General features: G+C 59.5%; 32 protein-coding genes and 1 tRNA gene (2 of these 33 running past the window's edge). 8 read left to right on the forward strand and 25 right to left on the reverse strand.

Features of this window, described 5'->3' with window-relative positions; genetic code table 11:
• The 4 genes from AC30D7_RS02775 to AC30D7_RS02790 all read right to left on the reverse strand — a co-directional run.
• Positions 1 to 278, reverse strand: the 5' portion of a protein-coding gene (locus AC30D7_RS02775) for an FAD-dependent monooxygenase (RefSeq protein WP_490132935.1). The gene continues 1,486 nt to the left of window position 1, outside the view; only the first 278 of its 1,764 coding nucleotides appear in the window; it begins with the start codon at positions 276 to 278; the stop codon falls past the left edge of the window.
• 3 nt (positions 279 to 281) lie between these two features.
• Entirely contained in the window at positions 282 to 893 is a 612-nt protein-coding gene (locus AC30D7_RS02780) for an HAD-IB family hydrolase (protein ID WP_490132936.1), read from the reverse strand.
• Positions 883 to 2,403, reverse strand: a complete 1,521-nt coding sequence (locus AC30D7_RS02785; RefSeq protein WP_490132937.1) for a class I adenylate-forming enzyme family protein — start codon at positions 2,401 to 2,403, stop codon at positions 883 to 885. The genes AC30D7_RS02780 and AC30D7_RS02785 overlap by 11 nt, the downstream gene beginning before the upstream one ends.
• Before the next feature lie 80 nt (positions 2,404 to 2,483).
• On the reverse strand, positions 2,484 to 3,497 hold the full coding sequence (locus tag AC30D7_RS02790) for an SDR family oxidoreductase (protein WP_490132938.1): 1,014 nt from the start codon (positions 3,495 to 3,497) through the stop codon (positions 2,484 to 2,486).
• Positions 3,498 to 4,114: 617 nt separating this feature from the next.
• On the opposite strand from AC30D7_RS02790, the gene AC30D7_RS02795 reads away from it, so the two are divergent.
• Positions 4,115 to 4,711, forward strand: a complete 597-nt coding sequence (locus tag AC30D7_RS02795; protein WP_490132939.1) for a TetR/AcrR family transcriptional regulator — start codon at positions 4,115 to 4,117, stop codon at positions 4,709 to 4,711.
• A gap of 324 nt (positions 4,712 to 5,035) precedes the next feature.
• Positions 5,036 to 5,908 (forward strand): DNA/RNA non-specific endonuclease, encoded by an 873-nt coding sequence (locus tag AC30D7_RS02800; protein ID WP_490132940.1) that lies wholly within the window; start codon positions 5,036 to 5,038, stop codon positions 5,906 to 5,908.
• Positions 5,909 to 6,090: 182 nt separating this feature from the next.
• Here the strand turns inward: AC30D7_RS02800 and AC30D7_RS02805 are convergent, their stop codons facing one another.
• From AC30D7_RS02805 to AC30D7_RS02815, 3 genes are all read right to left on the reverse strand, one after another.
• Positions 6,091 to 7,131: an ABC transporter substrate-binding protein gene (locus tag AC30D7_RS02805; RefSeq protein WP_490132941.1), complete on the reverse strand. Its 1,041-nt coding sequence runs from the start codon at positions 7,129 to 7,131 to the stop codon at positions 6,091 to 6,093.
• Positions 7,132 to 7,445: 314 nt separating this feature from the next.
• Positions 7,446 to 8,834, reverse strand: coding sequence for an FAD-binding oxidoreductase (locus AC30D7_RS02810; RefSeq protein WP_064617453.1), 1,389 nt, complete (start codon positions 8,832 to 8,834; stop codon positions 7,446 to 7,448).
• A 32-nt stretch (positions 8,835 to 8,866) separates the two neighbouring features.
• Positions 8,867 to 9,580, reverse strand: coding sequence for a class I SAM-dependent methyltransferase (locus AC30D7_RS02815; RefSeq protein WP_490132942.1), 714 nt, complete (start codon positions 9,578 to 9,580; stop codon positions 8,867 to 8,869).
• A gap of 209 nt (positions 9,581 to 9,789) precedes the next feature.
• On the opposite strand from AC30D7_RS02815, the gene AC30D7_RS02820 reads away from it, so the two are divergent.
• The 4 genes from AC30D7_RS02820 (at position 9,790) to AC30D7_RS02835 (ending at position 15,585) form a co-directional block, all read left to right on the forward strand.
• On the forward strand, positions 9,790 to 11,568 hold the full coding sequence (locus AC30D7_RS02820) for a type I secretion system permease/ATPase (RefSeq protein ID WP_490133053.1): 1,779 nt from the start codon (positions 9,790 to 9,792) through the stop codon (positions 11,566 to 11,568).
• Positions 11,546 to 12,859, forward strand: coding sequence for an HlyD family type I secretion periplasmic adaptor subunit (locus AC30D7_RS02825; protein WP_490133054.1), 1,314 nt, complete (start codon positions 11,546 to 11,548; stop codon positions 12,857 to 12,859). Before AC30D7_RS02820 ends, AC30D7_RS02825 begins: the two co-directional genes overlap by 23 nt.
• Before the next feature lie 8 nt (positions 12,860 to 12,867).
• Positions 12,868 to 14,247 carry a TolC family outer membrane protein gene (locus AC30D7_RS02830; protein ID WP_490132943.1) on the forward strand — a complete coding sequence of 460 codons (1,380 nt, stop codon included), beginning with the start codon at positions 12,868 to 12,870 and terminating at the stop codon, positions 14,245 to 14,247.
• A 621-nt stretch (positions 14,248 to 14,868) separates the two neighbouring features.
• Positions 14,869 to 15,585, forward strand: coding sequence for a response regulator transcription factor (locus tag AC30D7_RS02835; RefSeq protein ID WP_490132944.1), 717 nt, complete (start codon positions 14,869 to 14,871; stop codon positions 15,583 to 15,585).
• Positions 15,586 to 15,698: 113 nt separating this feature from the next.
• Here the strand turns inward: AC30D7_RS02835 and AC30D7_RS02840 are convergent, their stop codons facing one another.
• From AC30D7_RS02840 to AC30D7_RS02865, 6 genes are all read right to left on the reverse strand, one after another.
• On the reverse strand, positions 15,699 to 21,731 hold the full coding sequence (locus tag AC30D7_RS02840) for a DUF5801 repeats-in-toxin domain-containing protein (protein ID WP_490133055.1): 6,033 nt from the start codon (positions 21,729 to 21,731) through the stop codon (positions 15,699 to 15,701).
• 277 nt (positions 21,732 to 22,008) lie between these two features.
• Positions 22,009 to 29,886, reverse strand: coding sequence for a DUF5801 repeats-in-toxin domain-containing protein (locus AC30D7_RS02845; RefSeq protein ID WP_490133056.1), 7,878 nt, complete (start codon positions 29,884 to 29,886; stop codon positions 22,009 to 22,011).
• Positions 29,887 to 30,204: 318 nt separating this feature from the next.
• The gene (locus AC30D7_RS02850; RefSeq protein ID WP_490133057.1) at positions 30,205 to 34,416 is read right to left on the reverse strand and encodes a DUF5801 repeats-in-toxin domain-containing protein; all 4,212 of its coding nucleotides are present in this window, start codon (positions 34,414 to 34,416) and stop codon (positions 30,205 to 30,207) included.
• 280 nt (positions 34,417 to 34,696) lie between these two features.
• A complete protein-coding gene (locus AC30D7_RS02855; RefSeq protein WP_490132945.1) occupies positions 34,697 to 36,673 on the reverse strand; it encodes a preprotein translocase subunit YajC in 1,977 nt (658 codons plus the stop codon).
• Positions 36,674 to 36,830: 157 nt separating this feature from the next.
• Positions 36,831 to 38,570, reverse strand: coding sequence for a dipeptidase (locus AC30D7_RS02860; protein ID WP_490132946.1), 1,740 nt, complete (start codon positions 38,568 to 38,570; stop codon positions 36,831 to 36,833).
• A 153-nt stretch (positions 38,571 to 38,723) separates the two neighbouring features.
• Positions 38,724 to 39,836, reverse strand: coding sequence for a CapA family protein (locus AC30D7_RS02865; protein ID WP_490132947.1), 1,113 nt, complete (start codon positions 39,834 to 39,836; stop codon positions 38,724 to 38,726).
• Between the two features lie 225 nt (positions 39,837 to 40,061).
• On the opposite strand from AC30D7_RS02865, the gene AC30D7_RS02870 reads away from it, so the two are divergent.
• Positions 40,062 to 40,136 (forward strand) — tRNA-Gln (locus AC30D7_RS02870).
• A 172-nt stretch (positions 40,137 to 40,308) separates the two neighbouring features.
• Here AC30D7_RS02870 and AC30D7_RS02875 read toward each other — a convergent pair.
• Entirely contained in the window at positions 40,309 to 42,306 is a 1,998-nt protein-coding gene (locus AC30D7_RS02875; RefSeq protein ID WP_490132948.1) for a peptidase U32 family protein, read from the reverse strand.
• 126 nt (positions 42,307 to 42,432) lie between these two features.
• The gene (ydiJ, locus tag AC30D7_RS02880; protein ID WP_490132949.1) at positions 42,433 to 45,486 is read right to left on the reverse strand and encodes a D-2-hydroxyglutarate dehydrogenase YdiJ; all 3,054 of its coding nucleotides are present in this window, start codon (positions 45,484 to 45,486) and stop codon (positions 42,433 to 42,435) included.
• A 150-nt stretch (positions 45,487 to 45,636) separates the two neighbouring features.
• Between ydiJ and AC30D7_RS02885 the strand changes: the two genes are divergently transcribed.
• On the forward strand, positions 45,637 to 46,539 hold the full coding sequence (locus AC30D7_RS02885; RefSeq protein ID WP_490132950.1) for a LysR substrate-binding domain-containing protein: 903 nt from the start codon (positions 45,637 to 45,639) through the stop codon (positions 46,537 to 46,539).
• Positions 46,540 to 46,655: 116 nt separating this feature from the next.
• Here the strand turns inward: AC30D7_RS02885 and AC30D7_RS02890 are convergent, their stop codons facing one another.
• The 10 genes from AC30D7_RS02890 to AC30D7_RS02935 form a co-directional block, all read right to left on the reverse strand.
• The gene (locus AC30D7_RS02890; protein WP_490132951.1) at positions 46,656 to 46,946 is read right to left on the reverse strand and encodes a hypothetical protein; all 291 of its coding nucleotides are present in this window, start codon (positions 46,944 to 46,946) and stop codon (positions 46,656 to 46,658) included.
• A gap of 66 nt (positions 46,947 to 47,012) precedes the next feature.
• Positions 47,013 to 48,533, reverse strand: coding sequence for a family 16 glycosylhydrolase (locus tag AC30D7_RS02895; RefSeq protein ID WP_490132952.1), 1,521 nt, complete (start codon positions 48,531 to 48,533; stop codon positions 47,013 to 47,015).
• Complete coding sequence (galE, locus tag AC30D7_RS02900; RefSeq protein WP_490132953.1) at positions 48,530 to 49,594, reverse strand: UDP-glucose 4-epimerase GalE; 1,065 nt, start codon at positions 49,592 to 49,594, stop codon at positions 48,530 to 48,532. The genes AC30D7_RS02895 and galE overlap by 4 nt, the downstream gene beginning before the upstream one ends.
• Before the next feature lie 118 nt (positions 49,595 to 49,712).
• The gene (locus AC30D7_RS02905; RefSeq protein ID WP_490132954.1) at positions 49,713 to 51,131 is read right to left on the reverse strand and encodes an oligosaccharide flippase family protein; all 1,419 of its coding nucleotides are present in this window, start codon (positions 51,129 to 51,131) and stop codon (positions 49,713 to 49,715) included.
• A 13-nt stretch (positions 51,132 to 51,144) separates the two neighbouring features.
• Complete coding sequence (locus AC30D7_RS02910) at positions 51,145 to 52,092, reverse strand: glycosyltransferase family 2 protein (protein WP_490132955.1); 948 nt, start codon at positions 52,090 to 52,092, stop codon at positions 51,145 to 51,147.
• A 17-nt stretch (positions 52,093 to 52,109) separates the two neighbouring features.
• A complete protein-coding gene (locus AC30D7_RS02915; RefSeq protein ID WP_490132956.1) occupies positions 52,110 to 53,423 on the reverse strand; it encodes an O-antigen ligase family protein in 1,314 nt (437 codons plus the stop codon).
• On the reverse strand, positions 53,420 to 54,532 hold the full coding sequence (locus tag AC30D7_RS02920) for a glycosyltransferase (protein WP_490132957.1): 1,113 nt from the start codon (positions 54,530 to 54,532) through the stop codon (positions 53,420 to 53,422). Before AC30D7_RS02920 ends, AC30D7_RS02915 begins: the two co-directional genes overlap by 4 nt.
• The gene (locus tag AC30D7_RS02925) at positions 54,529 to 55,608 is read right to left on the reverse strand and encodes a glycosyltransferase (protein ID WP_490132958.1); all 1,080 of its coding nucleotides are present in this window, start codon (positions 55,606 to 55,608) and stop codon (positions 54,529 to 54,531) included. The genes AC30D7_RS02920 and AC30D7_RS02925 overlap by 4 nt, the downstream gene beginning before the upstream one ends.
• Before the next feature lie 9 nt (positions 55,609 to 55,617).
• Complete coding sequence (locus AC30D7_RS02930; RefSeq protein ID WP_490132959.1) at positions 55,618 to 56,325, reverse strand: WecB/TagA/CpsF family glycosyltransferase; 708 nt, start codon at positions 56,323 to 56,325, stop codon at positions 55,618 to 55,620.
• A 10-nt stretch (positions 56,326 to 56,335) separates the two neighbouring features.
• On the reverse strand, positions 56,336 to 57,671 hold the 3' portion of the coding sequence (locus tag AC30D7_RS02935) for an undecaprenyl-phosphate glucose phosphotransferase (protein ID WP_490132960.1). The gene runs 56 nt beyond the window's last position; only the last 1,336 of its 1,392 coding nucleotides appear in the window; the start codon falls outside the window, past its right edge; it ends in the stop codon at positions 56,336 to 56,338.

The following is a 57,671-nucleotide window of genomic DNA, read 5'->3' on the forward strand; positions in this document are numbered from 1 at the left end:
GATTGCACCGAAAACTGGTTGATGGTGAACCCGTCGCCGATGGCCTGATCGGCAACTCCCAGATCTCGAAAAATTTCCAGGGTTCTGGAGTGGATGGCCATCGCTTTGGTAGCAGTCGAGGGACCGGCATTCTTTTCAATGATGCGAAAAGAGACGCCCCACTTCTTCAGCATGATCGCCAGGGACAGGCCAATTGGGCCGGCGCCTACGATCATGACTGTCGGGGTATTACCGGGTTGGCTGAAGTGTTTGGGGGCCAAAGTGCTCAGAGTGTTCATCGGTTAGTACCAGTTTCTGTAGAAGGGAGAGTTGGCAATGCCGAGCAGGGCATCGTCACCGGATGAATCTCCGTAGGCATAAATGTAAAAGTCATCAAGGTTGCTCAGGCAGCCTTTGAGTCGCGTGACTTTCTCTCTCTCAACACAGTTGGTACCTGATATTCCTCCGGTCAGTTTGTTCTTCGCCGTCGCCAGGCGGGTGCCGCAGACATAGTCAAAACCCGCTGCCTGGCCCCAGGGAATCAGGTAGTTTTCCGGCGAGTTGCTGACCAGCGCGGTGACATGCCCCATGGACTGATGCCATTGCAGCCGGCGCAGGGCCTCGGGCCGGAGCCAGAGTGGTAGCTGCTCGCTAATGAAATACTTGGCATGCTCGCGCTCTTGCTCAACGGACAGACCGCCCAGGTAACAGGCAATGAACGCCAGTCGGGCTTGCATCAACGGCGTGATGCCAAGGAGCACACTGAGCATTTTTGGCAGCAGGGGAATGATCCTGAGCCAGAACGATTTGGTTCCCACGATATAACGCATGTAGCGCCAGAACGTATGTCTGTCGGTCAATGTGCCGTCAAAGTCAAACACGGCCAATACCGGTTGTGTGCCATTAGCTTGCATGAATCTCTTCCTTGAGAGAGATGATCTCGATGGTTTTGGGTAACTTGAAGCTCGAGAGGTAGCGCGAGAGCAGGGTGGCGATAGCACTCTGGGTCAGGTCGCCGCTCCCTTCAACGCACAGGTGCAGTACATTGACCTCTTTGTTGTCCGGGACGATGTAGGCTTTCGCGCGCACCACGTCTGGATGCTTCAGGGCAATGGATTCGATTTCAGTCAGGTCGACCATTTGCGCTTTGATCTTCGAGATTCGCAGGCGTTGGCAATAGAAGAACACGTGTCCATCATCGTCGCGCCAGACCAGATCCCCCGTATGCAGCCAACCATCACGGAAGAACCGGGCATTGGCGTCCTCTGCATCGTTATAGCCGTCAATCACCATCGAGCCGCGAATCAACAGTTCGCCAATGCGGCCGGGCGTGACATCCTGTCCTTCAGCGTCGACGACCCGTAGTTCTACGCCGCTGATCGGTTGTCCCATGGCGCCACGATGGGTCTTGCCAATCGAGCTCTGGACAATCACTGGCATGCTTTCGGTCAATCCATAGCCTTGCAGTACCGGATTGCATCCCAGCAGCCTTCCCAGTTTCTCGGCTTCGTCTGCCGGTAGATGGCTGCCACCCGAATAAATCATCAGTTGCGGGTGCATCGGCAAAAGCGCGCCCTTGCGTTTGGCCAGTCGCGTATTGAAGTAACGAATGACGTCGGGCACCAGGCAGGCAAAGGTGACCTTATGCTGGGACAAGACTTCTGCCAGATCCCTGTTGAGCAGGGTGTTGGTCATTAACAGGGTGGCACCCACGCTTAACGGGAAAACCATCATCACGGACAATCCGAAGATGGCATACAACGGCAGCGTCACCAGGTGAACGGAGCCGACGCCTTGAAGATGAAACTGCTCATGCAGCCCATCGCTCGATTGCGTCAGGTCAAGGTAGCGGTGAGAAACGGCCAGCGGTTTACCGATACCCCGATAGGTGAACTGTACCGAGACAATCGGATTGCCCTCGGGTAATAACAAGGGCTCGGCTTGTCGGGGAAGTCGAGAATCCGCCGTTGCATTGTCGGGCAGGGGCGATGACGGCTCGCTTGTGGCATTCAACACCAGGGAGTGCTGAACGCCGTGGGCAGGCTGAAATGTCTCGCTATGCTGCTCGAACAGCGTTTCGGTCGTCACTACCAGCGTCGGCCTGGCGATGCTGATGACGCTGTTCATTTCGAATGGCGTCAGTTTGTAGTTGAGAATGACCGGAACTGCACCGCGCCCGATGATCGCCAAATAGTAAGCGATGAATTCCACCCCATTGGGTAGAACGAGCGCTACTTTGTCGCCCGGCTGCACATTTAATGCTGAGAGAGCGCCATTGCACTCTTCAGCCTTTATACGCAACTCACGGTAAGTGACGGTATCTTCTTCCGCGTCCAGATTCCTGATGGCAATGTGGTCGGGGAACGACTTTGAAAAACCGACGAAACGATGCAGAAAACCTTCTTTAGATGAAAGGCTTTTCATTTACCAACCTCTCTCAATCCTTGAATTTGGGGTTAGACAAAAAAGTACTACAGAGGCAGGCTATATATAAATTGTTTCAATTAAGCATCAATGTAGTTATTTTTCCGATACCAATCCAGGGTGTCGGTCAATGTTTCAGCCACGGGACGGAACTTGCACTCCAGTTCCTTCAGGCTTTTGTTATGGCTGAAATGGGTGCGCCCTTGCTCTTGCTCCATAAGTTTGACAGTGGAGGTACTGATGAGTACCGGCTTTTTGGTGATTCGGTAATAACCTTCATAGATCAAGGCAATTATACGCAGCATGAAAAGTGGTACTTTGCGCTCCGGCGCTTTTACGCCGCTGACACTGGAGAGCGCCTGGAAAATGCTTTTCATGTCCATGTGATTGCCGGCTGCCAGGTAGCGTTCTCCTGATCTGCCGCGCGTGATTGCCGCGAGTTGATGTTCTGCCACATCCCTGGCGTCTACGACAGAAAAGCTGCCAGGCAGTACGCCAGGCAATTTCTGTCCGACAAAATCGAGCAGGAACTGCCCTGATGAGGTCGGGCCGATATCGCCAGGGCCAAACATCCAGCCTGGCAATACCATGGCGACGAACATGTCCGGGTGCTGCGCCAGGAATTCCTGAACTTTTTGCTCAGACAATATTTTACTCAGGTAGTAATCGTCAGCCTCCGATTCACTGCGAGACATTGTTTCATCGATCACCTGATCTTTATCGCCCTTCAAGACGGCAATGGAGGAGGTATGGACTGCACGACGAATGCCGGCGGCATAAGCGGCCTGCAATAAGCGTTCGGTTCCGGTCACATTAGTGTCATACAGTTTCTGCCAGTGCTTTCCGCCTTTGTAACTATCGCGGAAATAGGCGGCTGTGTGAAACAAGGCATCACAGCCTTGCAAGGCATGGCTGAAGGCATCGACATTGAGCATGTCGCCTTCAACAAATTCGACAGGCAGATTGCCGAACTGTTTCTTGGCTTTTTCGACGGAGCGGACCAGCGCTTTTACTTTGATATTTCGCTTTAAAAGCGCATGAACCACATTATTGCCGAGCAGGCCTGTAGCGCCTGTAACAAAGGCATATTCCATTAAAATCCAGCTCCTGTGGGGTAACCTGCTACTGCATTGAGATTGATGTCGCCGGTTCGAGGCCTTGATCAGGCGTCGGTTGCATCAACGGCGGCAAGTAAAAACCATTCGGTATCTGAAAATCAAGCGGTATTTGTTGGCTGCTGTTAGCTCAAGCCCACCTGGATCTGGCTTAAAATTTGCACATTTAGCGATTTAGCGCTTCATCGGTGGCGGGTATTCACCAAGATCGACTGATCCAAGGTCATCGTCGGAAATTTTTTGCCATTCATCGTCTGCCTCCGGGGAAGCCATAAGGCAGTCTTATGGCCTCGATCAGACAGTGGGCACCTGTAAAGCTGGCACCAAGACACATTGGACTTTCTGGAGCTGAGGCCTCTTCATGAGTTTAAGCGCTTGCGGTACCGGAGAAAAATCGTCGGTGCAGCCATATTGGTTTCCCCTTCATCGTCCCAAAACATGGCGATTAAATGGCGCTACTTAAAAGTTAAATTGTTAAATGATGAACAGGGCTAGTATAAGATAGGCTAGTTAAAGCAGGTCTTGCGCAGTGAATGGTAGAATCGTTGCATCCAGTTACAAATAGATTTTTTTGTTTGGCCAAAGGAGCCGAAAGCGTGATTAAAAAGAGACTGGGTCGAGAAGAAAGTCAGCAAGTAACAAGGGATAAGTTATTCGACACCGCCACTGACCTTATGGTGAGAAAAGGCTTTCATGCTGCCAGCGTCAGTGCTATTTCCGAGGAGGCTGGCTTTTCGAAGGGGGCCTTCTTTTCAAACTTTGCAAGTAAGTCGGACTTGTTGCTTCAGTTGACTCAAAGATTCAAGAGGGTTGAGATCGATCGATTGAGTGTTACCCTGACTTCAGGGTACTCATCGGAACAGCTGACCCATGGATTGAATGCCTATATTGACACGCTTAAAAACAATGCCAGCTGCGCGATTCTTGATGCTGAACTGCAACTGATCGCCTTGCGTGATGAAGAGTTCTCAACGCATTACTACGATCTGCATCAGGAAAATAGTGAAGCCTTGGGTAAGTTGATTACCATCATATTCAATCATGCTGGCAAGAAGCCGCCTTTGGCGTATGCCGCTCTTGCAAGAACCTTCACCGCCTTGTCGGAAGGATTGATCCTGCAAGGGCATAAAGATCCGGCCCATGAAATAAAACTGGTGTTGAACTCGCTTATCCAGACTGCAGAGCCCCTATAGAACGCTGCCGTTATTGCGAGACGTATGGTATTCGCATGTCTGGGGCTTGAACCTCGGGCAGGGTTCTGCCTATCGCTTCTTCGACGAGCATGGCCAAGTAGAATGTGAGCGACGCTCAGCACTAATGTGACTTGTGATGGTCAATAAACCCCGCGCGACCGTCAGCGGTCGTACTGCCCGGCGCCGACCGGATCCGTATCGGCATTTTGATCAAGGACAGTGAAAGCATGCTCACCGCACTATAACCAGCAACCGCCTCCACCGGTTCCGTAAATCGGGACTCGCCGTACGTTTACCCCTCAATCCAATTCGAAGATTTAAAGCATGCACCTACGCAAAATTGCAGTTGGGCTGTCGGCCCTTGTTTTGCTCTCGACCGGGGCACAAGCCCGCAGTCTGCTGGATCTCATCAAGCCGCCCACCCAGCATCAGCAACAAACCTCCCACTCGGGCTCGATCAGCCAGAGCGCGGCGCTGGAGCTCTATTCAAACAAACAGAAACAGGCATCGTTTGACGGCTGCACGGATCTGTTCCCGGCCGCGAAACCGATCAACATGGCCACTGTGCCTGCCACAATGAAACCCTTGGCCCTGTGTTCCGACAACTTCGCGGTGCTGTACTCGCAAACCAGCAAGACACCGCTGGTAGTGGTTGAACGCCTTAATGCCGCCCAACTGCAGGATGCCAAAGGGGAGGAGCGTACCAACCAGTTCTACCCGGACCCACGGATCCCCAAGAGTGGACGGGCAGAGTTGAGCGACTACCGTAGCCAACATCCGGCCGTGGACCGTGGCCATCAATCCCCGGCAGCCGATGCACCGAACCCCAACGCAATGGCTCAATCCTTTGCGCTGTCGAACATGGTGCCGCAAGATCCAACCAATAACCGGAAGATCTGGAGCAAGGTCGAGTCCGATGTCAGAAAGTTTGCCAAGCGAGCCGATGGCAATGTCTTTGTCTTTACCGGCCCGCTATTCGACTCAGGCCACGGCACTGTCGGCGACAACAAGGTCTGGGTGCCGACCCGTCTGTTCAAACTGGTTTACGACGCATCGTCCAAGCGTGCCTGGGCTTACGTACTGCCCAACGCTGAAACCCGCATCGAGAAACCGATGGACTATGACGCTTTCGTGAAGAGCACCGGGCTCAATTTGCTGGGAAATCTACCGGTCACAGGTTCCGTGGGGCGCTCTTGATGGCTTGATGGATTAAGCCGTAGCAGCTGTCGAGCCGGGGCGAGGCTGCGTTCGGCTGCGCAGCGGTCGTAAAACCAGAACTTACGGTGCGTCAGGCAGACCGCGTCAGCCGGATTCACGACTGCTTCGCAGCCGAACGCAGCCTCGCAGGCTCGGCAGCTGCTACAGAGAGTGCGTCGCGGCTAGCGCGCCGCCCAGGCATTGAAGTGCTCTTCCAACTCCTCGCCATGGTCCACCCAGAACTCCGCGTCTACCGACCGGGCCTTGGCCAGGTTGGCTTCGGCAGTCGGCAATTGCTGGCGTACTTGCTCCGGCAGCAGTGCCAGGGCCTGGCGGTGGACGGGGCCGTAAGGAATGTTTTCCGAGAAAACCTTTTGGGCCTGCGGCTGGCTGGCAAACGCGATGAAACGCTCGGCCAGTGCCTTGTTCGGCGAGCCTTTGACCACGGCCCAGTATTCCGGGTCGTACAGGCTCTGCGGCCAGACGATGCTCAGGTTCATGCCCTCTTTCTGCGCTGAGGCGATACGGCCGTTGTAGGCGGCACTCATCACCACGTCACCGGCTATCAACCACTGCGCCGGTTGGGCTCCGGCCTCCCACCACTGGATGTTTGACTTGATCTTGTCGAGCTTGGCAAAGGCACGGCTCACGCCCTCGGGGGTGCCCAGCACTTTGTAGAGCTGGTCAGGCTTGACGCCATCGGCCAGCAGAGCGATTTCCAGGGTGTACTTGGCGCCTTTGCGCAGGCCGCGCTTGCCCGGAAAGTCGGTTACGTTCCAGAAGTCCGCCCAGGAAGTCGGGGTCTTGGCCAGCTTGTCCTTGTTGAAGGCCATGACCATCGACCAGACGTAGGTGGCCACACCACACTCGGTCAAGGTCCCCGGTACGAACTGGGCCTGGTCGCCAAAACTGGCCTTGTCCAGTCGCTCGAACAAGCCGGCATCACAGCCACGCAACAGTTCCGGACTCTCCACCTCGACCACATCCCAGGTGGCATGGCCCACATCGACCATGGCCTTGATCTTCGACAGTTCGCCATTGTATTCGCCGGCGACGATGCGTCCTGCACCGCTTGCATTGAAGGGTTGGAAATAGGCCTTGTCCTGGGCCTGCTTGGTGGCGCCACCGAACGAAATGACAGTCAGGGCCTGGGGCTCGGCGAGCACGCCGGTGCACAACAGGGCCAGGGAAAAAGGAACACAGGTACGTAAGGATAAAGACATGGAACGCTCCCACAGCTGGTTTTTAGAATGGTGTAAAGCCGGGCAGTGCTGGCCAGAGGCCGATAAGGTTCCACCGTGCCGGGCTCTTGGGGCCGACATCGTCATGAAAAATGCTTTCATCCGGGAAAGCCGGACCAGAGGTGCTCAGTGCGGTTTGATAGTGCGGTATCAATCGGAAGAGGAAAATTATTAAAAATATGCTTGGGAGCTATAAAAAAGCTCTTCAGCAGTGGGCACTGCTGATTCGTACAGCGGAGCGTCGGCCTGGCCCGAACACTGGCATGTGGACGTACTAGCAAGCCTCGGGCCTCGCGCTACCCCATGTAGTACTTGTCCCAGAGCTTGTTGCGGAATCGCTTGCCCGGATCGTATTGCGCCTTGAGTGCGAACAGGCGTCGCGCGTTGGGGTAGGCGCGTGTGAACTGTTCTCGAGTTGCATGCAGCTGGTAGGGCAGATAATAAGTCCCCCCAAGCGACAACGCGGCGTCGATAAGTTCGCGTGTCCACGCGCCGACTTCCTCACGGTCAGCCACGCTGACGTGCTGCCAGTAATAGAGTACGAATGAAAACACTTCTTCGCGTGCCCAAGACAGACACGAGTCGGGGGCGCCTGGCGAGTGCCGGATAGAGACGTTGACCGCTTCAACCTGGTGCGCCTGCAGGATGGTGGTCAATTGCTGTACGAACGCGTAGAACCGGGCGACCGGTACAAAATACTCCTGCAACGCGTAGGTGCTGTTTCGGGTTGCGATAGGCCCGAGCGAGGCGACGTCCGCACTGGCCTCATAGTTGCGCCGTACTACCGGGTGGCTGAGATAGCGCAGTGGATCGATCACATCCTTGCGAATCAACGGGCCGCCGGGAAGTTTGGCCACACTCCACATGGCGATCTGGTCGAATTTGTACGATTGCCCCGGTGCGATCAGCCTGTCTGCGACTGTCAGCTCTTTGTCCGTGGTGCGCCAGGTGACGCAAGTAGCCTGGTCAAAGTAGGGGGGAGCCAAATCGGCGTTGTGCAGGATTGCCTGTTCATTCCCGCGGATCTGTTCGTTGAAAAATGTCGGGTAATCGGCAACTGACAGTCGGTGTACCTGACGTTCCATCGTGACATTGGACGCAAGGTCCAATTCGACCTCAGTGATGACCCCCAGCGCGCCATAGCCACCGATGGCTGCGTGGAACAAGTCGGCATTTGCGCTGCGGGATGCTTCTACTACCGAACCGTCGGCGAGCACCAACTGGAGGGCACGCACCGAGTTGATCACCGGGCCGGCGCCGACATAACGCCCATGCGCATTGACCGACAGCGCCCCGCCGACGGTAAAGTTGGCATAACTCTGCATGATTTTTACCGACAGATCGTGTGGGTCGATAACCGACTGCAGGTCACGCCACCGCAATCCCGCTTGCACGCGTATGACCCTGCTCTCGGGCGAGTAATGGATCACCTGATTGAACTGACGCATGTCGATGTGCAGGCTGTCCTCGGTGGCAATCTGTCCGCCCATGCTATAGCGGCCACCACCAATGCAGACCGGGCCAGACCCTGCGGCGAGCGCCTGCCGAATATCATCTGTCGTATGCGGGGTGAGGAGACGGTTAACCCAAATCGGGTTGAGAAGCGTGACGTCGTTAACCAGGACGCCTGAAGACGCAGCCCATAACCGCCAAGGCGACAGTGCATTGACTGCTATGCAGGTCATGCCAGCCTCGAGTAGTTTGCGCCGTGTGAACTTCACTGTGCCCCTCGCCTCGCCTGAGGCTGCTCTATTCCCGAGACATCCCATCGCTCAGCCACCAACAACAATGACTGCGGCACCGGACTTTGCGGGTGCTGCGGCTCTTGCAGGCTGGCCAGCCGAAAACCGGCCATGTCCAGGGCATTGAGCCAACTGGACAAGGTGCGCGAGTACCACGGCATGGGTTGCCACTGCCCCTTGAACCCGGCGAAGGTCTCTTCACGCCAACCGTCCTGATAGTCGCCCGCCGCCGCAGTCCACGGATGCAGCGTCTGGATCACTAGCGCGCCGCCCGGGGCGAGCAGGGCGTTCATGGCGGTTAGCAGGGGGATGATGTCTTGGTGCAACAGGGCGAAGTTGGCGCAGATCAGGTCGTAATCGTTGCCGATGTCCACCTTCGTTTCTACCAACTCTTCATAGCTCGCCACATACACCTGTGATGAGCCCGCTGCCCGCGCCGCCTCGACCAGCGTCGCATCGCCATCCACGCCGACCGCGTTGATAGCCCGTTCAGCCAGCGCACGCAACAACCAGCCTTCGCCACAGCCCAGGTCGAGCACATGTTCGGGTTGGCGGCCCAGTATCGCCAGCAGGATTGCCTGGTCGGTGACCTTGAGGCGGCTTTCGATGGTGCCGGTGCGGATGGCCTCGATCCAGGATTGAGCGTTGTGGTGCCAGCTCTGGAGGAGGGTGGATTCGGGGCTGGGCATTTTGATGTCCGCAGTGATGGGTTGGAGGGAAGGATAGGACAAGTACTGGGGGAGTGGATCTTGTCGGTGACGTTTAACCTGCGTCCAGTCGAAGTGACCGCAAACCGGGGGTGAAACCCGTTGCCGGGGGCGATCTGGCCAATGGTTGCGCACAGTCGTTCGGCATGATCTAAGCTCCTCAAGGTATGACTTTCCAAGCAGGGGTTTCCATGCGAAACACACCTGAAAACAGTCTGAAAATAGCGTTGAAAGCCTGTAGAGACAGCTTTGTTTCTGTTGGCTTTTTCAGCTTTTTCATCAACGCGCTGATGCTCGTTCCCACCTTCTATATGCTTCAGGTGTATGGACGAGTAGTCACTAGCGGAAGCCTGACGACCCTGACCATGCTGACGCTGATCATGACCGGGCTGGTGGTTACGCTCGGCTCCCTGGAATGGGTCCGTTCACGCATCATGGTTCGGGTCAGTACCCGGCTGGACGTGTTGCTGGGTCGCCAGGTCTATAAAGCCAGTTTCAAACGGGCTCTGGAAAGTGGTGGCATGGATGCCTCGGCCCAGTCGCTCAACGACTTGACGGGCTTGAGACAGTTTCTCTCCGGTAATGGATTGTTCGCCTTTTTTGATGCGCCCTGGCTACCTATCTATGTCGCTGTGATGTTCATGTTCCATCCCTGGTATGGCTGGGTAGCGGTGGGCAGTGCGTTGTTGTTGTTATTCCTGGCGTTTCTCAATGAAAGGTTGACGGGGCCGGCACTTGCCCAGGCTAACAAGGAACATATCAGCGCGACGCTCCACACCACGAAAAACCTGCGCAACGCTGAAGTCATCGAGTCCATGGGCATGCTTGAAACCCTGATGGACCGTTGGGGGCGTCGCCAAAGACATGTCCTGATGCTGCAGTCCGGGGCGAGCGATAGAGGCGGCATCATCAGCACGCTTTCCAGGTCCTTCCGGATCCTGGTGCAATCACTGATCCTTGGTCTGGGGGCGTACCTGACCGTGGACCACCAGGTGGGGCCGGGCATGGTGTTTGCCGGGTCCGTGCTGCTAGGGCGCGCATTGGCTCCCATCGATCTGATCATCGGCAGCTGGAAGGGCTTTATTGCGGCCCGTTCGCAGTACCGCCGTCTCAACGACATCCTCGACAAACAACAGGCTCAGCCCGAGCGCATGTCATTGCCTGCGCCCCAGGGGCATGTGCAGGTGGAGAATCTGATCGTCTCGGCACCTGGCTCGAAAACCCCGATCATCAAAAACATGAGTTTCAGCGTACCTGCTGGCAGCATTGTCGGAATCATCGGTCCAAGTGCCGCGGGCAAGTCCACCCTGGCCAGGGCACTGATGGGGGTTTGGGTGCCGCAACATGGCGTGGTCCGGCTCGATGGCGCGGACATCAGCGCGTGGGACAAACATGAACTTGGGCCGTATATAGGCTACTTGCCCCAGGACATTGAATTATTCGAAGGCAGCGTCAGCGAAAACATTGCCCGCTTCACCGAGGTCGATTCCGAGAAAGTCGTTCTGGCGGCCAGGTCTGCCGGCGTCCACGAAATGATTCTGCTGTTACCCGATGGCTATGACACCGTCATTGGCAGCGATGGCGTCATGCTGTCGGGAGGGCAGCGCCAACGCATAGGCCTGGCCCGTGCCCTGTATGGCAACCCGCGGCTGATTATCCTCGACGAGCCCAATTCCAATCTCGACGAAGTCGGCGATCGCGCCCTGGCGGTGGCCATCCAGCAGCTGAAGCTGACAGGTGCAACCCTTTTTGTAATTACCCACCGAACCAACATTGTGTCCCAACTTGACCGGCTGATGGTGATGAGCGATGGCGCTATCAGTCTTTATGGACCACGCGAACAAGTGCTGGCCGAACTCGCGCAGCGGGCACAAAAGCACGCCACGCAAGCAGGCGCAAGCGTGGCTTCGGTGGCTACTCGCAAGGGTGATGCCGATGAACAGTACGATGCCCAGTCGTCAAACAGATAACTTCGCCGACCTGGCGGTATCTGATCGAAAGATCCGTCGCCTGGGTTTTGGCATTTTATTGATGACCTTCGGGGTGTTCGGCACCTGGGCGGCGGTCGCACCGATCGATGGCGCGGCTTACGCGCCTGGTGTGGTCACCGTGCAGGCTTACCGGAAAACGGTGCAACACCTCGAAGGTGGCATCGTCAAAGAGGTGTTGGCCCATGACGGTGACATCGTCAAGCAAGATGACCCGCTGATTATTCTCGATGATGCCCAGCTACGATCCGAATACGAGATGACCCGAAGCCAGCTCATCGCCGCCAGAGCCATGGAGGCAAGACTCAAGGCTGAGCGGGACAATCTGCCAGTAATTGGCTTTGACGTCATGAGCGATTCCGACAGTCTGCGAGGTGCCGAGGCGCGCCAGGGCGAGACCCAGGTATTCAACGCACGACGGGGGTCACGGTTGGGCCAGATATCGGTGCTGCAAGAGCGCATTGGTCAGTTGAATCAACAGATCAAGGGGCTGGAGGCGATGATCGGGGTCAAGAGCCAACTGAATAAATCCTACAGCGGTGAAATCGTTGAATTGACAGACATGTTGTCACAAGGGTTCGTCGACAAACAACGTCTGCTTGAGCAGCAGCGCAAGCTTGAAATGGTCAAGTCCGAATTGGCCGACCATCGTTCGACCATCACCAGGACGCGCCTGCAGATCAACGAAACACAGCTGCAGATTCTACAAGTCGATAAAGACTTCAATGCTGATGTCGCCAAACAATTGGCCGATGTCCAGACCAAAATCTACGACCTGCAAGAGAAGGCTTCCGCCCTGGAAGACCGGCTCAGCCATATCATCATCCGCGCACCCGAATCTGGCATGGTGATTGGCATGACGGTGCACACAATTGGCGGCGTCGTGCGCTCGGCGACGCCTTTGCTGGACATCGTTCCCTCGGTTTCTGAACTGGTCATAGAGGCCCAGGTGGCGCCGGTCGATATCGATCGCATCGCCATCGGCAAGCGTGCCGATATCCGTTTCGGCGCGTTCAACAGTGCGACCACGCCGGTGATCCAGGGTGAGGTCATCAGTGTCTCGGCGGACCGGCTGGTCAATGAAAAGACTGGGACTCCCTATTACCTGGCGCGGGTCCGGGTCACCGAAGCTGGTGTGCGCGCCTTGGGTGATCGCAAATTACTGCCGGGGATGCCTGCGGACGTGTTGATCATCACGGGGCAACGCACGCTGTTGCAGTACCTTCTGCAGCCGGCCCGCAATGTCATCTCTCAAGCGATGATCGAGGAGTGATCGTGCGAATGCCAGCAGCTTTGCCGGGTGGTCTGCTCATGCTTGCACTGGGCACCGATATTGCCTTGGCGCAAACCACTGCGCCGTCACCGACCGGGGTCAGTGCCTCGACGTATTCCACTGACCTCATGCAGTTGTATCGCGAGGCCCGGCTGGAAGATCCGCGAGTGTTGGCCTCGTATGCGCGTGCGAAGGCGGGCGAGGAGCATCAGCGCGAGGCCCTGGGCTCGCTGTTACCACAGATATCGCTCAACGCCGGGCAGAACCGGATTCATCAGGAGAGCGACCTGGTGCAGCGCAGTTACGATAGCGAAATCTACAGCCTGTCGCTGCGTCAGTACCTCTACAACAAGGCCGCGTGGGAAAACTACCAACGATTCAAAAGCCTGGCCAAGCAAACCGAATCAGAAGCGCAGGAGGCCCAGGCCGAGGCCACAGTGGATTTGGCCCAACGTTACTTCGCCGCGTTGGCGGCCGAGGACGAACTGGAGTTGGTGAGGGCGGAGCGTCAAACCACGCAAAAGAGCCTGGACAGGGTCAATGCGTTGTACGAAAAGCAGCTGGCAATGATTACCGATCAGCTCGACCTCAAGGCCCGTGTCGATTTGCTGGCAGCGCAGGAACTCGATGCCCAGAACCAGGCCAGTATTACGCGTGAGGCACTGGCGGAAATCGTCGGTCGACCGGTCAAGGAGAAGCTCAACCGGATTCGCAATGACGTGCAATTACAGGTGTCGACGCAGAGTCTTGAAACGTGGGTCCGCGAGGGTATAGCGCAAAACCCGGCGCTCAAGGCCAACGAAAGTGGTGTCGAGGCCGCAGGCGCTGCGTTGCGCGGCGGCAAGGGCGGGCACTATCCGACCGTGAGCCTGTCTCTGAGCGCGCAACAGACCAACGAGGGCTACAACAATTCCCTGGCGCCGCGTACCGACAGTTATGTTGCCGGTATTGGCGTGCAAGTGCCGATATACAGCGGTGGTTCAACCTCGGCGCGGGTGCGGGGGCTCTACCAGGATCAGATTGTGGCGGAGCAGCAACTGGAAGCCGTCCAGCGCCAGGTGGTCAAGGAGATCACCACTGCTTACCTGACTGCCAACTCGAGTGCGGAGAAGATCAGTGCAAGCCGGCATGCCCTGGCTTCGGCACAGCTGTCCAGAGTGGCGGCAGAAAAAGGACTCAGTTACGGAATGGTCAATGCCGTCGATGTACTGACCAGCGTACGCAACGAATTCCGGGCTCGTCGTGATCTGCTCAAGACGCAATACGACTTCGTCACCAATGTCTTCACGCTCAATCGCTGGGCGGGGAAACCGCCTGCCGAGGGTGTCGAAAACGTAAATGCCTGGTTGGGCCCCGGCAGCTCCAACCAAAGTTTCACATCCCCCTGATCCTGTCAGTAATACCAACCTTGTAGGCTCCTCCAGTCAGACGGGTTCTTAGTGCGTGTCCCACCGGCCAGGGCGGGCTTGTGGGTGCTCGATGAGGCTGATTGCGACGATAAATTGACGATAGTTTTATTGTCATACTTTCTAGTACGCCACTCGTCGGTTAATTGACGATTTTGGTCGGAGCAGACCTTACCCGCAGGTCGCTGGCAGCGAGCCTAACACCTTGATTTACTGGGGATGTAGGCATTCTGGAGAACATGAGCCGGGCTGCCGGCGGGAGACTGAGTCGACGACTGGCGGGTGGGTGGGCTGGCAGCGCGCTGTGCTGGCCTAGACTCAGTTGAGCGGCTCGAGGGAGCATGTCATCAGGCGCAAGCTATTGATGATTATTCCTATTTCTGTTGTTTCGATGGCTTTTGCCCGGCTTCTGGGAATGTCCGCAATCCCTGCCGGTGCAACGGGTGGAAGTGTCCCGGGGTTCATACCCAGGGCTGACACTGTCAAGGCCTGTCGGCGCTCGCATCTGTCCTTCAATCGTGATGACCAGGTGAATGAGCTGCTGATCCAGGAAGGCCAACGGGTGGAGGCCATCGTTCATTTTTCAAGGGAGTCAGGACGGTAATGACGACCCAAATAAAACCAATAAGCGTGATGCTGATCGACTGTCGTCCCCTTGTTCTTATGGGCCTTCAAGACTTGATCAATGCCCGCAAGCCTCAGATGGAAGTGAGTGGGCAGGCCACCACCTATACCAAAGCGCTGGATCTTGCCGATCAGTTGCGTCCCAATGTCATTTTTTTCAGTTTCTTTCCAGATGCGCTGAACCCCTTGTCGGTCGTCGCGGGACTCGCCCGCAGCACCGAAATGAAAGTGCTGGTGCTCAAAAGCCTCTACGAAACCGTCCCCGTTGCCCAAGCGATAGAGGCGGGCGCACGCGGTGTCGTGCTGGCGGAAGACCCGACGGAATCGATTATCCGAGCCATCATCCAGGTCCACCATCGCGACATCGGACTGGAAAGAGCCTGGATCGGTGGGCTTTCCGACTATGCCGCGACCGGGCATATACCTTTGAAATGCAATTCGGAGCAGGCGAAACAGGCGCGACTGACGCTGCGCGAAAGGGAACTGATTCGCGCCATCGTGGGGGATCCATCTGCCAAATACATGTGCATCGCCGGGCGCCTGGGTATCAGCGAGCACACGGTGCACAACCACCTCAGTAACATTTATCAAAAGCTTAATCTCGTCAATCGTATCGACTTGTTGATATACGCACAGAAGCATGGGCTCACCAACAACGAAGAACCACCCGAGTCCACTTGGGTAGAACTGCATTGAATTGCTTTGGGGCGCCCAGGCCGTCACTGTGTCGCCGTCCGCGGATCTCAGAACTGTAAGGCATGCGAGGGTGGTTTCTACGCCACCCTCGGATCCTTTATGCGCGCGCTGCCTCAGGCGCTGCCATGGACAATGTCGGTATTCAGGAGATGGACACCGACCAAGGTGATGGTCGTGATTTGTCCGCCCGTTTCGGCAACCGTCACGATGCTGTTTGCGCCGCTGTTATCGATCGACTGGACAACAGAACTCTGATCACCGTTGAGCACCAGCGTGTCGCGCAGGCCTGCGCTCGCATCGAAGCCGGTGACCTGGTACTTGTTCTGGGTGAATGACAAATCGACGTTGAAGGCATCCCGCACACCGGCCGTACCCGCCAGCGTAAAGTCGAAGGTGCTGCCCAGGTCGTTGGCGAACAGGTTGGCGTCGAACGCGCTCGTCGCCGAGTCGCCATCCTTGTCCGTCAACGTCGCGTTGAACGCCAGCTTGACGTCGCTGGCCAGGTTCTCGGTCTGCTGAATGAACTGGATCACCGGGATCTTGACATCGCCTCGGCCCATCGTGAGCTGAACCGCGTCGATCAACGCCGTGCCTTGTTTCTGAATGAGGAAGGACACCTGTCCTCCGGCCTCCGGTGTCAGGGTGTTTACCTCGGTGAGGTTCGAGGACGTGCCATCCTCGTAGTAGATCCTGTAGTACAAGTCCTCGGTCGCCGTGTTGTAACCCCCCACGGAGTTGTCGATGAAGACCTTCATCCCTGTCAGCAGGCTTTCCGGGTTGATCACGAAACTTTCATCGGCAGAACTGATGGCCGCCAGGTTGTCTCCCTGGAGAATGTTATTGCCGACGCCGATGCCGGACGTGCTGACGTTCATGGCCGCCGGGTCGATGTACGAGGGCAGGGGGGTGGTCTGCAGCTGGGCTTCGGTGGGGTCGGGTTTGCCGAGCCCGATGCCGGTCAGGATGTCCGATGTCGGCGCCGTTGCTTCCGCGGAAAAGAACACAATCTCCTCGGATGGCGAAGGAATAGTCGGCGGATTCTGCGTCGGGATCAGCAATGTGCGCACCGGATCCGGGCCGCCGGCACTGAGTGAGCCGTCGGCACTGCTGAGCACGATCGTCGAGCTGAAGCCTTGCACCAGGTCCAGTGTATAGGTGCCATTGCTATAGGCGGTCAGCGTGTAGTCGACGCTGGTATTCGCGGTGGCGGCGTTGTTGTCGAAATCGCCGGTCAACGTGCCTGCGTAATGGTAGGCGCCGTTGGCATCCGGTGACGGTGACTGCTCGGTGAGCGAGCCGGTGCCGGTGGTGGTCGTATTGTCTGGCCTGACGAGGGTGAACTGGTTATTCACCAACGAAATGTCCAGCCCGGTGGCCCCCAGTCCGTCGGCTCCGTTCGAATGATCCCAGTATCCTTGTTGTGGAAGGACGCTACCGGTCCCGATCAGGTTGCCAAAGGCGAGTGATGGACCGTCGTCCTTGAACACCAGGTTCTGCCCTATGTTCAGGGTTGCCTGGGCGCTGTCACCGTCCCCATCGGTCTTGGTCGCTATCAGCGTCACCAGGTTGTCCGCCGACAGCGTCGTCGAATCATCGGGATTGCTGGCGTTGGGATGCACCACCGCGCGCAGTTGGTCGAGGGTGACGTCACCGTTGGCGGCGACGCTGGCCGTGAATACCAGCAAGTTGCTGGTGGCCGTGCGGCCTTCGACCACGCCGCCGTTGAGCGACAGGTTCACCGCTTGGCCACTGGCGGTGTCGGTCAGCCCGGAGGCACCCACCACCACGCCCAGTGCATAGGTCAGCGTGCCGGCGTCATCGGCGCCATACGCTGAGGTGAAGTTGGCGGCAAAGCTCTTGGTATCGTTGGTCGCCAGTACCGTCTCGTCGACCGTCAGCGTCGGTTCCGTGCCCGTGGTGCTGATGCTCGGTCCGTCGTCCTTGAACACCAGATTCTGGCCGATGTTGAGGGTGGCCTGGGCGCTGTCACCGTCCTTGTCGGTTTTGGTCGCCGTCAGCGTCACCAGGCTGTCCGAAGTCAGCGTTTTTGAATCATCCGGATTGCTCGTGTTGGGATGCACCACGGCCCGGAGTTGGTCAAGGGTGACGTTACCGTTGGCGGCAACGCTGACCGTGAACACCAGATCGTTGCTAAGCGCCGTGTGGCCTTCGACCACGCCGCCGTTGAGCGACAGGTTGACCGCCTGGCCCGTGGCCGTATCCACCAGTCCGGAGCCGCCCGCGACCACGCCCAGTGCATAGGTCAGCGTGCCGGCACCATCGGCGCCATACGCCGAGGTGAAGTTCGCCGCGAAGTTCTGGGTATCGTTGGTGGCCAGCACCGTTTCGTCGACCGTCAACGTGGGTTCCGTGCCGGTGGTGCTGATGCTGGGGCCGTCGTCCTTGAACACCAGGTTCTGCCCGATGTTGAGGGTCGCCTGAGCACTGTCGCCGTCCCCATCGGTCTTGGTCGCGGTCAGGGTCACCAGATCGTCCGAGGTCAGGGTCTTCGAATCATCCGGATTGCTGGTGTTGGGATGCACCACGGCGCGGATCTGGTCAAGGGTGACATCACCGTTGGCGGCGACGCTGACCGTGAACACCAGCTGGCTGGTGGTGGCCGTTCTGCCTTCGACCACGCCGCCGTTGAGCGACAGGTTGACTGCTTCGCCGGTGGCGGTGTCCGTTAACCCTGAGCCTCCCGCGACCACGCCCAGCGCATAGGTCAGTGTGCCGGCGCCATCAGCGCCAAACGCCGAGCTGAAGTTGGCGGCAAAGCTCTTGGTGTCGTTGGTCGCCAGCACCGTTTCGTCGACCGTCAGGGTCGGTTCCGTGCCGGTGGTGCTGATGCTTGGCCCGTCATCCTTGAACACCAGGTTCTGGCCGATGTTGAGGGTGGCTTGGGCGCTGTCGCCGTCCTTGTCGGTTTTGGTTGCGGTCAGTGTTACCAGATCGTCCGAGGTCAGGCTCGTCGAGTCATCGGGGTTTGTCGTGACGGAATGCACCACAGCGCGGATCTGGTCGAGGGTGACGTTACCATTAGCGGCGACGCTGACCGTGAACACCAGATCGTTGCTAATCGCCGTGTGGCCTTCCACCACGCCGCCGTTGAGCGACAGGTTGACCGCCTGGCCCGTGGCCGTATCCGTCAGCCCGGAGCCCCCTGCGACTACGCCCAGCGCATAGGTCAGGGTGCCCGCACCGTCGGCGCCATACGCCGAGGTGAAGTTGGCGGCAAAGCTCTTGGTATCGTTGGTCGCCAACACCGTTTCGTCGACCGTCAGGGTCGGCTCGGTGCCGGTGGTGCTGATACTTGGCCCGTCGTCCTTGAACACCAGGTTCTGCCCGATGTTGAGGGTGGCCTGGGCGCTGTCGCCGTCCTTGTCGGTCTTGATTGCCGTCAGCGTCACCAAGTTGTCCGAGGTCAGGGTTTTCGAATCATCCGGATTGCTCGCGTCGGGATGCACCACGGCGCGCAGTTGGTCGAGGGTGACGTCACCGTTGGCGGCGACGCTGACCGTGAACACCAGGTCGTTGCTCGCGGCCGTATGGCCTTCCACCACGCCGCCGTTAACCGACAGGTTCACCGCTTGGCCCGTGGCCGTGTCCACCAGCCCGGAGGCACCCGCCACCACGCCCAGCGCATAGGTCAGCGTGCCGGCCCCGTCAGCGCCAAACGCCGAAGTGAAGTTAGACGCAAAGTTCTGGGTATCGTTGGTCGCCAGCACCGTTTCGTCCACCGTCAGCGTGGGTTCCGTGCCGGTAGTGCTGATGCTGGGTCCGTCGTCCTTGAACACCAGGTTCTGCCCGATGTTGAGGGTCGCCTGGGTGCTGTCGCCGTCCTTGTCGGTGATAGTCGCCGTCAGCGTTACCAAATTGTCCGCGGTCAGGGTCTTCGAGTCATCGGGATTGCTCGCGTTGGGATGGACCACGGCGCGGAGCTGGTCGAGGGTGACATCACCGTTGGCGGCGACGCTGACCGTGAATACCAGCTGGCTGGTGATGGCCGTGCGGCCTTCTACCACGCCGCCGTTGAGCGACAAGTTGACTGCCTCGCCGGTGGCCGTGTCGGTCAGTCCGGAGCCTCCCGCGACCACGCCCAGTGCATAGGTCAGCGTACCGGCACCGTCAGCGCCATACGCCGAGCTGAAGTTGGCGGCAAAGTTCTGAGTGTCGTTGGTAGCCAGCACCGTTTCGTCGACCGTCAGGGTCGGTTCCGTGCCGGTGGTGCTGATGCTCGGTCCGTCGTCCTTGAACGCCAGGTTCTGCCCGATATTGAGCGTGGCATGGACGCTGTCGCCATCCCCATCGGTCTTGGTTGCCGTCAGTGTCACCAGGCTGTCGGAGGTCAGGGTCTTCGAATCATCGGGATTAGTCGCATCGGGATGCACCACGGCGCGGATCTGGTCGAGGGTGACGTCGCCATTGGCGGCCACGCTGACCGTGAACACCAGTTGGTTGGTGGTGGCCGTGCGGCCTTCGACCACTGCACCGTTGAGTGACAGGTTGACCGCCTCACCAGTGGCGGTGTCCGTTAACCCTGAGCCTCCGGCGACCACACCCAGCGCATAGGTCAGCGTACCCGCACCGTCAGCGCCAAACGCCGAGGTGAAGTTGGCGGCAAAGCTCTTGGTGTCGTTGGTCGCCAGTACCGTTTCGTCCACCGTCAGGGTCGGTTCGGTGCCGGTGGTGCTGATGCTCGGCCCATCATCCTCGAAGATCATCTTGGAGCCGATTTCGGCGGTTGACGTGCTGGACTGCAGCACCTTGAAGCCGCCAATGTCGAAGTCAGCGTGGGTCTTGTCGCCGTTCTTGTCGGTCAGCAACCCGGCGTTCTCGATCATCACGCGGTTGTGGTCGGTCGCCGTGCTGTAGGTGATCTGCGAGTCGGTCGGAACGCCGGTGATCAGCACCGTGCCGTCGGCGTTGTAGGTGATGACAACGCCGCTGACGGTGGCGCCCGCGAACGTCTTCACGGTGACACTGCCGTTGGTGATCGCGACCTTTTCGGTGCTGTCGTTGGCGTAGCTGTTGACGAAGTTGACACCGCTCTGCGACCCGCTGACGTTGTCGGCGTTCTTGACGGCGGTGAGCAAGAGTTTCGCAGTCGTGCCGCCCGTCTCCTGCACGACCTTGAAGGTCGCGGAGCGGGCGCCGAAGTACTGGGTGAAGTCGATGTTCGCTTCGACCCCCGCTTCGCCCGGGCTCAGGTTGGGGATTGTGAAGTCCGCCTTGGCGCCGCTGACGAAGCTGAAGCGCAGGCCTTCCTGTTCGGTGATCGCCTGGTTGTTGGTGCCCAGGGTTGTGCTGCCGCCGCCCTGGCTGCTGTTGACTGTGTCGGCGCTGGTGATGGCAGCGCTGCTTGCCGACTGATCCAGCGGATCCCTGCCGGTGACGATGATCGAGACACCAGGAATCCGGCCGTTCGCATCGGCCGTCGCGCCCGCGGTCGTGAACATCAGGAACAACTGCTGGCCCGACGGCGCATTGGCCAGACTGAATTCTGCGTCCTGACCGGCCCCGATGAACACCTTATTCAGCAGATTGACCGCATCGTCAGGGTTCGTCGCATCGGGATGCTTGATCGGTTGGTACTCCACGGTCCAGATCTTGCCGCCCGAGAGCGGCGACCCGGTTTCTTCGATATAGGCCGCGAACACGATCGCGCCGGTTGCGCTTCCGGCTCGGCCCAGAAGGATGTTGTTGTTCGTATCGGTATAGAGAAGGATGTTGGTGCCATTGAGGGTATCGAGTCCGCTGTCCAGGCCATTAAGCGGTACGCCGGCGCTGTCGACGAAACTGATATCGGTAATATTTGCTCCGGGGTCAGCGGTGACGCTGAACGCATTGCTGCCGGTGTTGCCTGCGGCACCGGTATAGCCACTCAAGGCCGCACCCGTTGCGGTACCTGCCGCCAGTGCGGTCAGGCGGGTAGAGAAAGTCGAAGGCAGGGAGGTCACCAAAATGTCATTGTCGTCAGCGTCTCCCGTGGGGGTTGGCGTGGCGGTGGCGTTCTGCAGCCCGGCCGTTTCGTCCAGCGTAACGCTCGCGCCAGTGCCGACGACGGTCAGCGCGTTGATAATCGAAGTGGTGGATAGGGAGGCAGGGTCGCTCGTTAGCGATGAATTTTGCTCGCCAATAGCCATGACTTTCTCCAAAGCAATTGCGGTCATCGAGGCCTGACCGTTGACCTTTGGTCGACTATGGAGAAACGCCGGGGATTGCACATCAGCTGAAACTCCCAGGCGGGGTGGGAGTTTCAGACTAGTCGTCCTGGTCGGTGGCCTGTCGCAGGTGCCCAGTGTTCAAGCCTTGTGGTGCTCGAGTGCCCACAGCGAATCGATCTGTGGATCTGATATTGGAGCCGCAAAAAAATGCGAGGGTGGTTTCACCACCCTCGCATCCTTTTACGCACGCGCTGCCTCAGGCGCTGCCATGGACTATGTCGGTATTTAGAACATCAACCCCGACCAAGGTGATGGTCGTGATTTGCCCACCCGTTTCGGCAACCGTCACGATGCTGTTTGCGCCGCTGTTGTCGATTGACTGGACAACGGCGTTCTGGTCGCCATTGAGCACCAGCGTGTCTCGCAGGCCTGCGCCCGCATCGAAACCGGTGATCTGGTACTTGTTTTGGGTGAATGACAAATCGACGTTGAAGGCATCCCGCTCACCGGCCGTGCCCACCAGTGTGAAGTCGAAGGTGGTGCCCAAGTCGTTGGCGAACAGGTTGGCGTCGAACGTACTCGTCGCCGAGTCCCCATCCTTGTCCGTCAGCGTCGCGTTGAACGCCAGCTTGACATCACTGGCCAGGCTCTCGGTCTCATGAGTGAACTCGATCGTCGGGATCTTGATCTCGCCTCGGCCCATCGTGAGCTGAACCGCGTCGATCAGTTTCGTGCCTTGCTGCTGAACGAGGAAGGACACTTGTCCGCCAGCCTCGGGCGTCAGGGTGTTTACCTCGGTGAGGTTCGAGAACGTGCCATCCTCGTAGTAGGCCCTGTAGTACAGGTCCTCGGTCGCCGTGTTGTAACCTCCCACGGAGTTGTCGATGAAGACCTTCATGCTCGTCAGCAGGCTTTCCGGGTTGATCACGAAGCTTTCATCGGCATTGCTGATGGCCGCCAGGTTGTCTCCCTGGAACAGGTTATTGGCGATACCGATACCGGCCGTGCTGACGTTCATGGCCGCGGGGTCGATGTACGACGGCAGCGGGTTGGTCTGTAGCTGGGCTTCGGTGGGGTCGGGGGCTCCAAGCCCGATACCGGTCAGGATGTCCGCAGTCGACGCCGTTGCCTTCGCGGAAAAGAACACAATCTCCTCAGATGGCGAAGGAATAGTCGGCGGATTCTGCGGCGGGATCAGCAATGTGCGCACCGGATCCGGGCCGCCTGCACTGAGCGAGCCGTCGGCACTGCTGAGCACGATCTCGGAACTGAAGCCTTGCACCAGGTCCAGTGCATAGGTGCCATTGGCAAAGGCGGTCAGCGTGTAGTCGACGGTGGTATTCGCGGTGGCGGCGTTGTTGTCGAAATCACCGGTCAGAGTCCCAGCGAAGTGGAACGCGCCGTTGACGTCCGGTGAGGGCGATTGCTCGGTGAGCGTGCCGGTCCCGGTGGTGGTCGTGTTGTCTGGCCTGACGAGGGTGAATTGGTTATTCACCAACGAAATATCCAGACCGGTTGCCCCCAGTCCGTCGGCTCCGGTTGAATGATCCCAGTATCCCTGTTGTGGAAGGATGCTACCGGTACCGATCAGGTTGCCAAACGCGAGTGATGGGCCGTCGTCCTTGAACACCAGGTTCTGGCCGATGTTGAGGGTCGCATGGGCGCTGTCGCCGTCCTTGTCGGTGATGGTGGCGGTCAGGGTCACCAGAGTGTCCGAAGTCAGCGTCTTCGAATCATCCGGATTGGTTGGGTCGGGATGCACCACCGCCCGGATCTGGTCGAGGGTGACGTCGCCATTGGCGGCCACGCTAGCCGTGAACACCAGCAGGTTGGTGATGGCCGTGCGGCCTTCGACCACGCCGCCGTTGAGCGACAGGTTGACCGCCTCACCGGTGGCGGTATCGGTCAGTCCGGAACCGCCCGCGACCACGCCCAGCGCATAGGTCAGCGTACCCGCACCGTCGGCACCAAATGCCGAGGTGAAGTTAGCGGCAAAGCTCTGGGTGTCGTTGGTGGCCAGCACCGTTTCGTCGACTGTCAGGGTTGGCTCCGTGCCGGTAGTGCTGATGCTTGGCCCGTCATCCTTGAACACCAGGTTCTGGCCGATGTTCAGTGTCGCATGAGCGCTGTCGCCATCCTTGTCGGTGATGGTGGCGGTCAGGGTCACCAGATTGTCCGAAGTCAGACTGGTCGAATCATCCGGATTGGTTGGATCGGGATGCACTATGGCCCGTTGCTGGTCGAGAGTGACGTCACCGTTGGCGGCGACACTGACGGTGAACACCAGCAGGTTGGTGATGGCCGTGCGGCCTTCCACCACGGTGCCGTTGAGTGACAGGTTGACCGCTTCACCGGTGGCCGTATCGGTCAGCCCGGAGCCGCCCGCGACCACACCCAGTGCATAGGTCAGCGTGCCGGCCCCATCGGCGCCAAACGCCGAGCTGAAGTTGGCGGTAAAGCTCTGGGTGTCGTTGGTGGCCAGCACCGTTTCGTCCACGGTCAGCGTCGGTTCCGTGCCGGTGGTGCTGATGCTCGGTCCATCGTCCTTGAACACCAGGTTTTGGCCGATGTTCAGCGTGGCATGGGCGCTGTCGCCGTCCTTGTCGGTGATGGTGGCAGTCAGGGTCACCAGATTGTCCGAAGTCAGACTGGTCGAATCATCCGGGTTGGTTGGATCGGGATGCACCACGGCGCGGATCTGGTCGAGGGTGACGTCACCATTGGCGGCGACGCTGACGGTGAACACCAGATCGTTGCTAATCGCCGTGCGGCCTTCCACGACTGTACCGTTAAGCGACAAATTCACCGCTTGGCCGGTAGCGGTATCGGTCAGCCCGGAACCGCCCGCGACCACGCCCAGCGCATAGGTCAGCGTGCCCGCACCGTCAGCGCCAAACGCCGAGCTGAAGTTGGCGGTAAAGCTCTGGGTGTCGTTGGTGGCCAGCACCGTTTCGTCGACTGTCAGGACTGGCTCCGTGCCGGTGGTGCTGATGCTCGGTCCGTCATCCTTGAACACCAGGTTTTGCCCGATATTGAGGGTGGCATGGGCACTGTCGCCGTCCTTGTCGGTGATGGTGGCGGTCAGGGTCACCAGGTTGTCCGAGGTCAGGCTCGTCGAATCATCCGGATTGGTTGGGTCTGGATGCACTATGGCCCGTTGTTGGTCGAGGGTGACGTCACCATTGGCCGCCACGCTGACGGTGAACACCAGCAGGTTGGTGGTGGCGGTGCGGCCTTCGACCACGGTGCCGTTGAGTGACAGGTTGACTGCCTCGCCGGTGGCCGTATCGGTCAGCCCGGAGGCACCCGCGACCACGCCCAGCGCATAGGTCAGCGTGCCCGCACCGTCGGCGCCAAACGCCGAGGTGAAGTTAGCGGCAAAGCTCTGGGTAGCGTCGGTGGTCAGCACCGTTTCGTCCACGGTCAGGACTGGCTCCGTGCCGGTGGTGCTGATGCTGGGGCCGTCGTCCTTGAACACCAGGTTTTGGCCGATGTTCAGCGTGGCATGGGCACTGTCGCCGTCCTTGTCGGTGATAGTCGCGGTCAGCGTTACCAGGTTGTCCGAGGTCAGACTCGTCGAATCATCCGGATTGTTTGGATCGGGATGCACCACCGCCCGTTGCTGGTCGAGGGTGACGTCGCCATTAGCCGCCACACTGACGGTGAACACCAGCAGGTTGGTGGTGGCCGTGCGACCTTCCACTACAGTGCCGTTGAGTGACAGGTTCACCGCCTCACCGGTGGCCGTGTCGGTCAGCCCGGAGCCGCCCGCGACCACGCCCAGCGCATAGGTCAGCGTCCCCGCACCGTCGGCGCCAAATGCCGAGCTGAAGTTCGCTGCAAAGCTCTGGGTAGCGTCGGTGGTCAGTACCGTTTCGTCGACCGTCAGGACTGGCTCCGTGCCGGTGGTGCTGATGCTCGGTCCGTCATCCTTGAACACCAGGTTCTGCCCGATGTTCAGGGTCGCATGAGCGCTGTCGCCGTCCTTGTCGGTGATAGTGGCGGTCAGGGTCACCAGATTGTCCGAGGTCAGACTGGTCGAATCATCCGGATTGGTTGGGTCGGGATGCACCACGGCCCGTTGCTGGTCGAGAGTGACGTCTCCATTAGCCGCCACGCTGACGGTGAACACCAGCAGGTTGGTGGTGGCGGTGCGGCCTTCGACCACAGTGCTGTTGAGTGACAGGTTGACGGCTTCACCGGTGGCCGTATCGGTCAGTCCGGAGGCACCGGCTACCACGCCCAACGCATAGGTCAGCGTCCCCGCACCGTCGGCGCCAAACGCCGAGCTGAAGTTCGCCGCGAAGCTCTGGGTGGCGTCGGTGGTCAGTACTGTTTCATCGACCGTCAGGACCGGCTCCGTGCCGGTAGTGCTGATGCTTGGCCCGTCATCCTTGAACACCAGGTTTTGCCCGATATTGAGCGTCGCCTGGGCACTGTCGCCGTCCTTGTCGGTGATGGTCGCCTTCAGCGTCACCAGATCGTCCGAGGTCAGACTGGTCGAATCATCCGGATTGGTTGGGTCTGGATGCACCACCGCCCGTTGCTGGTCGAGGGTGACGTCGCCATTAGCCGCCACGCTGACGGTGAACACCAGCAGGTTGGTGGTGGCCGTGCGACCTTCCACTACGGTGCCGTTGAGTGACAGGTTGACGGCTTCACCGGTAGCCGTGTCGGTCAGTCCGGAGGCACCGGCTACCACGCCCAACGCATAGGTCAGCGTCCCCGCACCGTCGGCGCCAAACGCCGAGCTGAAGTTCGCCGCGAAGCTCTGGGTGGCGTCGGTGGTCAGTACTGTTTCATCGACCGTCAGGACTGGCTCCGTGCCGGTGGTGCTGATGCTCGGGCCGTCGTCCTTGAACACCAGGTTTTGGCCGATGTTCAGCGTCGCATGGGCACTGTCGCCGTCCTTGTCGGTGATGGTGGCGGTCAGCGTTACCAGATCGTCCGAGGTCAGACTGGTCGAATCATCGGGGTTGGTTGGGTCGGGATGCACCACGGCCCGTTGCTGGTCGAGGGTGACGTCGCCATTAGCCGCCACGCTGACGGTGAACACCAGCAGGTTGGTGGTGGCGGTGCGGCCTTCGACCACGGCGCCGTTGAGTGACAGGTTGACCGCCTCACCGGTGGCCGTATCCGTCAGTCCGGAGCCGCCCGCGACCACGCCCAACGCATAGGTCAGCGTGCCCGCGCCATCGGCGCCAAATGCCGAGCTGAAGTTAGCCGCGAAGCTCTGGGTGGCGTCGGTGGTCAGCACCGTTTCGTCCACGGTCAGCGTCGGTTCCGTGCCGGTGGTGCTGATGCTCGGTCCATCGTCCTTGAACACCAGGTTTTGGCCGATATTGAGGGTGGCATGGGCGCTGTCGCCGTCCTTGTCGGTGATGGTGGCGGTCAGCGTTACCAGATCGTCCGAGGTCAGACTGGTCGAATCATCCGGATTGGTTGGGTCGGGATGCACCACGGCGCGGATCTGGTCGAGGGTGACGTCACCATTGGCGGCCACGCTGACGGTGAACACCAGATCGTTACTAATCGCCGTGCGGCCTTCCACGACTGTACCGTTAAGCGACAAATTCACCGCTTGGCCGGTAGCGGTATCGGTCAGCCCGGAACCGCCCGCGACCACGCCCAGCGCATAGGTCAGCGTGCCCGCACCGTCAGCGCCAAACGCCGAGCTGAAGTTGGCGGTAAAGCTCTGGGTGTCGTTGGTGGCCAGCACCGTTTCGTCGACTGTCAGGACTGGCTCCGTGCCGGTGGTGCTGATGCTCGGTCCGTCATCCTTGAACACCAGGTTTTGCCCGATATTGAGGGTGGCATGGGCACTGTCACCGTCCTTGTCGGTGATGGTGGCGGTCAGGGTCACCAGATTGTCCGAGGTCAGGCTCGTCGAATCATCCGGATTGGTTGGGTCTGGATGCACTATGGCCCGTTGTTGGTCGAGGGTGACGTCACCATTGGCCGCCACGCTGACGGTGAACACCAGCAGGTTGGTGATGGCGGTGCGGCCTTCGACCACGGTGCCGTTGAGTGACAGGTTGACTGCCTCACCGGTGGCCGTATCGGTCAGCCCGGAGGCACCCGCGACCACGCCCAGCGCATAGGTCAGCGTGCCCGCACCGTCGGCGCCAAACGCCGAGGTGAAGTTAGCGGCAAAGCTCTGGGTAGCGTCGGTGGTCAGCACCGTTTCGTCCACTGTCAGGGTTGGCTCCGTGCCAGTGGTGCTGATGCTGGGGCCGTCGTCCTTGAACACCAGGTTCTGGCCGATGTTCAGGGTCGCATGAGCGCTGTCGCCATCCTTGTCAGTGATGGTGGCGGTCAGGGTCACCAGATTGTCCGAAGTCAGGCTGGTTGAATCATCGGGGTTGGTGGCGTCGGGATGCACCACGGCCCGTTGCTGGTCGAGGGTGACATCACCATTGGCGGCGACACTGACGGTGAACACCAGCAGGTTGGTGGTGGCCGTTCGGCCTTCGACCACGGTGCCGTTGAGCGACAGGTTGACCGCCTCACCGGTGGCCGTATCGGTCAGCCCGGAACCGCCCGCGACTACGCCCAGCGCATAGGTCAGCGTACCTGCGCCATCAGCGCCAAACGCCGAGGTGAAGTTGGCGGCAAAGTTCTGGGTGGCGTCGGTGGTCAGTACCGTTTCGTCCACGGTCAGCGTGGGCTCCGTGCCGGCCGCACTGACGCTCGGTCCGTCGTCTTCGAAGATCATCTTGGAGCCGATTTCGGCGGTCGCGCTAGAGGCTTGGCGCAGCGAGAAGCCGCCGATATCAAAATCGGCGTGGTTATCGCCTCTGGCGTCGAGGGCTGCACCGTTCTCGACGAGCACGCGGTTGTGATCCGATGTCGTGGTGTATTCAATCTGGTAGCCGGCTTTAACGCCGGTAATGGTCGCAACCCCACCCGTGAAGCTGATGGTGATGGTCGGATCATTCACCGAGCCGTCGGAATTTTCGATCACCAGCCCGGTACTATTGTTGATGACTTGAACATTGGTGATGGCAACCGGCGTGTCATTCGCATAGCCGTTGACGAAGTTCGCACCAGGTTCAGCTGCGGTGTTGAATGCGCTGACTTTTACCACGGCACTCTTGCCGCTTTGCAGCTGCACGATGTCGAAATTGGCCGAAGTCGAATTGTAGACACCGGTAAAGTCGATGTTGGATTCAACATCGGCTTCGGTCTGGCTAAGGTTGGGAACGGTCACATCCTGCCGGGCACCGGTGACGAACGAAAAGCGGATGCCTTCCTGTTCGACAATCATCTGGTTGTTGGTGCCGATGGTGGTCGGGCCACCGCCCTGGCTGGTATTGATTGTGTCGCCAGTGTTTATGTTGGCGCCACTTGACTGGTCTGCGGGGTCCTTGCCGGTGGCGATGATGGTGGGATCGGTGATCCGAGTGACACCATTGACAACTTCAGTTGTCGGGTTCGCTTTCGTGAACATCAGGAAGAGGTTCTGACCCGAGGGCGCACCGGCCAGGCTGAATCCCAGGTCCTGAGTGACTCCGACGAACACCTTATCCTGCAGATTAAGCGAATCATCGGGATTCGTCGCATCGGGATGCTTGAGCGGTTGGTACTCCACGGTCCAGATCTTGCCGCCCGTGACCGGCGATCCGGTTTCTTCGATATAGCCAGCGAACACGATCGCGCCGGCTGGGCCACCGGCTCGGCCCACAACGATATTGTTGTTGTTCGTATCGGTATAGAGAAGGATGCTGGTGCCATCGAGGGTATCCAGTCCACTGTCCACGCCGTCGAGCGGTGCGCCAGTGCTGTCGACGAAGCGGATATCGGTAACCCCGGACGCGTCGGTGAGGGTGAATGCATTGCTGCCGGTGTCGCCCGCGGCACCGGTATAGCCACTCAAGGCCGCACCCGTTGCGGTACCTGCACCCAGTGCGGTCAAACGGGTAGAGAAGGCCGAAGGTAGAGAGGCCAGCAGAATGTCGTTGTCGTCAGCGTCTCCCGCGGGGGTTGGCGTGGCGGTGAGGTTCTGCAACCCGGCCGTTTCATCCAGCGTAACGTTTGCGCCGGGCGTAACGCTCAGAGCGTTGGTCGTAATCGACGTTAAGTTGAGAGAGGTCGGATCGCTCGTTAGCGATGAATTTTGCTCGCGAATAGTCATGACGTTCTCCTGAGCAATTACGGTCATCGAGGCCTGACCATTGACCTCTACAACTATGACCAAGCGCTGGAGATTGAACATTGGCCGATACTCCCATGCGGGATAGGAGTTTCAGACTATCCGTCCTCGTCGGTCGTCTGCCGCAGGGTTTCTGCCGCGTGAATGTGTTGCGTAGGCGCGTATTTACCCGCTGTGTCTAAGCCTGTGGTGCTCCAGGATCCACAGCGAATGCGATCCGTGCCGATCTCATTTTGGAACTGCAAAAACAATGCGAGGGTGGTTTTCGCCACCCTCGCATCCTTTCACGCACGCGCTGCCTCAGGCGCTGCCATGGACAATGTCGGTATTCAGAACATCGACCCCGACCAAGGTGATGGTCGTGATTTGCCCACCCGTTTCGGCAACCGTCACGATGCTGTCTGCGCCGCTGTTGTCGATCGACTGGACAACGGCGTTCTGGTCGCCGTTGAGCACCAGCGTGTCGCGCAGTCCTGCGCTCGCATCGAAGCCGGTGATCTGGTACTTGTTCTGTGCGAATGACAAATCGACGTTGAAGGCATCCCGCTCACCGGCCGTGCCCACCAGCGTGAAGTCGAAGGTGGTGCCCAGGTCGTTGGCGAACAGGTTGGCGTCGAACGCGCTCGACGCCGAGTCGCCATCCTTGTCCGTCAACGTCGCGTTGAACGCCAGCTTGATATCGCTGGCCAGACTTTCGGTTGGCTTAATGAACTCGATCACCGGGATCTTGATATCGCCTCGGCCCATCGTGAGCTGAACCGCGTCGATCAACTTCGTGCCTTGCTGCTGAACGAGGAAGGACACTTGTCCGCCGGCCTCCGGCGTCACGGTGTTCACCTCGATCAGGTTCGAGAACGTGCCATCCTCGTAGTAGGCCCTGTAGTACAGGTCCTCGGTCGCCGTGTTGTAACCTCCCACGGAGTTGTCGATGAAGATCTTCATGCCCGCCAGCAAGCTTTCCGGGTTGATCACGAAGCTTTCATCGGCAGAACTGATGGCCGCCAGGTTGTCTCCCTGGAGAATGTTATTGCCGACGCCGATACCGGACGTGCTGACGTTCATGGCCGCCGGGTCGATGTACGAGGGCAGGGGGGTGGTCTGCAGCTGGGCTTCGGTGGGGTCGGGTTTGCCGAGCCCGATGCCGCTCAGGATGTCCCCGGTCGACGCCGTTGCTTTTGCGGAAAAGAACACAATCTCCTCGGAGGGCGAAGGAATAGTCGGCGGATTCTGCGGCGGGATCAGCAATGTGCGCACCGGATCCGGGCCGCCGGCACTGAGCGAGCCGTCGGCACTGCTGAGCACGATCTGCGAACTGAAGCCTTGCACCAGATCCAGTGTATAGGTGCCATTGTTATAGGCGGTCAGCGTGTAGTCGACGCTGGTATTCGCGGTGGCGGCGTTGTTGTCGAAATCGCCGGTCAACGTCCCTGCGAAATGATAGGCGCCATTGGCATCCGGTGACGGTGACTGCTCGGTGAGCGAACCGGTCCCGGTGGTGGTCGTATTGTCTGGCCTGACGAGGGTGAACTGGTTATTCACCAACGAAATATCCAGACCGGTTGCCCCCAGTCCGTCGGCTCCGGTCGAGTTATCCCAGTACCCTTGTTGTGGAAGGATGCTACCGGTCCCGATCAGGTTGCCGAAGGCGAGTGATGGACCGTCGTCTTCGAACACCAGGTTTTGCCCGATGTTGAGGGTGGCATGGGCGCTGTCGCCGTCGCCATCGGTCTTGGTCGCTATCAGCGTCACCAGGTTGTCCGCCGACAGCGTCTTCGCATCATCGGGGTTGGTCGCGTCGGGATGCACCACGGCGCGCAGTTGGTCGAGGGTGACGTCACCATTGGCGGCGACGCTGGCCGTGAACACCAGCAGGTTGCTGATGGCCGTGCGACCTTCGACTACGCCGCCGTTGAGCGACAGGTTGACGGCCTGGCCACTGGCGGTGTCCACCAGCCCGGAGGCACCCACCACCACGCCCAGCGCATAGGTCAGCGTACCCGCGCCATCGGCGCCAAACGCCGAGGTGAAGTTAGACGCAAAGTTCTGGGTGTCGTTGGTGGCCAGCACCGTTTCATCCACCGTAAGGGTCGGTTCCGTGCCGGTGGTGCTGATACTGGGTCCGTCATCCTTGAACACCAGGTTCTGCCCGATGTTGAGGGTCGCCTGGGTGCTGTCGCCGTCCTTGTCGGTGATGGTTGCCGTCAGCGTTACCAGATTGTCCGAAGTCAGGGTCTTCGAATCATCGGGATTGGTCGCATCGGGATGGACCACGGCGCGGAGTTGGTCGAGGGTGACGTCACCGTTGGCGGCGACGCTGACCGTGAACACCAGATCGTTGCTAATCGCCGTGTGGCCTTCGACCACGCCACCGTTGAGCGACAGGTTGACCGCCTGGCCCGTGGCCGTGTCCACCAGCCCGGAGGCTCCCGCGACCACACCCAGCGCATAGGTCAGCGTGCCGGCACCATCGGCGCCATACGCCGAACTGAAGTTGGCGGCAAAGCTCTTGGTATCGTTGGTCGCCAGCACCGTTTCGTCCACCGTCAGCGTCGGTTCCGTGCCGGTGGTGCTGATGCTGGGGGCGTCGTCTTTGAACACCAGGTTCTGGCCGATGTTGAGGCTCGCGTGGACGCTGTCGCCGTCCCCATCGGTCTTGGTCGCGGTCAGGGTCACCAGATCGTCCGAGGTCAGGGTCTTCGAATCATCCGGATTGGTGGCGTCGGGATGCACTACCGCGCGGATCTGGTCGAGGGTGACGTCGCCATTGGCGGCCACGCTGACCGTGAACACCAGTTGGTTGGTGGTGGCCGTGCGGCCTTCGACCACTGCACCGTTGAGTGACAGGTTGACCGCCTCACCGGTGGCGGTGTCCGTTAACCCTGAGCCTCCGGCGACCACACCCAGCGCATAGGTCAGCGTACCCGCACCGTCAGCGCCAAACGCCGAGGTGAAGTTGGCGGCAAAGCTCTTGGTGTCGTTGGTCGCCAGTACCGTTTCATCGACTGTCAGCGTCGGTTCGGTGCCAGTGGTGCTGATGCTCGGCCCATCATCCTCGAAAATCATCTTGGAGCCGATTTCGGCGGTTGACGTGCTGGACTGCAGCACCTTGAAGCCGCCAATGTCGAAGTCAGCGTGCGTCTTGTCGCCGTTCTTGTCGGTCAGCAACCCGGCGTTCTCGATCATCACGCGGTTGTGGTCGGTCGCCGTGCTGTAGGTGATCTGCGAGTCGGTCGGAACGCCGGTGATCAGCACCGTGCCATCGGCGTTGTAGGTGATGACGGCGGTGCTGACGGTGGCGCCAGCGAACGTCTTCACGGTGACGCTGCCGTTGGTGATCGCGACCTTTTCGGTGCTGTCGTTGGCGTAGCTGTTGACGAAGTTGACACCGCTCTGCGACCCGCTGACGTTGTCGGCGTTCTTGACGGCGGTGAGCAAGAGCTTCGCGGTCGTGCCGCCCGTCTCCTGCACGACCTTGAAGGTCGCGGAGCGGGCGCCGAAGTACTGGGTGAAGTCGATGTTCGCTTCGACACCCGCTTCGCCCGGGCTCAGGTTGGGGACCGTGAAGTCCGCCTTGGCACCGCTGACGAAGCTGAAGCGCAGGCCTTCCTGTTCGGTGATCGCCTGGTTGTTGGTGCCCAGGGTTGTGCTGCCGCCGCCCTGGCTGCTGTTGACCGTGTCGGCGCTGGTGATGGCAGCACTGCTTGCCGACTGATCCAGCGGATCCCTGCCGGTGACGATGATCGAGACACCGGGAATCCGGCCGTTCGCATCGGCCGTCGCACCCGCGGTCGTGAACATCAGGAACAACTGCTGGCCCGACGGCGCTTTGTCCAGGCTGAATTCCGCGTCCTGACCGGCTCCGATGAACACCTTATTCAGCAGATTGACCGCATCGTCGGGGTTCGTCGCATCGGGATGCTTGATCGGTTGGTACTCCACGGTCCAGATCTTGCCGCCCGAGAGCGGCGACCCGGTTTCTTCGATATAGGCGGCGAACACGATCGCGCCGCTTGCGCTTCCGGCTCGGCCCACAAGGATGTTGTCGTTCGTATCGGTATAGAGAAGGATGCTGGTGCCATCGATGGTGTCCAGCCCGCTGTCCACGCCATTAAGCGCTGCGCCGGCGCTGTCGACGAAACTGACGTTGGTAATGGTTGCTCCAGGGTCAGCGGTGACGCTGAACGCATTGCTGCCGGTATTGCCTGCGGCACCGGTGTAGCCACTCAAGGCCGCACCCGTGGCGGTACCAGCCCCCAGTGCGGTCAAACGGGTGGAGAAAGTCGAGGGCAGGGATGCCACCAAAATGTCATTGTCGTCAGCGTCTCCCGCGGGGGTTGGCGTGGCGGTGGCGTTCTGCAGCCCGGCCGTTTCGTCCAGCGTAACGTTCGCGCCGGAGGCCACGACGCCAAGAGCATTGGCGATAACTGATGTCGTCACCACTGAGTCGAGGGTTGGAATGTATAGGGGGGGTGGATCGCTCGTCAGCGATGAGTTTTGCTCGCCAATAGCCATGACGTTCTCCAGAGCAAGTGCGGTCATCGAGGCCTGACCGTTGACCTTGACCGACTATGGAGAAACGCCAGGAATTGCGCATCGGCCGAAACTCCCAGGCGGGGTGGGAGTTTCGGACTACTTGGGAGGCGGAAACGAGATGAGGGCGCGAAGGAATGGTGTCACGTATTGCGTTTTCGAGTGAGGAGCTGCCGTCGGTGCTCAAGGTCGCACGGGGGGGCGCGACCCTGAGCGGTCAATCATTCTGAAATCCAGCCCTTGTTTGTTGGGGCATGCGAGCTCATGCGGTACTTCCTCCCCGCCGAATCACGATGGGCGGCTCGATCAGCCGCGGCTCAAGCTCACCCGCGGTGGGCACGAAGCGCGGGCCAGTGCTTTCAGGCGTTGCCCGCAACCTCCAGGTACGCTGCACCTTCGCCAGTTTGGCGACTCCCGACGCCACGGACCAGCGTCGGCAGACCTTCTCCAATTTGAGCGGGTAAAGGGTGAGTTGGTCGCCTTTGAAGTGCATGCGCAGGAAGCATTTGTGGTCGGCAATGCGTTGCGAGGAAAACACCACCTCGCTGTGCAGTCCCCAAAAGGTATTGCCCATGACCATCCAGGCACCGAACAGCAGACCTCCCAAACAACCGCCGAGCACCAGTGTCCCCACCAGGAACAACAAGACCTGGAGCAGGTTTTCGACCTCGAACTGCAAATAGTGAATGTTGATACGGCCCATGAGCCACAGCAGCCCGATCGCCAGCCCCAGGTGAAGCAAGCCGTGAACGGCCCCGATGCCATAGGCAAGCTTTCGGGTGCGCTTGACCCCGGCGGCTGAGAGCACTGCGCAGCCCAACACAATGATCACGGCGAGCATCACCGACGAAGGGCTGTGTGCCAGGACCAGGATCAGCTGTCGCCAAACCTCGCGCAGGTTCGCAATAGACACTTCAAGGTCAGACAATACCTCGATCAGGCTGCGATTATTCCGCGCCAGATGGGGCACCTTGCTGGCGCTTTGCACCATCCAGTCGAACAGCAGGTACAAAATAGCCAGCATGCTGCAAAACGAGAGATTGTGGGTGGGTAGCCGCCATGCACGGTTACGCAGCTGTTCGGAGGTCTTTTTGTCCGGGTAGGCTGCAGCCAACTCGTAGTGCTGCCGGGTTCCGCCGACGTTGATCGGCTCGGGTGGATCTGGAAGTTGATGAGTGCCATGCAAGAAGGCGCCACCGCCGCCACAGGTGATGCGTTGCGGCGCTTGGCTGCCGGTTTTTGGCTGATAGCGCGCGTAGTGGTGCGAGTCTCCGGCCAGGACCACTGCCAAGTGGTCACCCAAGAGCTGCTCGATCTCGCGCAGACTGCTGAAGCGCAGGGTCTGGGTCTCGATCGAGGGCAAGGTCTTGTTCCCCACGCGTGCGAGTCGTTCGGCTTCGTCCACCCAGCTCGGCTCGGGTGTACAGAGAATCACGCGGTCGCCTGGCTGCAACTTGGTGTGCATCTCTTCGAAGTATTGCTTCTGCTGGCGGTCTATCAGGGACTCCAATTGCAGGTCCAGGCCCCAGATCCACCAGCCATTGGGTAACTGCAGCACGTAGTAACTGGTGCGCTGACGGGTTTCCCAGCCGCCGATGGGCCTCTGCTCGCAAAACAGTTGGGAGAACCCGCGCAGGCCGTCATACCAATCGTGGTTGCCGGGCGTCGCCACTATCCACGGTGCACCTGGCTGCGGCACGGGCTGGTCCTGCTCATTCGGGCGAACCTTGGGGACCGGCGCGGGGAAGGCTGCGCGGAAGGGATCAAGGAAGCGGGTGCGATAGCCGGATTGGGCCGGTGTGGGGTAGACCTGATCGCCGCCGAGCAGCAGCACGTCGCCGCGCGGCAACGTGAGCTCCGGCAACTTGACCGCCTGGCTGACGCACAGCGCCATGGAATAGGTGGAGTCCCAGCCATCGCCGGTATCCGCCAGATAGTCGATCCACACCTCGCCGTCACCAGCCACCTGGATGGGCGGGTTAGAGTCCCGAGGGTTGAGCATGGCCAGCACGTCGCGTGGGTCTGCGAAGGCCCCCATCGTGGTGGCCGCAGCGGTTTGCAAGGCCGTGCGCATGAGCTGAAACGGGCCTAGCCAGTTGACCATCGGTTCCTGGGTGTAAAGCTCGATGCGGCCATTGGTCGTGGCAGGTTTTGTGCTGTAGGTCATGGCGAGGGGCACGGAGAGCGCGTCTCCAGAGTGTCCATCTCCAGCGCGGAACTCAATCGATTGCTCCTTCATCGCCTAGCCTCCATTGCTGTAAAGAGTCCGGTACATCAGGTGGGGTCTGACTGCTTGTCGGTTGATTCAGAATAGGCCAGTTACGCGATAACCGCCGCTTCATGGCAAGACGATCAAAACGATGGACCCGCCAGAATGGCGGGTCCGAAAGGGGAGATCAGAGCTTCGGCAACTGCCCGATGCGACCCATCATCTCGGTCACGATCTGCAGATCCAGCAGGAACTGGTCGACGGTCTTGAACTCGTTGTCGTTGTGGCCGGTGTACTTGAGCTCGGGCCTGGCCAACCCGAATTGCACGCCGTTGGGCAGCTCATGGACCGATGTAGCGCCGGCAGAGGTGCCGAACTTGTGTTCCATTCCAAGGTTTTCTGTGGCCACGGCCAACAGGGCCTTGACCCATTCACCCTCAGGGTTGCGGTACATCGGCTCGGCGATCTTGTAGTCGAAAGCCACTGCAATGTGAGTCTTTTTGCTCCAGGCACCCAGCTTTTCGGCGATTTCAGCCTTGAGCGCTTCCGGGGACTTGCCCTTCGGCACGCGCAGGTTGACCGCAAGCTTGAAGGCTTTTTCATCCATCCCGACATAGGTCAGGGAGGTGGTCAGCGGCCCCATGAAGGCATCGGAAAAACCGACCCCCAACTTGCCCCCCAGGTAGTCCAGCCCCCAGTTGTCGACGGCATATCGGGCGGCGTCGGTAATGTGGTTGTGCTTGAGCGCGACCTCGCCGTCGAGGCTGTTGATGAAGCCCAGCATCCGTGCCACCGGGTTGATGCCTGACTCGGGCTCGGAGGAGTGGGCAGAAACGCCGGTGACCGTCAGCTTGACGTCCTTGCCGACGACCTTGGCAGTCACCTCGAAGTTGCCGCCATTGCGCTTGGCATAATCGTTACCTGCCTTCTGCAGGCTGGCAGCCAATTCGGCAGGCTTGTCGGTTACAAGGGTGGCGACCGACGTCGACGGAATCTGGTTGGTTGCCAGGCCGCCCGTCATTGATGTGATTTCGGCGCCCTTGCCCTGAGCGTTGCGCCGGGCAAAGTTCGCCATGACGGTGCCGTAGCCTTTCTCGGCAATCACTACCGGGTAGCCGCCATCCAGCGCCAGGTTGTAGTTGGGTGTCGGGTTGCGTTCGAAGTAATAGGGGATGGCGTCGCCGGTGGTTTCCTCGGTGGTGTCTACCAGCAGCTTGAAATTGCGAGCCAGTGGCAGCTTCTCTTCCTTGATGATCTTCATGGCGTAGAGCGCGACCACGATAGCGTTCTTGTCATCCTCGGTGCCTCGGCCATACATGCGATCGCCGACCAGAGTGACCTTGAACGGATCGAGGCGGGTGCCGTCTTTCAGGACCCAGTTCTCCGGCGTCACGGGCACCACATCGGCATGTGCGTGAATGCCCACCACTTCGTCGCCACTGCCTTCGAGGGAGATTTCATAGACGCGGTTGTCGATGTTGCGGAAATTCAGGTTGAAGGCCTGGGCAAGGCCTTTGAGCTTGTCGGCGATCTTGATGAACTCAGGATTCTCATGCTGGGCCACGCCATCCACACGGAAGGTCGGGATGGCCACCAGTTCGCGAAGGGTCTCGGTGGCAGCGTTGCCGTACTTCACTCGTGCATAGAGGCCAAGCAGGCGATTGATTTCGTTCTGTTGTTCAGCGGAAAGGGGCTTGTTGCCCTGGAAAGCACTGATTGCCGGGCCGAGGTTACCGGTTTTGGCAAGCTCGCTCTTGGTCAGGCTTCCCAGGAATTGCCTGAAGTCCGTTACCGATGCATCACTGAAGGTCTTGAGGATGGTCGCGTTCTGTTGCGGGGTGATGTTGGCGTGGGCTGAGGTGGTAAACGACGAAAGGCTGGCCAGCATCAGGGTTGTCGCGGCCAGGTGCTTGAGTGAAAAGTCCATTGCTGGGGCATTCCTTTGCAGGTGGTGGGTGAGAAAAATCTGATTGATCAGTCAGAAACGTTTCTAAACTAACACCAGGAGGGAATGGTACGGGAGTACCTGAAGTGAGATCTGTCGCACAGAAATGCAAAAGCGACGCAGAAATGAAAAAGCCTACCAACGCAACTCGAAGGCATTTTGCGCACCCGGTTGGAGGCTGCTGCCCAAACGTTTGCACTCGCGAACAAGGGTGTCGTGCAGCCATTGACGGTCATCCCCTTCGGCGCGACAGAGGCGAAAGCGCTGCAGGCGAGTGGGGATCAGCTCCAGTGTTTGCAGGCGCCCGTCCGGGGCCAATGAGGCAAAGTACAGAAGCCCCAGGTCGCCGCGATAAGCTGCGTGGCCCTCGATGCCTTCGTAATCGTTCAGCAGATCGCCGCAGCCGTAGAGAATCAGGCGTTCGCGGTACACCTCGATGCCTTTGACGTGGTGCGAGGAATGGCCGTGCACCACGTCAACTCCGGCCTCGTCGATCAGGGCATGGGCGAACCGGACTTGCTCGCACGGGATCTCGAACCCCCAGTTGCCACCCCAGTGAATGGAAGCAACCACCCAATCCCCCGGTTTTTTGTACTGGAGAATCCGTTCGGCCACAGGGCGCAGGCTTTGCATCGACAGATCCTCCAGCCGCGCGACGCCCGCGCGCTTATCCGTGGCGGCCCACTGCGATGGAATGCCGCTGTCGGGAGCGCCGAGGCCAAACACCAGCAAGCGCTGTCCGCCAGACAACGGCAGTACGGCGGGCGCTTCGGCAGATTGTCGGTTGAGCCCGGCGCCGGCACTGCACATGCCGTTGTTCGCCAGGGTGGCCAGCGTATCGGCCAGGCCAGGCACGCCCCAGTCCAACACATGGTTGTTGGCCAGCACGCAGCAATCGATGTCGGCGGCACTGATGGCCGGGAAGTTCTCCGGGCTCATGCGGTAATTGATGCCCTTTGGCTCCGGTCGTCCTCGGCGAGACACCGCCGTTTCCAGATTGATGATGCGTGCGTGTGGCTGGCGCTGTTGGAACTCATCCAGCGCAATGCCCCAGATATAGGTGAAGTCGACCGGGCGGGGAATCGGGCCATTGAGTCGTTCTGCCAACCGGACGTAATCGCCGGCTTTCTTGACGTACTCTTCGTAAAGCCGCGGATCGCCAGGATGCGGCAGTACAAAGTCAATGCCGCGGGCGGTCATGACATCGCCACAGAGAAACAGCTTCAGCGTATCGGTAACAGCTGCCATGGCACCCTCCGGATACCCCGAATAGCCTGGATCAACAGTAAATATCTGTTTTAAAACAAATTAGTTTGTTTTTGGGCTTCCCAGACACAGCGAAAGTTGATAAATTTCCGCGCGTTCTTGCAGAGGCCCCTACGGGGCTCGCAACTCAAGGACGCTGCAGCTCGATATTGCTCGCAAGCTGCGCAATCAGAAAGGGAGTGCCCAGGCACTCGTCGCAACAGCTACAGGGGCGTCGCCAAGCGGTAAGGCAGCAGGTTTTGATCCTGCCATGCGTTGGTTCGAATCCAGCCGCCCCTGCCATTTTCCTTACATCCATCCAGATATGACTCAGCCGGCAGGCAGTGCGCGGGTCCGGGATGGTCGTGTTTACGAGAAACGCCAGTGCCGATCCGGCCTGGCGTTTTTTTGTGTCGGTTAAATATCCCTCCGAACACAGCGAGCGCGACGCCGTAGCGGCGCGCTCGCCCGTCACTCAGTGGGGCGCGCGAGGGATGGTCTTGAGCAGGTCTTCGGGGCTGATGTAACCGACGACCGGCTGCACGCTGCCCGGTTGCGGCAGACCAAGAATGTGTCCCTTCATCTTGCCGATCACATGCATCTCGCAGGGCTTGCAGTCGAACTTCAGCGTCAGCACCTCATCGCCGTGCACCAGTTGCATTGGCGCGACTTTGGTACGCACGCCGGTGACCCCCTTGGCCTGCTTGGGGCAGAGGTTGAAGGAGAAACGCAGGCAGTGCTTGGTGATCATCACCGGCACCTCGCCGGTCTCCTCGTGAGCCTCATAGGCCGCGTCGATCAGCTTGACGCCGTGACGGTGATAGAAGTCGCGGGCTTTCTGGTTGTAGACGTTGGCCAGGAACGACAGGTGCGACTCCGGGTACACCGGTGGTGGATTGGTCTCGGCCTTGCGACCACCCCGTGGGTGGGCTTCGATGCGGGCCGTGGTCAGCGCTTCGATGACTTCGCGGCGCAAGGCCTTGAGCTGCGAGTTCGGGATGAAGTACGCCTGCGGTGCATCCAGCTTGATATCCGTGGCGTGGTATTGCGTGGTGCCCAGTTGGCCGAGCAGGTCGTGCAATTGCTCCAAGGCCTGTTCCGGCTTGTTGGCCAGGCCGAATGGACCGTCCAGGGCGACACTGGCGCTGACACCTTCCTCGCTGGTGACGGTCAACTCCAGGCGATCCTCGCGCAGGCGAGCGACCCAGGCGACACCCACCCGACGCTCGGCGGAGGTCTTGAGCAGGGCCTGCTGCCAGTTGTGGTCGAGGTTGCGGCTCAGCGGGTGATTCGGCCGCAACTGGTGCAGCCCCTGGGGCATTTCGTTAGGCTCGACACGATAGCGGTAGCGCTTTTCACCGTCCTCCTCGAACTCGCCCTTGGGCTCGGCGATGTTGGTGCGCCAGCCCACCACCTCGCGCTTGACCAGCACATTGAGGCCGTCGCCGTTGGACAACGGTTCGTGGGTGACCACCAGCAGGTCGCGCTTGCCGACTTTTTCCACCACGCCCACCGGCAGGCCAGTGAACGTCGGTGAGTCGAAGGCGCCGATGTCGATCTTGCGCTCGCTGACGAAGTAATCGGTGCTGCCGCGATGGAAGGTCTTGTCCGGGTCGGGCAGGAAGAAGTGCGCGGTGCGGCCGCTGGAAGCGCGAGCCAGATCCGGACGGTCTTCGAGAACGTCGTCCAGGCGCTGGCGATAGTAGGCGGTGATGTTCTTCACATAGCCCATGTCCTTGTAGCGCCCCTCGATCTTGAACGAGCGTACGCCGGCTTCCACCAGCGCGCGGATGTTGGCGCTCTGGTTGTTGTCCTTCATCGACAGCAGGTGTTTTTCGTAAGCGATCACACCGCCTTTTTCATCCTTGAGGGTGTAGGGCAGGCGGCAAGCCTGGGAGCAGTCACCACGGTTGGCACTGCGACCGGTCTGCGCATGGGAGATGTTGCACTGGCCGGAGAACGCCACGCACAGCGCGCCATGGATGAAAAATTCGATGGCCGCGTCAGTCTCGTCGGCAATCGCGCGGATCTCCTGGAGGTTCAGCTCGCGGGCCAGTACCAGTTGCGAGAAACCGGCCTGATCGAGGAACTTCGCCCGCGCCAGGGTGCGGATGTCGGTCTGGGTGCTGGCGTGCAGCTCGATCGGCGGGATGTCCAGTTCCATCACGCCCAGGTCCTGGACGATCAGCGCATCGACGCCGGCGTCATACAACTGGTGGATCAGCTTGCGCGCCGGCTCCAGCTCGTTGTCATGCAGGATTGTGTTGATGGTGGTGAACACCCGCGCGTGATAGCGACGGGCGAATTCCACCAATTGGGCGATATCGCTCACCTCGTTACAGGCGTTGTGGCGGGCGCCGAAGCTCGGGCCGCCGATGTACACCGCGTCGGCGCCATGCAGGATGGCCTCGCGGGCAATGGCCACATCGCGGGCGGGGCTGAGCAATTCCAGGTGATGCTTGGGTAGGGACATGTTTTTTTAGTCTGGCTTGTCACGGTCAAGGTGCGCATTGTAGCGGCGAAACGCTTGACCGGCACCCGTATGCTGCCCGGTGGCGACCGCCCGCCGAACGGGGCCACCGGATAAAGCCGCGGGAGGCTAGATATCCATCGTTTTCACATGGCCGAGAAGCACTTGGAGTGGATGCAACACAACCTGGTCATCCAGCCGTTTAACCTGGCTGCGACATGAATAACCATCGGCGACCAAACGACCTCCCTCGCTGAACTTCGCAACCAGCGGCTGCCAGGATTGGCCGTAAATGACAGCGGAAGTCTGGAGGTTCCGGGTTTCGTGCCCATAGGTTCCCGACATGCCGCAACAGCCGCTGGCCAATACCTCAAGCTTGAGCCCCATCCGCTCGAACACCTGTTGCCATAGACTGACACTGGCCGGCTCATTGGTTTTTTCAGTGCAATGGGGGAGGAATTTGTAGACCTCGGCGCCGGGTGCAGCCGTTTGCCGGGGCAGGGCGGTAGCCAGCCATTCCTGAGGCAGGACCACGCTTGGTGTCTCTTCATTGGTCAGCGTCTTGCTGTATTCCTGGCGATACACCAGGGTCATCGCCGGATCCAGTCCCACCAACGGCACGCCATACTGCTGCAACGTGCGCAATGATTGTGCGTTGAAACGTGCGGCCCGCTCGAACGCCCCCAGGAAACCCTGCACCTGCAACGGCTTGCCATTAGGCGCAAACGGCGCGAGGTAGACCTGATAACCCAGCCTGGCGATCAATTCAATCCAGTCTGCCGCCACGGGGGTTTCGAAGTAGCGGGTGAATGCGTCCTGGACCAGAATCACACTGCGCTGGCGCTGCTCGGCCGTCAGCGCTTGCAGGCGCTGCGCCGTGGCGATGCGAACGTTCCAGCGCTTGCACACCGCCTGGAAATCCATCCTGCTCAGCAGCGGACTGTCGACCATGCCCACCACATGTTCAAGCAGATAACGGGTCGGTTTGGCGCCCATGATGGCGTTGTACAACGATGGAAAACGTGCGAGCCACGGGATGCTGAATTCGAGGGAACCGATCAGATAGTCCTTCAGCGGGCGCAGGTAGCGCCCATGGTAAAGCTCCAGAAAACGTGACCGGAACTCAGGGACATTGACCTTCACCGGGCATTGGCCCGCGCAGGATTTGCAGGCCAGGCAGCCCGCCATGGCGTCATAGACTTCGTGAGAGAAATCCCGCTGTCCCCATTTCATCGCCACGGTGTTTTTCGCTCGACGGACTAAACCTGCCAGGTGGCCGGAGCGGCGAATGCGTTTGCTCACGTCCAGCACATCCAGGCCTTGCTCGCCCTGCAGGCGCAGCCATTCGCGAATCAATGAGGCCCGACCTTTGGGGGAGTGGATGCGGTTGCGCGTCGCTTTCCAGGACGGGCACATGGCATCGTCCGGGTCGAAGTTGTAACAGGCTCCGTTGCCGTTGCAGTGAACGGCACTCTCGTAGCTGCGCCACACTCGCTCATCGATGGTGCGGTCGAGCGCGCCTCTGAGTTCGACCTCGTCCACTCGGGTCAACTGTGCGGATGGCAGGGTCGCCGGCGTCGCGATCTTGCCGGGGTTCAATTGATTGAACGGATCGAACGCCGCTTTGAGCGCTTGCAGCGAAGGGTAGAGATCACCGAAGTAATCCGGCACATATTGAGAGCGCAGGCCCTTGCCATGTTCGCCCCACAGCAGCCCGCCATGCTGGCGGGTCAACGCCGCCACGGCATCGGAGATCGGGCGGATCAACGCAGCGTGAGAGGGGTCTTTCATGTCCAGGATTGGCCGAACGTGCAACACGCCGGCATCCACATGGCCGAACATGCCGTATTCAAGCCCGTAACTGTCAAGCAGCGCCCGGAACTCCATAATGAAGTCCGCCAGGTTCTCCGGTGGCACGGCCGTGTCCTCGACAAACGGTTGCGGTCGGGCCTCGCCCTGAACATTGCCGAGCAAACCGACGGCGCGTTTGCGCATCGCATAAATGCGCTTTACCGCTTCGGCTCCGCTCGCCAGCGTATGGCCCAGGCGCAGCACTGAAGTGTCCGTTTGCAGATGATCGACAAAATCATGAACCTGCTGCTCAAGCGCGGTGAGATCGTCGCCGCTGAATTCGATCAGGTTGATCCCCAGCGTTGGCGTGCCAGGGTCTGCCGGAAAGTATTCAGCCACGCCATGCCAGACGATGTCTTTCATCGCCAGCATCAGGACTTTCGAGTCCACGGTCTCGATGGACAACGGATGCAGGGCCATGAGCGCCTTGGCGTCTCTCAACGCGTCCATGAACCCGGCGTAACGCACATTGACCAGGATCGAATGCCGGGGAATCGGCAAGACGTTCAGCCTGGCCTCGACCACGAAACCCAGCGAGCCTTCCGAGCCGCATAGCACACTGTTTAGGTTGAAGCGCCCATCGGCCTCTTGCAGATGCGCCAGATCGTAGCCCGTCAGGCAGCGGTTGAGCTTGGGGAAGGTGGTGGCAATCAGTTGAGCCTGGCTGTGCGAGATCTCGCTGGCGCAGCGGTAGACCTCGCCAATGCGATCGGTACGCGCCGTTTCGTCTTTCAGGCGGTTGCCGTCCAATGCCTGGCTCTCGAGCAGATTTCCGCCCAGCAGCACCGTGGACAGTTCAATGACGTGATCCCGGGTTTTGCCATACGTGCAACTGCCTTGCCCGCTGGCGTCGGTGTTGATCATTCCGCCGACAGTCGCACGGTTGGAGGTCGATAGTTCCGGCGCGAAGAACAAACCATACGGTTTGAGCGCCGCGTTCAACTGATCCTTGACCACGCCACTTTGCACGCGCACCCAGCGCTCCTCGACGTTGATGTCGAGAATGGTGTTCATATGCCGCGACAGATCGACCACGATCCCGTTCGTCAGCGATTGGCCGTTGGTGCCTGTGCCGCCACCCCTGGGCGTCAGCACAATGCGCCGGTGAGCGGGCCGCGCGGCCAGGCGCGCGAGTAACTGGACATCGGCGGTGTCCATCGGGAAAACAGCGGCCTGGGGCAAGCGCTGATAAATCGAGTTATCGGTCGCCAATACGGTTCGCGAACCATGGTCGTTGACGATTTCTCCGCGAAACCCTTCCTGTTTGAGAGCGCTCAGGAACTGCTCGTAATGCGCAGCTTGTTGAATGTCGGTGTTTAAAAGGGCAATCACGGCACGTGTTCCTGAGGGAAATTGTTGTATTCAGAAGATGTATGCAGGGCGCATCATTCAGGCGCCCGGTTTGAGCGGTTGTGCTAGATTTTGCTGATTCCTGGCCTTTAAACAAACGTAATTGCTGCAGCATTAGCATGAGCTTTATGAATGAACCCGCGAAAACTTACTCCCTCCATGTCATTACTGGTCGCCTTTGAAGCGGCCGCGCGGCATTGCAGTTTCACCCGGGCAGCCGATGAACTGGCGCTGACGCAAAGTGCCGTCAGCCGGCAGGTACAGACCCTGGAGTCGTTGTTGGAGGTTGCGCTGTTCAAGCGCGAAGGCAGACGCATCGAACTGACCGCGGCCGGTGCGTTGTATCAGCATGAGCTGGCCGCGGCGCTGAGCCGTATTCGTAGCGCGACCTTGCAAACCATCGCCTTCAACTCCCAGAGCGGCACATTGCACCTGGCGGTCCTGCCAACGTTTGGCTCGAAATGGCTATTGCCACGCCTGAAGGATTTCTATGCCAGGCACCCGGGCATTCAGGTGCACATCCATTCGCGCATTGTTCATTCCGATTTGTCGTCAGCCGCCAATGAAATGAACGCCATCATCTTCGCGGGCGCCGGCAACTGGCCTGGCTATATCACCCATGAACTGGTAGCCGAAGAACTGATAGTGATTGCCAGCCCCGAGGTCGTGCCCGCGCAAGCGTCGATACAGCCGATCGAGATTGCCAATCATGCATTGCTGAGTGTCGTGACCCGGCCCCATGCCTGGTCGGAGTGGTTCGAAAAACAGAGGCTGGACCACAGAGCCATGCGCCTGGGGCCGAGTTTCGAACTCACCTCACATTTGATTCAGGCCGTTGTCGCCGGGATTGGCGTCGGTCTGGTGCCCCGGATCCTGGTGCAGGACGAGATTGACAACGGGGAGCTGATCGAACTGTTCGAGCCCGTCAGCAGCGACCGAAGCTATTACCTCGCTTATCAGCACCGGTATCAGAACCTGCCTTCTCTGGTCGCCTTCAGGGAGTGGCTCCTGGGCTTGCCGTTGCCGGGGCGTTGACAGGCGACAAAAAAGCGAATGCCCCGATTGGTCGGGGCATTCGCTTTTTTTTGAAAACGGAAAGAGCATCTCTGAAAACGTTCAAATGCACCTGCCCGACAGGTCAGATCCCTACGTCATTCCTTAACCGAAGCGGGCTCACGTATTGAAATCTCCGCTGAAGAAGGATCGACAGGGAATTGCGTCATGATTAATCGCAAGTGTTCGATGGCTTCCTCGTATTTGCGATTGGCGTAGCGTTTTTTCTTCTGGTACTGCGTGAACTTGTCCACGTCCATATGAGGCTGGTCGAGCAGATCAAGGGCCGCGCGGCTCAGGTTATAGGCTTCGTTGAACAGTTGTTGGTTACGCTCAAGCGCCAGGTTCAGACAGGCTGTCGCTTGCTCGGAAGTCATCTTACCGTTCATTTGCCGCACCCTCTCGATTGGCGAAGGGGGAAAGATCAAATTCAAAGACGCTGGATCAGGGCCGGTTTATCGACCGCGCCGCCATACCTTGAGGTAGTCCACGCTGAAAGTGGAGGGCAGGTCTGCGTCGTCGACAACGCCGAACCAATGCCACATGGCCTCGCTGTCAAAGAGGATTTGCATCGGGAAGAACCAGTGGGTGTTCTTTGCCTCTCGCACCAGAACGCCGTCCACGTACCAGCGCAAGGTGTCGGGTTGCCAGTCAAAACCGTAGACATGGAAGGTGCTTGCCAGGCGCCATGGAGCGATCCAGCTGCTGCCATTGCTCAAATGCCTGGTGCTCTGCGGCGTGGCCCAGACGTGGGCGTTCATGTTGTACAGGCGGTCGAAGGCGCCGCCCTTTGTCTTGCCGCCGATTTCGAATATGTCGATCTCCGTGGCATTGTCGGCAAGCCCCGTCCACGCTAGCCAGAAGGCGCTGGAGCCCGCTGATTCCATAGGTTTGGCGCGGGCTTCGTAGTAGCCGTAAAAACTGCGATCGAGGGTTCGGACCATCGCCGAGCTATAGCCTTTGTAGCCCAGCCGAACGTACTTTTGCGGCACGTTCTCCTTGCGGAAAACGATGTTCAGATAGCCATCGCTCAGGTAGGCATTGTCCGGTGTGAACAGTGCCGGTCTACGCCCGAGCGAGTCGGTGCCCGTGGCATCGTTGACGTGCCAGCGACTGGCGTCAAGGGTTGTCCCGTTGAAGTCATCGGAAAACCGTTCGTCCAAAGTCCATTGGCCGACATTGGCCTGGTCGGACAGCGGCAGTTGGGCATTGATCCGCTGCGGCACCGTGCCCAGAGGACCGACGCGGGTCCAGGAATTGGCAGCCTTGGGGATAGCGACGGACCATTTTTGCGCCAGGTACTGGAACACGCGTTGCCGCTCTTCCAGAGAAGCCAGGTGACGGTCGTACATCAACACTTCGGCGATGTCGCCATGCAAGTGTTCGGTGTTGCCGACCACATTGCGTCCCACTGCGAACGGGCCGATGGGGGCGTCGTCGAGTTCCAGGACAAAAAGGGTCGGATCGTAGGCGGTGGTCTGTTGCACGCTGATCGCGAAGTTCGGTGCCACATTGTCGTTATCGGCGATCCGCGGGCGCGAGCTGAACAGCCGCTGCCAGGTCTCGCCGCCGCTTTGCCCGTTCAGTCTGCGTGACACGATCAATAGGGTCACGGGGCCTTTTGTGGCACGGATGGTCTTGCCGAGGAAGGCCGAAGCACCGCTCAGGCGCACCACCGAATGGCCATTCATGGCGTTCTCCACCCGCTGCGGGAGTGCAGAGTCCGGGGCATCGTCCACGGTAACGTCATTGGACTTGCCGGACTTGTCGTGCCACCGCAGGAGGTGTTGCCGGGCATCGAAGGTCATTTGCGAGTCGTCGGCAGCGTCGAGCCACAGCACCAGACCGTTGGCCGGCGGCTGGGGCTTGGCTCCCGGCGCGTTGCCAACCACCAATGCCAGGGCGGCCAACAGAATGTAGCCAAACAGGTACTTCACCCGATGCAATGGGATGCCCGGGCGTGCGAGGTTGCTCACACCCATTGCTTTGGCGCAATCGATCCCTGCAATTCGGGCTGGGAGCGATATCCATGCGGATTACACAATTGCCATCGCCAGGTGTCGATGATCATCTGCGCCAGATCCCGCTGCGCATACCAATCCAGATCACGTCCGGCCTTGGCGGGGTTGGCCCAGCATTCGGCGATATCCCCGGCGCGGCGCGGCGCCAGGCGGAAGGGGATGGTAATACCGGTAATGTTCTCGAAGCTGCGAATGATCTGCAGCACGCTGTAGCCAATGCCTGTTCCCAGGTTCCAGACATGGATGCCGTTCCTGTTCTGCAACACCTGCAGTGCTTTGAGATGGCCATCGGCAAGGTCGACCACATGGACATAGTCGCGCACGCACGTTCCATCGACCGTGGGGTAGTCGCTGCCATACACCGTGAGTTCGGGCACTCGCCCCATCGCGACCTGTGTCAGGCAGGGCAGCAGGTTATTGGGCCTGCCATTGGGGTTCTCCCCGATCAGGCCGCTTTCGTGAGCGCCAATCGGATTGAAGTAGCGCAACACCGCGATGCTCCACTGCGGATCGGACAAGTACAGGTCGGTGAGCAATTCTTCGATCAACAGCTTGGTGCGACCGTACGGGTTGATTGGTTTGCCTGGGCCCAGATCTTCGATGATCGGTATCTGCCGAGGGGTGCCATACACGGTGGCCGACGAGCTGAATACCAGTTTGAAGACTTCGTATCGGGCCATGGCATGGCAGAGGTTGAGCGTGCCGATGACATTGTTGGCGTAATAATCCAGCGGCTTTCGAACGCTTTCCTCCACGGACTTGAGGCCGGCGAAATGCACCACGGCATCGATGTTGTAACGGCTGAAGATATCGTCGAGCAGTTTCGTATTGCGGATATCGCCTTCAATGAAATCGACTCGTGTACGGGTCAAATACTCCAGGCGCGCGAGCGATTCCCGGCAGCTGTTGCACAGGTTATCGAGCACCAGTACCTGTTGGCCGGCCTCGATCAGGGTCAAAGTGGTATGAGAGCCGATATAACCGGCACCGCCGGTAATCAGCGTGGTTTTTTGCATGATAGGGCGCTCCTGTCGCAAGGAGACTGGACAAGTAGGGAACGCGGTCCGTGCGGGAGGTTTGTTGTTCGGTGAAGCGAGTCTCGTTGTGCGTTGGTAGAGTGTTGCCGCTCGCCATTCAGTGGGCGGTGAACACCGATTTGAATTCTTGCAGCCAGTGCGGGTGCATGACGCTATACGCCACGGCATAGCTGAGCGCGCCAACCACGATGCTGCAGATCAGGTGCAGGTAGCCTTGTAAACCCGATCGGGAAGAAACCATCAGGACGATCGCCGCCATGACGAGCGAGGCAATCACGCTGCGATAGTTGGTTTCGAAAAACAGCCGCCAGCCATAGCCGATGGCGCTGTTCAATCCGCGGATTTGCAGCGGTGTGATGATCGCCATCCGGATCAGCAGGGCCAGGGCGGCGGCCATGCTGCCGTAGAGGCTGGCGAAGCAATAGACCAGCGCCAGCGCCAGTGCCGTGGTTGCCACTTCGGCCTTGATGGTCAGGTGGCTTCGATTGACCGCGACCAATGCAGTCGTGGCGTACATGGCGGTATTGCCGATGGCTGCCGTGCACGCAAGCACTTGAAGCAGCGGAATGGCCTCGGTCCATTTGGCGCCGAAGATCAGCAGGATCAGGTCGCGCGCCGTGAGTGCGATGCCGATGAACAGGGGCGTCAGCAGGAAACCGCTGACGGCGGTCGAATCGCTGATGATCGCGCGCAGGCGTGATGGGTCGGCTCTGCGCCGGGCAAACACCGGCAGCGCATAGCTCATCAGACCGTGATAAATCGCCGTACGGGGCAGATCGATGATGCGCATCGCCATGTTGAACATGCCAACCGCGTTGGTACCGGCCGTCATGCCCAAGACCACGTTGACCCCGCGCTGTAGCGTTTGCGAACTCAGCGAGTTGATGGCAACCGGCGTGCCGGCTTTCAACAATTCGCGTAAGAACGGGCCGTCAATCTGAAAGGCAATGCGTCGCGAGTCGGCACGCATCAAGACAATAATGGACACGAACTCCATGATCAGTGCCTGGGCAATGACCGCCCAGGCCCCCAATCCCCACAGCGCGACAGCGATGCCGCCCACGCCACCACACACCTTGCCCAGTAATGTGCGCGAGGCCAACATCCTGAAATTGCTGTTACGGCGCATTTGCGCGACATAGACCCGCGCCATCATGGTGAACAGGATCTTCACCGAGGCCACCGCCGTCATCCATTGCAGCACCGGGTCGGGCGTATACAGCCTCACCGCGCCCGAGATGACGACGATGGACGCCAGGCTGACGAGTACCGCCGCCCAGAAGGCTGTGGCGATGTGTTTGTCCTCCAGCCGCTCAAGCCGTACCAGTGGGTCTTCCAGGACCGATGAATAAATCAGGCCGATCAACTCGACGGTGGCAATGATGACCGTGCCCACGCCCAACTCTTCAGGCGACAGCAGCCTGGCATACGCGACAAAGGTAATCATCGACAGGAAGATCAGGCCGAATTTCTCGGTGAAGATCCAGATCAATGTAACCAGACGGCGATTGGCCATGGTGGATACCGGTTCAATGAGCAGTGGTTGACGCAGTTGTCTTGCGCAATGATCGGGCGCATGCATAGAGGTAGCGCAGTGTCGGTTTGCCGTTGGCGAAGATCAGCGTTTGCCAGGAATACTCCAGCATTCGCCGGTACACGCCGATCACCTGGGGATGCTCGGCTCTGCGGGAAAACAGATTGAGAAAGTCGGTGTGGTTACCCAGCACGAAATCGATCCGTTGCTGCTTGCTTAGCTGCGCGCCATAGCGGGCGAGGTACACCTCGATGAACCTGATTTTGTGCGGGTAGTACTTTGTCGGTTGCGCGGTTATGTTGCCGCTGTTGACCGTGCGCTGCAGCAGTACCTGGGGCACCGTGTGGATCTCCCAGTGTTCGGCGATCCGGGTCCACATGAAGCGGTCTTCGGAGTAACGCAGGCTGGCATCGAAGCCGCCGAATTGCATGATCACGTCGCGCCTGGCCAGCACGGAGGACACGCCATTGACGACATTGGCGTGGACGAAATCGTAGAAATGCCTGCCGTTTTTTCGCCGGTTTTCCACTTCCTGCCTGCCGTCGCTGTACTCGTTCTGCACGTAGCAATCTATCAATCCCACCGGCCGTCCCTGACGACTGAGTTCGTCATACAGCGCCAGTTGTTGCTCCAGCTTTTGCGGATACCATCGGTCATCGGCATCGAGAAACGCCACGAAAGTCTCTTCAGTGTGTTGCAGTCCGTGGTTGCGGGCACTGGCCTGGCCTTCGTTGGCCTGGTGCAACAGCGTCAGGCGAAATGGCGCCGCGAAGTCTTTGACCCGTTGTGGTCCCTCATCGGTGGAACCATCGTCGATGACGATGACGTGATCCGGCAGCCGGGTTTGCCCGACCAGGGACGCCAGTGTTCGCTCAATGCTGTCGGCGCTGTTGTACATCGGGATCACGACGCACACTGAATGGGGTAAAGGGGAGGCTGGCACGGTTGCTTCTCCTTTTGTTACGCCTTGGCTGAATCACGCGTTAAGGCCTGGTCAGACGGATGCTGGCCCAGGGTTGCCGGTGACAACTGGGGGGATGTTGCATGGTGATGCCGAAAAGACAGGGCCAGGATGCAGAACACCAGGAACTCCGCAGAGCGGTAATTCGGGATCACGTACGCCACATAGTTGGTGAGCATGAATGAGCCGACGATGACCATCGCGCTGACGTGAAACCGTGCCGAGTGATCCGCCACCAGGGCCCGATAGTGTTTGATCAGCGCTTCTAGCAGCATGAGGATCAGCGCTATCAACTGAACGATGCCGCCGTTAAGCAAGGTTTCCATGTAGCCGCTGTGTGCATTGCCGATGTAACCCCAACGGTTGATGAAGACGTCGGCGCTCGGGCTGGACCAGAAGGCGCCGAAGCCGTAACCCTTGAGCCATTCATCGTCGATCAGCGGCGTGAGCAAGTCCCAGATCAGCGTGCGGTCGGTGAGTGACGGGTCACGGCCGGTCAGCTCCAGCAGCAGCGCATAGTTGCCATAGACAAAGAAGCAGATCAGCACATAGACGACTGTCGTGCCGAGGAAGGCGGGCAGTGAGCGGTTGACGTGCAAGCGGATCAATGTAAGGAAATACCAATAGCTCGCCGCACCGGCGACGATCAGCGCTACGGCGGTGGCAGATTGGGCCAGCGCAATCGCGATCAGCGAGAACAACGAGCAGAGGATGGCCCAGGGATTGCGCTGACGTATCATCGGCAGCAGTAGCAAAATGGCGATGGCGTTGATGCGGGCACCGGCATTTTTATCCGGGAAGATCCCTTTGAATGCACCATCGCGAACACCTCCGTAAATGAAGGCGATGTCAGGCCTGAACAGCGCGAATATCAAGCCGAACAACGCTGCGGCGCCGATGATACAACCGAGCATGAAAGCGATTTTCTCGAGGCTGTAGTTGTAGGCGACGAAACCGGCAAAGAACACCACGCTGATCAGCGCCACAAAACGTTTGAAACTCAACATCGGGTCGTAGGACCAACTGATCGATACGGCCAGACAGAGCATGAACGCCAGCAGGAAGATGTTGTTCCTGTAGAAGCTTTTGCTGAGGAAAACCTTGTTGCGGATGAAGAAGAACAGCGGCACCAGCAGGGTGATCAGGCCGCATATCTGGTTGACCGCGTTGCCTTCGAGGTCTTTTTCGGCGGCGTCCAGATTCGATGAATCCGCCAGCCCGAAAAGAAATCCGATCACCTGGATGTAGAACAACACACCGAACAGCGTGAAGGCGTTGCGCAGCGTGCTGTACCTGACTTCCAGTTTGTTCATGACGACTGGCTCCCGAGTAGCGCATCGAGATAAGTCTTCGCCGCGCGAGCGCTCATGAAACGGGCGGCGGCATCGATCCGGGCCTGGCGATTTGCATCACGCGGCGATGCCAGTTCCAGGGTAATTGCACAGGCCAGCGCATCGGGATCGTCGACCGCCACCAACGGGGCGATCGCACCATTGTCGAGAATCTCTTGCGGGCCATAGGGGCAGTGAGTCGATACCACCGGAGTACCCGTAGCCATCGCCTCGACCAGTGCGTTGGGGCTGCCCTCGAAACGCGACGAGAGGACAAAACAATCGGCCGCCGCCACTTCTGCCATTGGATGACTGACATAGCCTGGCAAATCGAACCGGTCGGCCACGCCCAGCGCGACCGCTTGCTCGAGCAATTGGGCTCTGAGCGCACCTTCGCCGAAAATGATCAATCGGGCGGTGGGATCGGGCAGTCGGGCGAAGGCATCGATCAATACGTCAAAACCTTTTTGTCGCGCCAGACGACCCACGGCGACGATCACCGGGGTGGACTTTGCCCGCAACCAGCGGTGGCCTGGACGCCCTGGCGCCTTCTCGCGAAAGTCGTTGTCGAGCACCGGATTGTCAGCGATGGTGACATCCCGGGGGCGTGTGATGGTGGTGTCGATCAGATCCTGGGCGACACCGCGCGAGACGCAGATCACTGGATTGGGGATCAGCCGATACAGTAACGGTGCCAGTAGATATGCTGTGCGCACCGTCAACGCGGGGTTGACATATTTGTCATGGGAAAACGCGTTGCGCTCACTGACATGCAGGCGCGCCAGCGTACCTGACAGCGCGGCGGCGACGATGGCCACGACGTTGACATGGGTGAGGGCGGCCAGTAGCGCGTCAAAGCGATTGTGGCGAAGAAAGCGTGTCAGTGCCGGCACGGCCCTGGCACTGCGCACGCTGTGCAACTCGACCTTTTTGACCCGTGGATCGAGGTACGCCGAGTTCACGCCCGCGCCGGTAAGCATCAGCAATGTCACGTCATTGCCAGCATCGGTCAGTGCGCTGGCGAGGCGCGCCATCATTTTCTCGGCGCCACCCCCGTTCAAGTCCTGCAGGATAATCAGCAGTCTTTTCATAGGTTCCACACCCAGTAGTACGCCTGTGCGGCGTATTGGCTGGTGTACTGGCGAATCGCATCGTCGGCCACTTGCCCGCCTGGCGCAGCCTGGTCTTGGGAGTCCAGGCTGCGCAGCATCCCTTCGGCCAGCGCCGGGACATCATTGACCTTGACCAGTTGGCCGAGTCGGCCGTTATCAAGCAACTCCCTGGGCCCGGTATCGCAGTCGCAGGCCAGCACGGGCGTACCCAGCGCCAGGGCCTCGATCAGGACGGTCGGCAAGCCTTCATGAAACGAACTCAGGATCAGCAGTCGTGCATGCCTGATCAACGGGTAGGGATTGCTCAGAAAACCAGTGAAATGCACTCGGTCTTCGATGCCCAGGCGGTTTGCCTGGGATGTCAGCGCGGAGAGTTGCGGGCCGTCACCGATGATCACCAGGTCCGGCAGTGCGGCTCTGCCCAAGGCCATGGCATAGGCGTCGAGCAGCAAATGGAAACCCTTGGGCTCCACCAGCCGGCCTACCGCCAGCCAGAACTCGGTCGGCAACCCTCTGAGCAGGGGCGTCTGCGCGGCGCTAAGCAGATGTTCGGTGACCACCGCATTGGGGCAATAACGGATGCGCTGGCGACCCCAGGGCACCAGATCGGCGAGGGCCTGGCGCAGGCCGTTGGAAACTGTCACTACCTGGCCATTGCCGCAGAGGTACAACCCATAGAGCAGGCGCAGGGTAGTGAGGCCGATTTTCTGTTCGCCGCAATCCAGTGCTGCGTGCCGGGCGTAGATGACGTTGCATGAGCGACCCAGGGTGGCAAACCAGGTGCAGAGGTTGGCCTGCTCCTTGGCGGCGATAAGGTGGGTCACACGCTCACGACGGATAAGGCGCCGCAGCACTCCTATCGACTTGAGCAGACCGACGAATCCATTGCCGCCACCGTTGAAAGTGGTCGCTCCTTCAACGTCCGCGGTATCGCCGTTCATGACGAAGTAACTGACCCTTTGGCCATCCTTGAGAAACTGCCGGGCCAGGCGTTGCTGGACATGCTCCAGGCCACCATCGGGCTTGAAGTCCTTGAGGATGAACAGGATATGCATATTCGCTGCTCAGGGATAAGTGATATGGATGGTCATTTGGCGCCGGACGATCATCGCCAGCAGTTGAACAAAATTGGTCGGGTAATCGACCAGGTAGCGCTTGATGGTGTGCGGTTCGCGGTACATCCGATAGAACGCGCGCAGGTGCAGGCGGTTGATCAGCTCAGGGTAGTAAGGGTCTGTGTGCGTGGCCTCCTGGCGAATGAAACCGCCACAGGTGAATGCCACACCGTTGAAGCCGGCACGCAGGGCATCCTGCTCGAACTGCTCTTGAAGTCCGGCGCCCAGACCGACGATCAGGATGTTGGCTTCACTGCGGCAGATATCCGCTTGAATGCACGCGGCCTGCGACGCATCGAAATAGCCGTTGTGATGACCGGCAATAAGCAATGCCGGGTAGCGATCCTTGATCTTGTTGATGAACAGATCCAGTTCCGCTTGCCTGGCGCCGACAAAATACACGCGCTTGCCTTGTTGCTCGGCACAACTGAAGACCGCATCGGCGATGGACGTGAAGTCGAAGCTGACCCGGCCGATCGTGTGGCCGGTGATACGCGACATGAAGGTAGACATCAGCATGCCGTCGCAAAAATAGGCGATGGACGTCGGGTTCCGGTCGAACAGACTTCTGACGGATGCAAAATTAATGAAGGAAAATGCTTTGTTGGCGTCCAGCAGGTTCGGTGCGAAATGCCCGATCAACTCCAGATTGATCATGGCTGACTCCTTAATAAATGTCCTTTGAGAACAACGTGAAAGGGGTCTTGACGAGAATCTTGATGTCCAGCCACAGCGACCATTGGTTGATGTAGTTGAGGTCCTGGGCGACGCGCTGCTGCATTTTTTCCAGCGTCTGGGTTTCACCGCGATGCCCGGTGATCTGGGCCAACCCGGTGATTCCCGGCTTGAGGCGATGACGGGCCATGTAGGCGCGTATTTTGCCGGAGTAGTAAATATTGTGAGTGACCGCGTGCGGTCGCGGGCCGACAAGGGCCATGTCACCGAACAGCACATTGAAAAGCTGTGGTAGTTCATCGATCGAACTACGGCGCAAAAAACGCCCGAGCGGGGTAATGCGCTCATCTTCGCGAGTGGCCTGGCGCACTTCGCTGTCGTCATGCACACGCATCGAGCGGAATTTCCAGACCTTGATCACTTCGGCGTTATAGCCGTAACGATTTTGCTTGAACAACACCGGACCGGGCGAAGAGAGCTTGACCGCTATCGCCACGGTCAGCAGCAAGGGGCTGAGCACAACAATGGCTATTGCGGCCAGGCTACGTTCGAACAACTCCTTACAGAGCAGGCTGCCGGGGTGCGAACTGATGAGGCTTTCATTGAGGTAGATGGCCGGCATCCGCTCTATTTCCGAGATCGATTGATTGAGCAGCACCATGCTGCCGAAATCAGGGATCCAGACCACATCGACATACATGTCGAGCAGGTCGATGTACAAGGCTTCGATGATGGCTGCCTGTGCCAAAGGCAAGACGATGTAAATACGCCGGATATGCAGGCGGGTGATGATCTCGCGAATGTCGTCGGCGCGGCCCAGCAGCGGCAGAATGCTGGGCGCCGGACCGGTATGGTCGGCGGTTGCGATAAACCCCAGTACCGGTTCACGGTTCGGCCTGGACAGTTTTCTCGCCAACTTGTGTGCCGTCGGGCAAGTCCCGATGATCGCCGCCCGGCGCTCGTTGCAGAGCTTGCGCGAATACATTCGGGTCAGGTTATGCAGCGGCAGGAAGCTCGCAGCCTGGATCAGGTAACCCAGCACGGCCCAGAGGATGATCACTTGCCGCGAGAAAATCGCGCTGGTCTGGGTGATGAAGGCAATGCTGATCAGAACGGCCAGCAGAATCAACCAGGCCGCCAGCAACCGAGCCAACCCCGACAACCACTCATGACGCTTGTGGTAAACCTGCATGACGCTGTAGATCGGGATCGAACCCAAGACCGTGAGAATCATCAGAATCCGGTATTCACTGGTCAGGCTGCCGACGCGCCAGTACACCAGCACCAGCAGCAGCAGATTGCTCAGGATGAGCGCGCACAGCCATTGC

The sequence above is a fragment of the Pseudomonas sp. DF5 genome, assembly GCF_058148225.1.

What these genes read in the sequence shown, in the direction of transcription:
- AC30D7_RS02905 (WP_490132954.1), bottom strand. Translation starts at nt 51,131, where the DNA reads ATGGCCAATCGCCGTCTGGTTACATTGATCTGGATCTTCACCGAGAAA.
- AC30D7_RS02860 (WP_490132946.1), bottom strand. Translation starts at nt 38,570, where the DNA reads ATGGACTTTTCACTCAAGCACCTGGCCGCGACAACCCTGATGCTGGCC.
- AC30D7_RS02855 (WP_490132945.1), bottom strand. Translation starts at nt 36,673, where the DNA reads ATGAAGGAGCAATCGATTGAGTTCCGCGCTGGAGATGGACACTCTGGA.
- AC30D7_RS02825 (WP_490133054.1), top strand. Translation starts at nt 11,546, where the DNA reads ATGCCCAGTCGTCAAACAGATAACTTCGCCGACCTGGCGGTATCTGAT.
- AC30D7_RS02875 (WP_490132948.1), bottom strand. Translation starts at nt 42,306, where the DNA reads ATGTCCCTACCCAAGCATCACCTGGAATTGCTCAGCCCCGCCCGCGAT.
- AC30D7_RS02805 (WP_490132941.1), bottom strand. Translation starts at nt 7,131, where the DNA reads ATGTCTTTATCCTTACGTACCTGTGTTCCTTTTTCCCTGGCCCTGTTG.
- AC30D7_RS02890 (WP_490132951.1), bottom strand. Translation starts at nt 46,946, where the DNA reads ATGAACGGTAAGATGACTTCCGAGCAAGCGACAGCCTGTCTGAACCTG.
- AC30D7_RS02815 (WP_490132942.1), bottom strand. Translation starts at nt 9,580, where the DNA reads ATGCCCAGCCCCGAATCCACCCTCCTCCAGAGCTGGCACCACAACGCT.
- AC30D7_RS02780 (WP_490132936.1), bottom strand. Translation starts at nt 893, where the DNA reads ATGCAAGCTAATGGCACACAACCGGTATTGGCCGTGTTTGACTTTGAC.
- galE (WP_490132953.1), bottom strand. Translation starts at nt 49,594, where the DNA reads ATGCAAAAAACCACGCTGATTACCGGCGGTGCCGGTTATATCGGCTCT.
- AC30D7_RS02790 (WP_490132938.1), bottom strand. Translation starts at nt 3,497, where the DNA reads ATGGAATATGCCTTTGTTACAGGCGCTACAGGCCTGCTCGGCAATAAT.
- AC30D7_RS02845 (WP_490133056.1), bottom strand. Translation starts at nt 29,886, where the DNA reads ATGACTATTCGCGAGCAAAATTCATCGCTAACGAGCGATCCGACCTCT.
- AC30D7_RS02885 (WP_490132950.1), top strand. Translation starts at nt 45,637, where the DNA reads ATGAACCCGCGAAAACTTACTCCCTCCATGTCATTACTGGTCGCCTTT.
- AC30D7_RS02865 (WP_490132947.1), bottom strand. Translation starts at nt 39,836, where the DNA reads ATGGCAGCTGTTACCGATACGCTGAAGCTGTTTCTCTGTGGCGATGTC.
- AC30D7_RS02850 (WP_490133057.1), bottom strand. Translation starts at nt 34,416, where the DNA reads ATGGCTATTGGCGAGCAAAACTCATCGCTGACGAGCGATCCACCCCCC.
- AC30D7_RS02800 (WP_490132940.1), top strand. Translation starts at nt 5,036, where the DNA reads ATGCACCTACGCAAAATTGCAGTTGGGCTGTCGGCCCTTGTTTTGCTC.
- AC30D7_RS02920 (WP_490132957.1), bottom strand. Translation starts at nt 54,532, where the DNA reads ATGAAAAGACTGCTGATTATCCTGCAGGACTTGAACGGGGGTGGCGCC.
- AC30D7_RS02925 (WP_490132958.1), bottom strand. Translation starts at nt 55,608, where the DNA reads ATGCATATCCTGTTCATCCTCAAGGACTTCAAGCCCGATGGTGGCCTG.
- AC30D7_RS02830 (WP_490132943.1), top strand. Translation starts at nt 12,868, where the DNA reads ATGCCAGCAGCTTTGCCGGGTGGTCTGCTCATGCTTGCACTGGGCACC.
- AC30D7_RS02840 (WP_490133055.1), bottom strand. Translation starts at nt 21,731, where the DNA reads ATGGCTATTGGCGAGCAAAATTCATCGCTAACGAGCGACCCTGCCTCC.
- AC30D7_RS02820 (WP_490133053.1), top strand. Translation starts at nt 9,790, where the DNA reads ATGCGAAACACACCTGAAAACAGTCTGAAAATAGCGTTGAAAGCCTGT.
- AC30D7_RS02785 (WP_490132937.1), bottom strand. Translation starts at nt 2,403, where the DNA reads ATGAAAAGCCTTTCATCTAAAGAAGGTTTTCTGCATCGTTTCGTCGGT.
- AC30D7_RS02810 (WP_064617453.1), bottom strand. Translation starts at nt 8,834, where the DNA reads ATGACCTGCATAGCAGTCAATGCACTGTCGCCTTGGCGGTTATGGGCT.
- AC30D7_RS02930 (WP_490132959.1), bottom strand. Translation starts at nt 56,325, where the DNA reads ATGATCAATCTGGAGTTGATCGGGCATTTCGCACCGAACCTGCTGGAC.
- AC30D7_RS02915 (WP_490132956.1), bottom strand. Translation starts at nt 53,423, where the DNA reads ATGAACAAACTGGAAGTCAGGTACAGCACGCTGCGCAACGCCTTCACG.
- AC30D7_RS02835 (WP_490132944.1), top strand. Translation starts at nt 14,869, where the DNA reads ATGACGACCCAAATAAAACCAATAAGCGTGATGCTGATCGACTGTCGT.